We start from the raw sequence: 57,671 nt of genomic DNA, 5'->3' as shown, positions 1-57,671 counted from the left end.
TAATAATTCAAAAGTGCACTGCCCGAAGTACAGACCACGGCAACAGGTTCTTGTAACTGTTGGGCCATTCCCAATGCAAAAAACGCCGCACAACGCTCATCCACTATACTATAACAACGGAAATATGGATTCTTCGTGAAACTGATGGTCAATGGAGCGTTCCGAGATCCTGGGGAAATCACAATATGTTTAACACCCTTGGATTTAAAATACAAAACCAAGGTTTGGGCAGAGGGAATATCTGAGTACATCATGGACTACAAAAATACATCTGAAAAGTGTATTGCCCTAAGTTATGCACAACATATTACAGGATGCGGAGCATGGTCTTGCTTTTGTTCTGGGTCTCTATCCATTCTTTTTCGGGATCCGAACCGGCAGTAATCCCTCCACCTACGAAAATGGCGACCGAATCACCCTTGATTTCCATACATCTTAGGTTCACAAAAAGTGAAGTCTCACCATCCCTAGGCATGTTTAATTCCCCTAAAAATCCAGTATAAAAAGTGCGCCTGTACTTTTCATTTTGAAGGATGAATTCCTGTGCGGCTTTCGTAGGTATGCCGCATACCGCAGGCGTTGGATGCAAGGATTCAATGATATTCAATAGGCTGGTTTCTGAACGTGGAACTCCTTTTACCCCTGATCGCAAGTGCCACAGATTGCCGGCCCTTACGGATTCCGCCTGTCCTATTTTCAGGTCTTCCATCAGGTTGCCCAAGGAATTTCTAATATGGTCCGATACCATTTGTTGTTCTTCAATTTCTTTTGCGCCCCATTTGGGCTCCACGTTTTCTTCAAAGGGCAATGTACCGGCCAATGACATGGTGTTCAACTTTCCTTCCTTGATTTTGACCAAGGTTTCTGGAGTGGCTCCACACCAGGTGCCTACTTTGGGATGATGAAAAAGATAGCAAAAGGCGTTCGAGTAATTGCCCAATAAATCCTTGAAAATTGCAATCGGTGATTTGGATATTTTCGCTTCCAATTTTCGGGAGAGAACCACTTTTTTCAGGTGTCCAACTTGGATTTCTTCTATCCCTTTTTCTACCAAAAGGATGTGTTCTTCCTTGCCAAACCCGGATACTTCAAGTTCCTTTGTGTTCAATTTTACCTGATTTGTAAGTTTGGATCGGTAACATTCGTCCGGGCGTATCAAAACAACACCTTCTTCCAACGAAAAAGGAGCAAAAACAAAACCGATTTCTAAAAAATCCTTCGTGGTATAAAGCTCATTATTGGATTGAAAAATGGCAGTTACTACTTCTTCATTGGGTTTTCTATACATGGCACATGGCCGTTCATTTTCCAAACTAGACCCAATTCTTTCAAAAATATATTGGGAATCCTTATTTTCTGGGTAGTGCAATGGTGGTCAATTTACAGTTGGAAATGAGGTCGCCAGCCTCATTGGTAATCTTTATTTCCCAAAGTTGGGTGGTTCTACCTTTGTGCAACATGGAGGCCCTAGCGTAAACATACCCCTCCCTTATGGATTTGACATGGTTGGCGGCTATTTCAATACCTCGGACAAAAAATTCCTTTCCATCCAAGAAAATATAGGAAGCCGCACTGCCCACACTTTCGGCCAAAGCTACAGAGGCTCCTCCATGCAGAACGCCATCGGGTTGGTGCACCCTGGGTGTTACGGGCATTCGGGCCAAGAGAAAATTTTCACCCACATCTATGTAGGTTATGTCTAGCGTTTCCATTAAGGTTCCCTTGCAAATTTGGTTGCAGACGGCCAGAATTTTCTCTTTGTGCTCGTTCATTCTCTTATTTTTTGTAAAATTACATAAAGCTTTGGCAATAACTAATCAACCCCCGTGATTATGCCCCACATTGAAAGGTCGGTGACTTACACCACTGAAAACACGTATATAACGCTCAATGAAATTACACCTAAGACCAAAAACATCTGGCTGACGTTCCACGGCATTGGTTATTTGAGCCGCTATTTTGTAAAGTATTTTGAAAGTTTGGATCCGGATGAAAATTACATTGTGGCTCCTCAAGCACCTTCCAAGTATTATCTCAAAAATGAATATAAATATGTAGGTGCCAGTTGGCTTACCAAAGAAAATACGGCAGCGGAAATTGAGAATTTGATCAATTACCTCGATGCCGTGTTAGATTCTGAAAAATTCCCTAATAATCTAAACCTTAACTTGTTCGGATTTTCCCAAGGCGTTTCGGTTTTGACCCGCTGGTTGGTCCGGAAAAAATTGACCTGTAATCTGGTAGTGCTCTACGCTGGCGGAATTCCAAACGAATTGACCGAGAAGGATTTTGCCTTTATGGATTTTGACCAAACCAAAATCAAGATCATTTATGGGGATAAGGATAAATTTTTAACCCCCGACAGACTTGAAACCGAACATCGGAAAATTGAGAATTTGTTTCGCGGACATGCTGAAATCATCACTTTCAAGGGCGGTCATGAGGTGAAGCCAAAAATTATCCAAAAATTGATGCGTGAATTTACCAAGTTGGGAGCTTAACGCTTCTTGTCGGTCTTTTCCTTCTGGGTTTCTTCTTCAGGATAGTATTTGATAACCCTGGTAGTATAGGTGTTATCCGGGGTGATGATTTTTTTGGTCCAGTTCTTTGGGGTATGTCCATCAAATTGAAAGATATACTCATCCACTGCCTCGGTATTCAGAGTTTTGGTAATTACCTTTTGTAATATTCCATCCTTGTATTGGTAGAACAATTTCTTCTGAGATACGAATTCCTTCTCGCCAACATCATATAAAAAATCTTCCTGGGTCAATAATTTACCTTCGAGGCCGTACACTTCTTCCACCGCAGTATTGGGTTCTCCGTCCAAATACTCCTTGGTCAACACAACTTTTTGGTTGCCTTTGGGGCCTTTTCTCTCCGAGGTCCTGACCGACTTTTCCAAAACGCCATTGGTAAAAGTACTTACTGTCAATTCGTTCTTAAAAGGGGTATACTCCAATGTAGTTTCGTCTACTCCGTCAATATTGGAGGAAATGATGCGGACCAGTTTCCCGTCATTATCATATTGGTATTCCTCTTTTTCCAAAAACTGTTTGTCGTAAGAAACAATTTTTTCTACCACCCTTCGTGTTGGAACAGTATCCACGGTATAAAAGTTGGCCATGGAAGTGGATTCGTCCAGCACATTGTTCTTGTAACTTTCCATCCGCTTTTCCAACAATTCCCCATTGCTGTATTTATAATCGGTAATGTCCTGATCGGATTCGTTGTATTGGGTAATGGTCTTGATTAAGATCCCTTCCTCGTTGAACTCGAAATATTCACGGCCGTAATCCGTGATCACCAAACACGATTTCACCTTGCCCTTAAGATCAAAGTCCTCAACTCTAAATATTTGAACCTCTTGGGACCAAATACCTAAAACGTGAACAAATGAGAAAAATAAAAGGGTGGTGTAGTGTTTCTTCATACTGTAAAATTACTTCTTAATACGGCAACTAAAAAATTTTAAGCACACACCATGCCCAATTTAACCCAAAGTAAATATTGCAGGTTAAAACTTGCGTTCTGGATAAAAAGGAGCAATATCCATTGATGATTTTTCACCAGAAACCAGTTCTGTGACCAGTTTACCTGTGGCCGGACCCAAGCTCCAACCCATCATGGCATGCCCTGTGGCCACAACAAGGTTCGTGAAACCGCTAGGTCTGCCAATATAGGGCAAGCCATCTGGGCTTACGGGACGAAGTCCACATTGGGCATTTTTCTTGTCTTCTTCCGAAATATGCAATCCTTTATAAAAATGTTCCACCCCTTGGGCAATGGCTTCTACCCGCTCTTTTCTGATAAAATGGTTATTACCTGAAAATTCCATGGTTCCTGCAAAACGTGTAAAACCTTCCATAGGGGTCACGGCAATTTTTCGTTCCATCAAAATGGCCGGCATGGTAATTCCAGTAGGCGCCTCCATGTTGATGCGGTATCCCTTCCCTCCTTGCAAAGGTAGGTTCAATTTCAATTTTTTAGAGATTTCACCGGTCCATGCACCAGCGGCAAAAATGACTTCATCTGGTTTGTAAGCAGCTTTATTTGTAATGACCTCGGTGATTTTGTTACCTGATGCCTTAACATCCACCACTTCCTCATTTTTATGGATAGCAACTCCACTTTGGGCTAGGTAATCCAGCATTTTTTTCATGATCAACGGGGGCGTGGTATGTCGGTCACATTCCCAAAGAATGGCGCCTTTGGCATTAAAGTCCACTTCAGGTTCCATGGCCTTCAATTCTTCCATGGACAATTCCCTGCCCTTCAATCCCAAATCGGCAGCTTTTACAAGCACTTCCATTTCATGGTCACGGGACTCTTCCGTTTGGTACACCATCAACAATCCCTTGTCCCCAATAGTAAAATCACCCAAATCACCGGACGCCTTAATTTCCTCGTACAATTCCCTGCTTAGTAAATTGATGTCCCGAATTACTGGCATCGCTTTTGCCACTTTCTCTTTTGTGGAGGATTTCTTAAAATACCATGCCCATTTGATGAATTCGCGATCAAGCCTCGGTTTCATGTAAAAAGGACTGGAAGAATTGAACATGTATTTCAATCCCTTGGTGATCATTCCAGGTGCTGCCAATGAAATAATATGGCTTGGGGTTAGGTAGCCTGCATTTACAAAGGATGCTCCCGAAGAAATATCGGATTTGTCCAAAACGGTGACTTGGTGGCCCGCTTTTTGCAAATAATAAGCTGTGGAAAGTCCGACGATGCCGCCACCTACCACAACAATGTTCTTGGTATTGTCCATTTGCCCGGTTATTATGGTTATTGTTGATTTGAAACAGGGTGCCAATTTACATAAAGGGCCTGAAATAGTTATAAGAACGGGATGCCTTTTCCATAACTAACTTTTCCCTATTTTTGGGAAATTTTGAAAATAATCCATACATGAAAAAAGTATCCCTACTAGCCCTGGGTTTTGTAATGGCGTGCAATACAACGCAAAAAACCGTTTCGGAAGCACCAAAGACCACCGTAGCGGCAGATCCTGTACCCTTTGCGGAAACCATAACCCAAGCAGACCTTAAAGAATATCTATACACCTATGCCTCCGATGAGTTTGAAGGTAGGGAGACCGGAAAGCCAGGTCAGAAAAAAGCTGTTGAATACCTGAAGGCTTTTTATACCTCCCATGGCATTGCAGCAGCACAAAGTAATGGCGATTATTTTCAGGAAGTTCCATTGGAAGTCTCGAAAGTTCCGGAAGGTAGTGTAACGATCAATGGCACCTCTTTTCCGTTGGGTGAAGATATCATTACCTTTTCCTCTGCCCAAGGTGCTTATACAGAAGTTGTTTTTGTAGGATATGGTGTGGAAGAAGGTGATTATTCGGATTACAATGGATTGGATGTGGACGGTAAATTGGTGCTGATCAAATCCGGTGAACCCATGAAAGCCGATGGCACCTATGTGATTTCCGGCACTTCGGAAAATTCCGCATGGGGAAACATGTCCGAAGGAATGGGTAAAAAATCTGAGTTGGCCGTTGAAAAAGGAGCTAAAGGAGTGCTGTACCTAGATGAGCAGAATTTTGCCAGGTACAAAGGATACTTCAATTATATGAAAAACAACGATAGTGGTCGTATGGAGTTGGCTGCCCAGCATAATGACAATATGTTGTTTGTTTTGGATGAAAAAGCCGCCAAGGCCATCAAAAGTGATATCGCCGAGGCCACTAAATCTATTTCCGTACCCGTAAATCTTAATCTAAATGTGACCAGCGGTAATGAAAAATTGAGCTCGGAGAACGTTGCAGCCATCATCAAGGGTACTGAAAAACCAGATGAATATGTCATTATTTCTTCCCACTTGGACCATATTGGTATCACTGGGAATGGAGAAATCAACAATGGTGCGGACGATGACGGTTCGGGTACCGTTTCCGTTTTGGAGATTGCCCAAGCTTTCAAAAAAGCGGCCGATGCAGGCCACGGACCAAAACGTTCCGTTATTTTCTTGCACGTGACCGGGGAGGAAAAAGGGCTATTGGGTTCCATGTATTACACTGATGTTGACCCCATTGTTCCCCTATCCGAGACGGTTGTGGACCTCAATATTGATATGATTGGAAGGATAGACCCTAATTACAAGGGAGCCAGGAATTACCTGTATTTAATTGGATCCGATAAGTTGAGTACCGAACTGCACAACCTTTCTGAGGACATCAATAAAAAGTATACCAACATTGAGTTTGATTACACCTATAATGATGAAAACGACCCCAATAGGTTTTACTACAGGAGTGATCACTACAATTTTGCCAAAAACAATATTCCGATCATCTTTTATTTTAACGGTACCCACGCGGATTATCATAGACCGAGTGACACACCGGATAAAATTAACTACGATCTTATGGAAAACCGTGCCCGATTGATCTTTTATACGGCATGGGAAATTGCCAACTTAGATCACCGATTGGTAGTGGACAAGGCATCCGAATAGAAATTGCCATTGAAGTAATAAAAAGCCCTTATTAAATAAGGGCTTTTTATTTAGTACAATTAAAAAACCCAAGCCTTACAGCTTGGGTCCCGTTTACTTAAGGGTGGAAGACCGGGTTCGAACCGGCGACCTCTGGAACCACAATCCAGCGCTCTAACCAACTGAGCTACAACCACCATTTAAAGCGGATGCAAAAATACTTTTTTGTATTGATTCAACCAAAATATTTTTCCACTTCCGTTCATTAAATTTTTCTTCGCGTTGAAGCACAGTATTTGACATCATATGTGATATTGAAAACCGACCTTGATCCTATTTTAACCAAATCATCGATGAAATGCATCATTTTAAAGACCAAACACACTTTTTTTGACATTTCACAACAATTAATTCCCCCAAGTATAACCTAAAGTTATTTTTGCATCAAATCTTTTCAACCTCTTGTTGTCGGAAAAAAACTTCATATCCAATTCTAAAAACCTATTAATTTTAGGGGTGGTACTCTGTTGTACCCTGTTATCTACCCCATCCCTTTCTGCTCAATCCAGCAAGAGGGACAGCTTGGCCTTTAGACTGCAACGATTGGAATCCACCGATAGATTTAATCCGAAGGACACTACCCACATTAATCTTTTGATACGTCTGGCCAATTCTTATAGATATTTGGACAGTGACAGTCTCTATTCTATAGCAAGTAGGGTATTGGATTACAGCAAGGCCATTGACTACGATTATGGTAAGGTAAAAGGATTGGATGCCCTGGCCGGTTATTTTTATAACAAAGGAGACCGAAAAAAATCGATGCCCTTGTTCAAGGAAGCCTTGGAAATTGCCAGGGAAATGGAAGATATTGAATGCGAAGTCCCCATTATCATCACTATGGCTCAAAACTACAGTTTTGAAGGTAATTATGCAGAAGCGCTCAGCCTAAACCTTAAAGGAATAGATCTGGCCCGTAAAATCAACCAGCAAGAAATGCTGTCCATCCTTAACGAGAATATTGCCAGTCTTTATGCCGATCAAAAGGATTTTAAAAATGCCCTGATGTTCTATGACACCGTTCAAAAAATAAACCGCCGTTTGGGAGATGAAGTAATCGATGCGGAAACTCAAAGTAACATGGCATCACTTTATAAAGATGCGAAAGATTTTAAAAATGCCATGTTCAATATAAATCGCAGCATCAACACTTTTGAAAAACATAAGATCATTGATTGGTTGGCCTATGCCTATGAAGTGAAAGGCGATATTTATCTGGAGCAGGAAAAGTATCAATGGGCTCTTTATTGGTATGATCAAAGTAACATGCTGTTCAAGGACCAAATTGAAGATGATAGGATCAAGATCCAATTGCTGAACGGCATGGCCAAGGTTTACCTTGGCTTGGGAAAAGACAGCCTATCCATGGCATATGCGCGGGAGGGAATGGAACTTTCCACCAAAATTAAATCCTTGCAAGGACAAATAGATTGTTCGGAGACCCTTTACAAATTGAATAAAAAAAGTGGCAATGAAACAAATGCCCTAGCCTATCTTGAAGCCTTTAAGAAACTATCGGATTCGCTCTCCAAAGATAAAAACGAGCAAAGTTTATCCTTATTGGAGACCAAATTGCATTATGAACAGGAAAAGCAGGAATTGATCAAAAGTAATAAGGAAGCACTTGCGAAACAGCGCAACTACATCTATTTTTCCGTGATCATCCTTCTTATCCTAAGTATCATAACCTTTGTAATCAGAAGGAGTGAAAAAATACAGAAGAACCTGAACAAGGAACTAAAGGAAAAATCCTTGGCCGTAGCCGAACGGGAGACTGAATTACACGAAATCAACAAGACCAAGACCAAGTTGTTCTCCATTATCGGCCACGATCTTAGGGGCCCCATCGGTGCTCTTCAAGGATTGTTGAAATTGTTCACGGATGGAGAAATCAGCAAGGATGAATTCTTGTCATTCATACCTAAATTGAAAGCCGATGTTGATAATATCTCGTTTACGTTGAACAACTTACTTTCCTGGGGGCAAAACCAACTGAATGGTGTTATGACCAACCCCAAGCGCGTTTCGCTGGATAAAATCGTAACAAATAATTTTCAGTTACTGTCAGAATTAGCGAATAGTAAGTCCATTAAACTTATCAATCAATTGCCTGAAAACCCGCTCATCTGGGCGGATCAAAACCAGATTGATATTGTGGTGCGAAACCTATTGAGCAATGCCATCAAGTTTACCCCTGAAAATGGTTTGATTACCGTTGAAGCCGAGGAAACAAAAGATATGTGGCAAATTTCCGTTCGTGATACCGGAGTAGGAATGAGTGAAGAAATCCGAAAGAAAATCTTTAAAAGCTCTACCAATGTGACCACTTATGGAACCAATAATGAAAAAGGCACAGGGCTTGGCCTATCCCTATGCAAGGAAATGGTTTTGAAAAATAATGGAAAAATATGGGTCGAAAGTGTGGCCCGAAAAGGCACCACCTTCTTCTTCACCGTTCCCAAGGCTGAAAAAAGATATCAAAAAGCAAGTTGATCAAATCAAATCAAATCACTTAAACTGTCCACCGCAGCAAACCGCTCCACGGTAAAACCTTCGGCATATTCTACACCTACCAGTCTACCTAAATCCCTGGCACGGTAAATAACGCTATCGATAAAATTCTTACTACTGATCGGAGTTTCAGGTTCATCGCTATTTGGGTCATAAAATTGCGATCCATAAGCTTTTATTGCAGCAATCTTGGTGTCTATAAATCCGCTTACATCCACCACAAAATCCGGTTTCAGGTTTTTCCATTGGATGTAATGATAGACTACTTTTGGGCGCCATGCTTCCTGCCACTCGTCATCACCATCCATTTTGGTGTCGATTTTTACAAGACCACTCAAAAAACAGGCATCACTGACCAGTTTGCTTCCTTTTCCATGATCAATATGGCGATCATAGACCGCATTGCATAAAACAATTTCAGGTCTATAGAGCCTGATCATCTTGATGATTTCCAGTTGGTGTTCCTTGTCGTTCACAAAAAATCCATCGGCAAATTCCATATTCTCCCGAGCCGAAATCCCCAAAATCTTGGCAGATGCTGCTGCTTCTGTATCCCTTATTTCAGCAGACCCCCTGGTTCCCAATTCCCCACGGGTCAAATCCACTATTCCCACCTTCTTTCCTTTGGAAACTTCTTTGGCAATGGTTGCCCCGGCTCCAAGCTCTGCGTCATCAGGGTGCGCCCCAAACACTAAAATGTCTAATTTCATAGTATACTTATGCGGTAACGGTTAGGGCCTTTACCTTGGCAATGGCCTGTTCAATATCCGCTATGATGTCTTCTGTTTCTTCTATTCCCAATGAAAACCGTATCAAGGAATCCTTGATCCCCTGTTTGGCCCTATCCTCTGCACTCATCAAGGCATGTGACGTTAATACCGGGGAGGTCATAGTGCTCTCCACCCCTGCCAAACTCATGACCGGTTTTACCAACTTTAAGTGTTTGTAAAAAAGTGCATGGTCTACATTTGGTAGTTCAAAGGACAACATACCACCAAAACCTTTCATTTGAGATTTGGCCAGTTCATGATCGGCATGGGTTTCCAAGCCAGGATAATATACTGCGGCCACATCTTCGTTCTGGCTCAGGTATTCCGCCATTTTCATGGCATTTTCATTTTGGGCCCTTACCCGTAATGCCATAGTCTTCATACTGCGCTCCAATAGCCAAACGGTATAATCGCTCAAGCTGCCACCAAAGCAAATCCCGGTCTGGAACACTTTTTCCATATTTTCCTTTGATGAAACCACCACCCCGGCACAAATATCCGAATGCCCGCCCATGTACTTCGTAGCACTATGCAACACCACGTCTACTCCAAGATCTATTGGGGTCTGGTTGATGGGACTTGCAAACGTATTGTCAATCATGGTAAGGATGCCCTTACGCTTCGCCAATGCACAAACACCTTCAATATCTGTGATGGTAAGCAGTGGATTGGAAGGCGTTTCCATATAGATCAGCTTGGTATTGGGCCTCATCTCTTTTTCAAAATCCTTTGGTTCCCAACCATCTGTAAAGGAATAGGTAATCCCAAACCTTGGAAATTGGGTCACCGCAAAGTGATAGGTGCCACCGTAAATGGTCTGTTGCAACACCACGTGGTCCCCTGCTTGTAAAAAACTCATGAGGGCCGTACTGATGGCGGCCATTCCGCTACCAAAAATCAAAGCGGCCTCGGCATGTTCCAAGGCCGCCATTTTTTTGCATAATGCCTCTTGGTTTGGGGTATTATAATAGCGTGGGTACCGTTTTACATCCACGTCATCAAATTGGTAAGACGTGCTCATGTACAACGGTGAAGTTGCCCCTTTGTACGTAGTGTCCTCCAATTCCCCAACGTGGGTACAAATGGTATTGATGCCTTTTTTATCTGAATTCATGATGGTCAAACTTTAGGTTAAAGATACGAAACCCATCATACTTGTACCTGCTTCCAGTTTCCTTTTTTAAACCAAACGATGGCCAGGATGGCCAAGATCACTTCGGCCAAAGTTATGGCTATAAAAACGCCCAACGCTCCCCACTCCAAGACCAAGGCAGCCACATAGGCAAGTGGCAACTGGAACATCCAGAAGGAAATCAAATTTATCTTGGTAGGTGTCTTGGTGTCCCCAGCACCATTAAAGGCCTGGCTCACCACCATTCCATAAGCATAAAAAATGTAACCGGCAGCAATGATCTGCAAACAAAGCGATCCATTTTTTACCACATCGGGTGTGGTGTTGAACCATGAGATGATCTGTTTGGCAAAAATGAGATACACCAAGGAAACCGTTCCCATAAAAATAGCGTTGTATTTACCTGTTTTCCAAACGGATACTTCTGCTCTATCAGGTTGTTGTGCACCTAAATTCTGACCCACCAGAGTTGCCGCTGCGTTGCTCATTCCCCAAGATGGCATCAAAGTGAACATCATCACCCGAATGGCGATGGTATAGCCGGCCAAAACCTCGCTACCAAACTCGGACATGATGCGCATTAAAAAAATCCAGCTCGATGTACCGATCAAGAACTGTGCGATGCCTCCCAATGAAACCTTGATCAGGTTCACCATAACCTTGAAATTCAGTACCAAGTCCGATAAAACCAGTTTAATCTTGCTCCATCCAAAGAACAATATCCCCAATTGGAAAAGTACCGCTGAGCCACGACCGATGTTGGTAGCAATGGCCGCCCCCATAACACCGTATTCAGGAATTGGGCCAAACCCAAAGATGAACATGGGGTCTAATATGATGTTGAGCCCGTTGGACAAAACCAAGGCCCACATGGCTATGGAAGCATTCCCAGCTCCCCTGAAAATGGCGTTGATCAAGAAAAGTAACACTACCGTAATGTTACCGCCTATCATGAATTTGGTATAGCCAAAACCTTCATTTATTAAATCGGGTTCCCCTCCCATCAAAGCTAGAATTTCCTTGGCGAAAAGAATTCCGATAATACCAATAACTATGGAAATCAAAACTCCCAAACTGATGGCCTGGACCGCGGCAACCCTGGCCCCTTGAACGTCCTTCTCGCCAATTCTTCGGGCCACAACCGCTGTTGCAGCCATGCTCAATCCAATGGCCAAAGCGTACACCAACGTGATCACGGACTCGGTAAGACCAATGGTGGCTACAGCGTTTACGCTGACTTTGGATACGTAAGCAATGTCTACCAAAGCAAAAATGGATTCCATGAGCATTTCCAAGATCATGGGAATGGAAAGCATGAAAATGGCTTTTCTGATACTTCCGGTGGTAAATTCAGTTTCCTTTCCAGATACTGCAATCCAGAAATATTGAATCAATTTTTTGAACGAAAATGTATTGTGATGTGTCATTTTTAAAGAATTATGTGTTGGAAATGTGTGGGAATGTCAACAGGACCGAAAAGGTTTTCGGTTACTTTTTTGGCGTAAAGCCAAAGATGACATCTATAGCGTACATAATTCTTATAACTTCATGATGGAGCAAAGATGCAAATTTTTTTGAAAGGGAAAAGAAAAAACTTAATTATTTGGAGTAGTGTACTTTATATCTCCAATAACTGATGCCTCCCAACACAAAGACTCCTACCACCGTATACCAAACGAAACTGGGCGTTATCACTTGGTCTCCGCTAGCATAACTATGGAGTCCCACCAAATAGAAGTTCACCCCAAAATATGTCATCATGATACTGGAAAAAGCCAAGACACTGGCAAAATTGTAAATCCATTTGCCCCTAAGACCCGGCACAAGCCGCATGTGGAGCACAAAGGCATAGACCATGATGGAGATAAGTGCCCATGTTTCCTTGGGATCCCAACCCCAATAACGTCCCCAACTTTCGTTGGCCCACTGTCCACCCAAAAAGTTACCGATGGTCAGCATAACCAAACCAGCGGTTAACGCCAATTCGTTGATCACGGTAAGCTCCTTGATGTTCAGATCCATGCGTTTTTTGTTCTTTTCGGTGGTCAGAACCATCAATAATAATACAACCACACCAAGGATCATACCCACGGTAAATGGACCATAGCTACCTACAATAACCGCCACGTGGATCATCAGCCAATAACTATCGAGTACGGGCTGTAAATTGGCGATGGCAGGATCCACCCAACTCTGGTGGGCGATCCACAATAACATGGAAGTTACAAATGCACTGGCCGCAATGGTCAGTTCACTTTTCCTGCCCAAAGCCAACCCAATGCCCATGGTCGCCCAGGATACATACAAAATACTTTCATAAGCATCACTCCAAGGCGCGTGGCCTGAAATGTACCACCGCAACACCAAACCAATGGTGTGCCAAATAAAGAACAGGACAATGGTCCCCTTGAGCAAATAGGCGAAGGCTTTCAACAGCTCCCGTTCCTTGAAAATTTGGATCATGAGCACCAAAAACAGGAACACCCCCACCATTGCATAATATTTGTACAATCGGTTGAAGAGATCCAGTTTGTTATAAATGATCTCGGTCTTGATCTTATTATCGGATGGTAAAACTTCTTCCCCGTGATTTTTCTGGTTCTGTTTAAAAGCTTCCAACATACGGTCCGGTTGGGAGTAATCCCCAGAAACTATGGACTGTTGCAAGGAATTCAAGTAAAATGGCATGGCATTCCGGATAAAGTTGGAATACAGCGAATCCCTGACTTCATAATTCCCTCCACGAAAATCCACCGCGGATACCCACTTGTTATTCTCGTCATCGAGCAATGGAAAAATCTTTACCATGCTGCCACTGAGTGCCACGTTCAGTAAGCTGAGCCGCTCTCCCACTTTTTTAAAATCCTTTTCAAAATTGGATGGATTGTTGGTAGATGTAGCTTTTTCCAAATAGGGGCGTAATTTGTATTCCCTGTTATCATCAAAGAAGTCGGTAGCCTTTACGAATTCGGTTCCCGGTGGCACTCCTACAACCTTTCGGATACTGTCGTTCTGTTCTTTACCCAAGGCAATCAAATCCACATTGTACCATGCCGCCGGATTCAGCATCATCGAAAGGAACACTTGGTTGGCGGACATGTCTTCGTACTTGTCCTTGCCACTCAATTTTCGTAGTAATTCAGAGGCAAAGGTGTTTATCGGTTTCATCCTTCCTCCTTCATCCTGAATGACCAAAGCACCGAATTTTTCAGCATGTTCCTTGGCTACCATGGTGGCATGGATAACAGAATCTATCTCCGATTTTGTAGGCAACGCGGAATGCTCATGATCGGTTCCTTTTTCCTGTGCCATGGCCATTGAAGACATCAAAAACATTACTACCACGGTCAATGCCGCTTTTTTTGCTTTGATCTTCTCTAGCATCTGTTGTAAATCCTTGAATCGGGTGTCCCCAAAGAACATAATGCCCATCAAGCCAATATAGAGCAGGAAATACCCAATATAGGTAATCCACGTTCCCCAAGCGTCGTGGTTAACAGAGAGTACGGTTCCTCTTTCGTCCTGATCAAAACTGGATTGAAAAAAACGATATCCTTTGTGATCCAACACGTGGTTCATATAAATATCGTAATCGAAAGGTCGCTCGTCATGCACGGTTACCTTACTCATGAAAGAGGCATAACCTGCTTCGGTTCCAGGATATTTCTCTGCAATAAAATCGTTGAGCTCAATGGAAAAAGGCAATTCATAAATCTTGGAGCCATAGCTCAATGCAAAGTCCAATCCGCCCACATTGATCTTGTCCGAAAAGTTGGTAGTTCCTTGTCCTCCCAATAATTTTACTTCTTTGGATTCACCGTTGGCGGAAATGGAAACGATCAAAGCATCTTGTGTTACCTTGGTAATTTCTTCATCGGGTACCTTAACAATACCATACGTTCCCTTCACCAAAGGTTCCGGAATCACGAATTGCATTCCGGCCATATTGTAGAGCGAACGCAGTTGTAGGGTTTGAAGGCTATCCTGAACTACCTCTCCCTGAAACTGATCCGCCATTCTCATAAAATTGCCTTCAAAAGGGGGTTTGATCTGGTACCCGCCTTCTTCCGAATAAAAAATGTTGACGGCACCATCGGTTTCATTGTTCAAGGAAAAAAGCACATTATGGATGCTGGCTATCTTGCCGTTTTCCAAATAGTGCTCATGACGTTGCCCATTTCCTGCCTCTACAATTTGAAGGTATTCGGTCCCATTTTCATCAGGAATCAATCCCTTCTCTGCCCCTCGGATAAAATCCACATAAGAAATGGTAAACGGTTGCCCGTTAAAATCGGATTTCCATGGTAAGCTGGATTTTTTTCCTTCTGGGGTTACCAAAATATCATCTTCCAGAATACGTCTTTTGGTCTCCCCATTGATTTCGCCATCCACGTAGGCGGTTAAATATGTTTTATCCGAATAGAATATTTTCTCAGTGGCCCCTTCACGAATGGGCATCATGCCTTCAAAACTGATATAACGGGTGACAAAGGCGCCAATGATGATCAAGATCCAAGACAAGTGCAGGACCAGAATAGCCCACTTCTTCCATTTCAACAATTGGTACCTATAAATATTTCCGATAAAATTGATCACAAAAAAGACCATAATGGCCTCGAACCAGGTAGTGTTATAGATATAGATTCGGGCGGTCTCTGTGCTGTACCAGCTTTCCACAAATGTCCCCATGGCCATTGCTGCTGCAAAAACCAAAAATAAAACGGCCATAAGTCTTGTGGAAAATAGGGTCTTTTTTAGGATATCGATCATGGAAATTCGGTATGCTTATGGCTGGCAAAAATACGTCCTTTTTAGCATTTTGTTGGTTTTAAGCCGATAAATAATCCCATAGATTTGTTAATTATATAGATGACGCATCTGTCCTAAATTTGTAGTTTTGGACATGCTCAAAGTTGTATTACTGGGTACCGGAAACCTTGCCAGACATTTGTTCGATGCCATATCCAAATCAGATAGGGCCAAAATTGTGCAGGTGGTTGGCAGGAATTTGAATGACCTGGCCTGGTTTTCCCATCATACGGCCGTTTCCAATGATTTTAATGATGTTTTTGAAGCCGATGTTTACCTGATTGCCGTAAAGGACGATGCCATTGTACAGGTTTCCAAATGCTTGGCTGGCAAACCGGGTATTGTGGCGCACACTTCAGGGGCCACGGACATGGATGTTCTTATTCCTGAAAACAAAGGAGTTTTCTACCCCTTACAGTCCTTTACCAAAGGCAGGGAACTGGATTTCAAGAACATTCCCATTTGTGTGGAAGCTAAAAAGGAATCCTCACTTCAAATACTCAAGAAACTGGCATGCTCCATTTCTTCCAATGTACAGGAGGTTGATTCCGACCAGCGAAAAAAAGTACATCTTGCAGCGGTCTTTGTGAGCAACTTCACCAACTACCTATATGGTTTGGGACACGAAATCTGTATTGAGGAAGGACTTTCCTTCGATCTTTTGAAACCTTTGATCTTGGAAACTGCGGAAAAGGTGCAGACCTTTGCACCGCGTGATGCCCAAACGGGCCCTGCAAGACGGAACGATCAGTTGAGCATGCAAAACCATCTGAGCCTTTTGAAAAATGAAAAACACATCGCCCTGTATAAACTGTTGAGCGATGCCATAAAAGAAGTTTATGAAGAAAAACTATAAAGAGCTTTTGAGCAACATCACCACCTTTGTTTTTGATGTGGACGGTGTTTTTACCGATGGCTCCGTATTGATCACCTCGGATGGCGAATTATTAAGGAAAATGAGCGTTAAGGATGGCTACGCCGTTAAAACTGCCATCCAAAAAGGGTATAACATCTGCATTATTACGGGGGGTACCAATCCTGGGGTGAAGGAACGTCTCAAAGGACTTGGGGTAACCGATTTTTACATGGGGGCGCATCACAAACAGGATCCTTTGCAAGAGTATTTTGATGTTTATGGCATTGATCCGCAAAACGTGGTGTATATGGGTGATGACCTACCTGACATCCCGCCTATGAAGATGGTGGCCTTGGCCACTTCCCCACAAAATGCAGTACCGGAAGTGAAGGCCATTTCCGACTATGTTTCCCATAAAAACGGAGGGGATGGATGCGTACGGGACATCATTGAACAGGTTTTGAAGGTTCGAGGGGATTGGAACGATAATTTTAGCGCCAAGAATGACTAAGAATCCGCTAAAGGAAAAACTAATGGAAATCAAAATCATTCTGGGATCTGGATCCCCAAGACGCAAAATGTTCTTGGAAGAATTGGGGCTCGAATTTGAAGTTCGGACCAAATCAGTGGAAGAAGTTTATCCCGAACACCTTCAAGGCAAAGAAATATCGGATTACCTGGCCCAATTGAAAGCCGAACCCTTCAAAGCTGAGTTAAAATCCAAAGAGGTCGTTATCACCTCGGATACGGTGGTTTGGCATAATGGAGTCTCTTTGGCCAAAGCAGCCGATGAAGAAGAAGCCTTTATCATGTTACGGACGCTATCCGGTGACTGGCATGAAGTGATCACATCCGTATGTTTTACTTCGAAGGAGTTCCAAAAAACGGTAAATGCAGTTACCAAGGTGAAATTCAAGGAATTCACTGACGACGAAATGCACTACTATATTGAAGAATTCGAACCCTTTGACAAAGCTGGTGCCTATGGCATTCAGGAATGGATCGGGATGATCGGAATTGAAGAAATTCAAGGGTCCTACTCCAATGTTGTGGGCTTACCCACCCATTTGGTGTACGAAACGCTGATGGGTCTTTGATCAAATACTTTTTACGGAAATAATTTTTACAGGACAGGCTTTTGCCGCTTGCTCGCAGTTGTCAAAAATATCGTCGTCGTGCGATTTGATCGTATGGAACCCCTTCTTGTTCTGGGAATGCAGCAATACGGATTTACCATCTTTTTTTGACATGGCAAACTGTTCCGGGGCCATTTCCACACAGTAATTGCACCCGATACACTTTTCACGCTGCAAGGTCACTACAACCATTAGGCCTCTACCTTATTTTCAACGATTTTGTACAATTTATCGGAGGGTCTGATCCTGAATTCCAAGGGAATGGTTACGGAATCCCCCTTTTTCCCTGTAGAGATTTGGGCATCGTTTACCAACATTTGGGTCACCTTCATTTCTTTGGCTCCTGTGGTAGGGCCCGTGATCAAGATGGTATCGCCTATGGAAATATCATAGGCCTCAATGCTGAATTCCCCAATATTGGTCTTGGGGAAGAAATGTGCCCCTTTTCCGATGTATACTTTTTTCTGGGTAGCCGAAGAACCGGGAATCTTGCTCCATTCCCCTAATTTCTGCCCTAGATAGTATCCACTCCAAAAACCACGATTGTAGACCTTTTCCAGTTCCTGCATCCAAGTGATGACCTTTTCTTTATTGTAGGTTCCATTGTACAGACTATCAATGGCCTGGCGGTAACAACCAATGACCTTGGCCACATATTCCGGTGCCCTACCCCTTCCTTCGATCTTCAATACTTTGATCCCTGCATCGGCTACTTGGTCCAAAAAATCTATGGTGCAAAGATCTTTTGGCGACATGATGTACTCGTTGTCGAGTTCCATTTCAAAACCGGTCTCTTGATCGATAACAGTATATTTTTTTCTGCAGTTCTGCTTGCAGGCCCCTCTATTGGCGGAAGAATTATAGGAATGAAGGCTCATGTAACACTTGCCCGAAACGGCCATGCACAAGGCTCCATGACCAAAAATCTCTATCTCTACCAATCGACCTGATGGGCCTTTTATCTGTTCCTTTTCAATTTGATCGGTAATCTTCTTCACTTGTCTCAAACTCAATTCTCGACTCAAAACCATTGTATCCGCAAAAACGGCGTAAAACTTTACCGTTTCTATATTTGTGACATTGATCTGTGTAGAAATATGGACTTCCAGGCCAAGTTCCCGGGCAGAGGCAATTACGGCTTGATCCATGGCGATAATGGCCGTAAGATCGGCCTCCTTCGCCTTTTTGAGCAAGGTTTTTACGATGGAAAGATCATGATCGTAAATGATGGTGTTCAGGGTCAGGTAAGTCCTAACCCCTTTTGCCTTGCATCTTTTGGAGATTTCTGGAAGATCATCCAAAGTAAAATTGATGGAAGCCCTTGCACGCATGTTCAATTGCTCCACCCCAAAATAAACAGAATCCGCCCCATTGTCCAAGGCCGCTTGCAACGATTCAAAGTTGCCTGCAGGTGCCATCAGTTCTATCTGTTGCATTCCTTTAGCTTTTATGCTTCAATTTTTTTTGCAAAACTACGCTTTTAGCTTGCATAACAAAAAGTTAAGTGTAATTGTTATTTTTCCTAATTAACCACGATATAAAAACTATGATCTAACTTTAACGGAGAGTTGTGATCCGTAACCCCTTTATTTGCAATGTATGCGCCATGTTAAAACTGTTCTAAATAGCCAAAACCCTATTTTTTATCTTTCTATATTTGGTTCAACCACTAAAAGACCAACCATGAAAAACCTTGGAGTCCATTTTCTGTTCATTGTGCTCATCAGCCTTAATTCTTTTGCCCAAAAACCTGATAAACCGACCTCTTCGGAAATCTACCACAATCTTCAAAAATTGAACTTTTTGGGCACGGCACTTTATGTGGCCGCACACCCTGATGATGAAAACACCAATCTGATTTCCTATCTCTCCAACCATGAACATGCACGCACAGTATATTTATCCATGACCCGCGGTGATGGGGGGCAGAATTTGATCGGATCCGAACTGCGCGAACTTTTAGGTGTTTTGCGGACGGAAGAGCTTTTAGCAGCGCGAGATGTGGATGGTGGTGAACAACGTTTTACAAGGGCCAATGATTTTGGCTTTTCCAAACATCCCAATGAAACCCTCAGAATTTGGGACAAAGATAAGGTGTTGAGTGATGTGGTTTGGGCCATTAGGAACATAAAACCCGATGTCATCATCAACCGTTTTGACCATCGTACACCGGGATCTACACATGGTCACCATACTTCTTCCGCCATTTTGAGCATGGAAGCCTTTGATCTGGCCAATGATGCATCGGCCTATCCCGAACAGTTGAAATCAACATCTCTTTGGCAGCCTAAAAGAGTTTTCTTCAACACTTCATGGTGGTTTTATGGCAGCCAGGAAAATTTCGAAAAAGCGGACAAGTCCAATTTGGTGAAAATGGATGTGGGCACTTATTATCCGGATTTGGGACTATCCAACAATGAGATTGCCGCCATGGCACGTAGCCAGCATCTTTGCCAAGGCTTTGGAAGAATGACAGAACGGGGCACTTCTGATGAGTACATTGAATTTTTAAAGGGGGACAAACCTGCCAACAATGACCTTTTTGCAGGAATCAATACTACCTGGTCACGTGTAAAAGGCGGTGAAGCCGTTGGAGAAATCTTATACAAAATTCAGGACAATTTTGATTTTAGAGATCCATCCAAACATATTCCCGATTTGGTGAGAGCTTATCAAATACTCCAAAAGGTAGAAGATGATCATTGGAGGACCCTTAAATCCAAGGAGCTTAAAAATCTTATTTTGGAATGTGCCGGGATATATTTGGAAGCCAGCGCAGAATCAGGGACCACAACTCCTGGCAGTACTGCCAAAATCCGATTTGAGGCCATAAATCGCAGCACCCAGAACATTGCTTTGAAGGAAATCGACATTATTGGCACTGCTTCAAAATTGACGCCCAATATTGGCTTGCACAACAATGAGGAAAAGAATTTTGAAATCAGTTTCACCGTTCCGGAAAACACCAATTACACCAGTCCGTATTGGTTGAACGAGCCAGGAACCTTGGGAACTTACACCGTGAACGACCAAAGTTTGATAGGTAAACCGGAAACGCCCGCTGCATTCATGGTACGATTTGTTTTAAATCTTTCCGGGGCAGAAATTGGATTCGACAAACCGGTAGTGCACCGGTTTTCAAAACCGGATAAAGGGGAATTGTATGAACCTTTTGCCGTTTTGCCCGAGGTCACCTCAAAAATTGATGAAAAGGTATTGATCTTTGCCACGGATGCCTTCAAAGATATTCAAGTTAAAGTAAGGGCTGGAAAGGACAATGTTTCTGGATCTGTCTCATTGGACCACCCTTCAGGTTGGACGGTATCCCCGGCAAACCTTTCCTTTAACATTCCACAAAAAGGTCAGGAAGCAACCGTCACATTTAAGGTTACGCCGCCCAATACGGACAGCGAAGGAACAATTTCCCCTATAATTACAGTTGGAAACAGAAGTTATGACAAGGAACTGGTGGAAATTAATTATGATCATGTACCAAAGCAATCCATTTTATTGCCTTCGGAGGCAAAAGTGGTTCGAATGGATATTCAAAAATCCGGTGAACACATTGCCTACATCATGGGAGCTGGGGATATGGTTCCCGAAAGTTTGAAGCAAATTGGGTATCAGGTTCATCTCATCGATCCCAACGATATCCAAAAGGGCTCCTTGGATAAATATGATGCAGTTGTGGTTGGAATAAGGGCCTATAATGTGGTTGACGCCCTTAAATTTAAGCAACCCCTCCTTTTTGATTATGTAAAGAATGGAGGGACCATGATCGTACAATACAACACCGCTGGAAGGTGGGCCGGCCAATTTGAAAATATTGCTCCGTACGACCTTACCTTATCAAGTGATAGGGTTACCGATGAAAACTCGGATGTAAAAATTGTATCTCCGGGCAATGCTTTAATGAACTATCCCAACAACATCCAAAAAAGTGATTTTGATGGCTGGGTACAGGAAAGAGGTCTTTATTTTCCAAAATCCTGGAGTCCAGAGTTTACCCCTGTTATTTCCATAGGTGATGAAGGAGAATCTCCCACTGAAGGGGGTCTTTTGGTGGCGCCATACGGAGAAGGTCATTATATTTACACCGGATTGAGCTTTTTCAGGGAACTTCCTGCCGGTGTTTCCGGAGCTTATAAGCTTTTTGCGAATATGCTGTCCATTGGAAAAAGTGAAGTAAAAAAAGAAAGTAATGTCAAAGGATAATATGGATACCAAAATGGAGTGGAAAAAGGAATACACGGTCGTGGTCCTTTTGAATGCCATTTATATTTTGATTTTTTACTTCATCATGTTACTAAATAACTAGAATCTTTAATGGCCTTATTAGATTGGATCATTCTTGGCAGTACACTATTGTTTATAGTAGCCTATGGCGTTTGGAAAACCCGTGGCAGCAAGGATGTTGATGATTACGTTCGCGGCGGCAACGACGTAAAATGGTGGACCATAGGTCTGTCCGTAATGGCCACACAGGCCAGTGCCATTACCTTTCTTTCCACACCTGGTCAGGCCTTCCATGATGGTATGGGGTTTGTTCAGTTTTATTTTGGACTCCCACTGGCCATGATCGTGATCTGTTTGATCTTCATTCCCATCTATAAAAAACTTAAAGTATTTACCGCCTATGAAATGCTGGAAGGACGTTTTGACCTGAAGACCCGTACCCTTACGGCCATCTTGTTCTTGGTACAGCGAGGCCTTGCAGCGGGCATTACTATTTTTGCACCGTCCATTATCCTTTCCGCCGTATTGGGATGGGACCTTCGCACTTTGAACGTTATTATTGGAATACTGGTAATCATTTATACTGTTTCAGGTGGAACGAAGGCGGTAAGTGTTACGCAAAAACAACAGATGTTCATCATCATGCTTGGTATGTTCTTTGCCTTTTTCTTTATCCTAGGGGCCTTGCCAACTGATATTTCCTTTGGAAAGGCATTGAAAATTGCCGGTGCCAATAACAAGCTCAACATTCTAGACTTTACGCTCGATACCAATAATCGTTATACCTTTTGGAGCGGTATTACGGGGGGATTCTTTTTGGCCCTTGCCTATTTTGGAACCGATCAGAGTCAAGTACAGCGTTATCTTTCCGGGACATCGGTTAGAGAAAGTCAATTGGCCCTGGTCTTCAATGGTATTTTTAAGATCCCGATGCAATTTTTCATCTTGTTGGTCGGGGCCATGGTATTTGTATTCTATCAATACAACACATCTCCATTAAATTTTAACCCTGCCGCCACCCAAGCCGTAATGAGCTCCGAATACGCTGATGAGTATGCAGCCCTGGAGGAGGATCATAAAAAAATCGAAATGGAAAAGCAGATTGCCCAACATGCATTTTCGGGGGCTTTGGAACTAAAAGAGTACAATGCCATAGAACAAGCCAAAAGGGACATCATCAAAGTAAACGAGAGGGAAAAAGCGAGTAGGGATGCAGCGAAGGAATTGATTGCCAAAGCCAATACCAAGGTTGAAACCAATGACAAAGACTATGTGTTCATCCACTTTATATTAAACAATCTACCCGTGGGGTTGATTGGGTTGTTATTGGCCGTAATTTTATCTGCTGCCATGTCTTCCACAGCATCGGAATTGAATGCCTTGGGGACGATTACCGCATTAGATCTTTATAAAAGAAACCAGAAAAAGGATCGCGACCCAAAACACTACCTTATGGCCACCAAGGGATTCACGCTATTATGGGGAGTGATTGCCATATGTATTGCCAACGTGGCCAACCTCTTTGATAATCTGATACAACTGGTCAATATCATCGGCTCTATATTTTATGGAAATGTATTGGGTATTTTCCTCCTTGCCTTCTTCTTCAAATTTGTAAGGGGAAATGCCGTTTTTGTGGCAGCAATCGTTACCCAGATCATAGTTGTCATTGGCTGGTATATGGACTGGATGTCCTATCTATGGCTCAATGCCTTCGGTTGCGTATTGGTCATCACGTTGGCTATCATCACCCAAGGGTTCGACAACTTTTTGGGAAATTCGCCTGTAGAGGTAGAAGAATAAAAAAGACCCACTTAAAAAGTGGGTCTTTCAAATTGCCTTTTAGGGATGGTTACATTTCTGCCCACTCTTGCAGTGAGTCCTTATTCATTTTTACATAATCTTGGTTACCAGCAGCTTGTGCAGCAGCCAAAGATCTTTTGGCAGCCTCAATGGCACTTTTTTTATCGCCCAATTTGGCATAGATCAAAGACTGGGTACGCATCATCCAATAGGCTTTGCCGCCATCCATTTCAACGGCTTTGTTCACCCATTCCTTGGCTTGCTCCATGTTCATTCCCTCACTGAAATAATAAGAACCTGCCGCGAAATAATCATTGGCAGTAAGACCTTCTGTTTTGGACATGGTCTCTGTAATACTCTTCACGGCTTTGTCAACAGTAGGCACCACAAACTTTACCCCAACATAGGTTTTTTCCCAAAGGATACCCAATGAAGCCCCGTTGTTATTGAGGTCGTCAATGGTAATGGTAAAGGTTTCGATATTTTCTGTCATTGGGTATGCTTCTACCTTAACAGTGGCGGCAACTTTGGAAGCATCCCATTCTTGTGGATTGCCCCAGTTTTCGGTGTCGGCGTAGAAGATTACTTCCCAAACGGCTTCACCAGGTCTAGTATACAGGGCATAAGTACCAGCTTTGAGTTCCTTACCCTCCACTACAACATCATCGCTAAAGGAAATGGTTGTATTCTTGTTTGCACCGGTTCTCCAAATGGCATCAAACGGAACAAGGTTTCCAAAAATTTCCCTTCCGTTCATAGATGGTCTGGAGTATTCCACCACCACATCGGTTAAACCAACTTTCTGCTCCAATCTTGAAAAAGGACTGGGAGCAGGCGTCTGTATCTGCGCCTGCAATGAGGCCGATAAAATTGCGATAAAAAATAAAAGTGAAAATTTTTTCATAGGAACAGTGTTTACAAATGTTTAGTCGAACAAAGCTAAAGATAAAGCATCCCTTCAATTGTTAAGAAAACCTTAAAAACGATTTCGCCCTGTTCCATTGGATAAGTCCTATTCGACATTTTTGTTTAATATATTAATAAATTCTTTAAACAATATTATCTTTGAAAAAAAATACGATGACTCTTTATCAACTCCATGCCAAACAAGTACTGCCAATATCCAAAACGGAGGCATGGCAATTTTTATCGGACCCCAAAAACCTGAAAACGATTACACCTGTACATATGGGCTTCGACATCCTTTCTGGTGCCGACAAGAAGATGTATCCAGGTCAAATTATCCAATATATGGTCAAACCTTTTCCCATGCTCAGTACTAAATGGGTTACCGAAATCACCCATGTTAAAGACGGGGAATATTTTGTAGATGAACAACGTTTCGGGCCCTATTCCCTTTGGCATCACAAGCATTTTTTGAAGGAAGTTCCCGGTGGAGTGGAAATGGAAGATATTATTGACTATAAATTACCTTTCGGGATAATTGGGTCTTTGACCCACCCTTTTTTGGTGAAAAAGCAATTGCAAAAAATCTTTGCATTCAGGGAACAGAAACTCAATGAACTATTTGGTAAAATAGATGGGGCCCAAAATGAATTGACCCTTAAGAAAATTGGAGGATGAAAAATATTTTGCTCATCGGTGGATCCCATGGCATAGGTCAGGATATTGCCACTAAATTATCTGAAAAAAATCAGGTATATGTTGCCAGTAGAACAATCGGAGGACTATCCGAAACCAATATAGCGCACATACCTTTCGATGTGCTTTCCGAAAACCTATCGGACAAAAATCTTCCTGAAAAAATCCATGGCTTTGTATATTGCCCGGGAAGTATAAATCTCAAACCTTTTCAGACAATGTCTGAAGAAATTTTTCGCAACGAAATGGAAATCAACTTCTTCGGTTTGGTCAAAACAGTGAAATCCGTGATCGGCAACATGGAAGAAGGTAGTAGTATGGTTTTTTTTAGCACGGTTGCCGTTTCAACCGGAATGCCATTTCATACCAGTGTTTCAGCGGCAAAAGGTGCCATTGAAGGTTTTGCGCGGGCATTGGCGGCCGAATATGCCCCAAAACTCAGGGTGAACGTTATTGCGCCTTCATTGGTAGATACTCCGCTCTCAGAACGTTTACTCAACAACGATAGGAAAAGGGAAATGATGGCCCAAAGACATCCATTGAAAAAAGTGGGTCTGGTTTCCGACGTAGCGAATGTGGCACTTTTCCTGTTGGATTCGGAAAATTCATGGATCACCGGGCAGGTAATCGGCATCGATGGAGGAATATCCACATTAAACATCAACTCATGAAGGAAACTGTTTCCATTTTTTGGTTCAGAAGAGATTTAAGGCTTGATGACAATGTCGGTTTGTACCAAGCTTTGACCTCAGAGCATCCCACACTACCCATATTTATTTTTGACAAGGAAATTCTGGGACAGCTACCCAAAAAGGATTCTAGGGTCAGTTTTATTCACGAAAAGATTCAATTCTTGCATCAAAAATTGGCCACCGATTTTGGAAGCGGATTGGCACAATTCCACGATACCCCGAAGCCCGTATTTGAAAAACTGATTCAAACGTATGACGTGAAGGCCGTCTTCACCAACCACGATTATGAGCCCTATGCCCAAGAACGGGACAAACACATCAAGGATCTATTGGAAAAATCGAACATAGCATTCAAGACTTTTAAGGATCAGGTCATCTTTGAAAAAAATGAAGTGGTCAAGGATGATGGCGACCCTTATGTGGTGTACACCCCTTACATGAAAAAATGGAAGGAAAATTTCAATCCTTCCATCCACTTGGTGAACTATGACACCCTTCCCCTACTTTCTAAAAAGTTGTTCAAAACCAAAGCATTACCTAAAATTTCGTTGAAAGAAATGGGTTTTGAACCCTCAGATATCAAGGTTCCTGATTATGTTGTTTCATCAGATCTGATAAAGAAATATGCTGAGACCAGGGATTATCCAGCCATTGAAAATGGGACTTCCCATTTGGGACCACACCTTCGGTTTGGAACAGTTTCCATTAGAAAAATGGTCAAAAAAGCCATTGCCGAAAAAAATGAAACCTTTTGGAACGAACTGATCTGGAGAGAATTTTTCATGCAAATCCTTTGGCACTTTCCAGATACGGTACATAAAGCATTTAAACCTAAGTATGACCACATTCAATGGAGAAACAATGAAGAAGAATTTGAACGTTGGAAATTAGGCCAAACTGGTTATGCTCTGGTAGATGCCGGTATGCGTGAGCTCAATAAAACAGGTTACATGCACAACCGCGTTCGTATGTTGGTGGCAAGTTTTTTGTGCAAGCACTTATTGATCGATTGGCGTTGGGGCGAAGCCTATTTTGCCGAAAAACTGTTGGATTACGAAATGGCCAGCAATGTGGGTAATTGGCAATGGGCAGCCGGTAGCGGTGTAGATGCGGCACCGTATTTCAGGATTTTTAACCCCATGACACAGGTGGAGAAATTCGATAAGAAACTTGATTATATCAATCATTGGGTCCCAGAACTTCAGGAACTCAACTATCCCGCTCCAATAGTAGATCATAAAATGGCCCGTGAACGCTGTTTAAAAGTGTACAAAGAGGCTGTGGGCTAAAGCATTTTCAGTAATTTTAGTACCTGCACTGTCCCCATGGATTCTCTTTCAGATTATTGGTGTCGTGCATATTTCTAACTAACTGTAAACCTTTAAAATGAAAAAAACCACAACCCTACTGCTTTTGGGATTGTTGTCACTCAATTTGGCAGCCCAAAAAATGACAAAGGACAAAAATGAAGTCGTTGCCTCAGTTGAAAAACACAAAGAAAACCTGATCCAACTGAGCGATTCTATTTGGGCGTTGGCCGAAACTGCGTTCGAAGAATCCATTTCCGCAGAATTATTGGCTAATTATGCCGAAAAAAATGGAATGACCGTTACCCGCGGGGTAGCCAATATTCCCACTGCATTTGTAGCCACGTATGGCTCCGGCAAACCGGTAATCAGTGTTTTGGGAGAGTTTGATGCCCTTCCCGGTCTTTCCCAAAATTCAGTCCCCAACAAAGACCCCCGTATTCCAGGTGCGCCAGGTCACGGTTGCGGACATAACATGTTCGGTGCAGCAAGTCTTGGTGCCGCTATCGCCATTAAAGAACAGATTGAAGCTGGTAAAATCAAGGGAACCGTGAAATTCTTCGGAACACCAGCCGAGGAAAAATTCTTTGGCAAAGTTTGGATGGTGGAAGCCGGTCTTTGGGACGATGTTGATGTGAACGTTAGCTGGCACCCATCTGCACAAATTGAAGCCGATGTACAAAGCGGACTATCCTTGGTTGACTTTATCGTGGAATTTTACGGACAGGCTGCCCATGCCTCCGCAGATCCCTGGAACGGACGCAGTGCCGCTGATGCCTTGGAACTTTACACCACAGGAATCAACTATTACAGGGAGCACATTATGCCAACATCACGAATCCATTATCATATACAGGATGGCGGACAGGTGGTCAACGTGGTTCCCGACTATGCCCGCTTATGGGTGAGGGTACGCGATCCTAAACGAAAAGTAATGCTTCCTACTTATGAAAGGGTAAAAGCCATGGCCGAAGGTGCCGCTATTATGGCCAACGTGGACTATAAGATTTCCTTGGTATCCGGTATTTACGAAACTTTGGTAAACCGTGCCGGAGGTGAGATCATGCAAAACAATTTGGAACTTTTGGGTCCCATTACCTATACCGAAGAAGAAACAGAATACGGAAAAGCCATTCAACGTGCCACCGGAAAACCCGAAGTGGGCATGGACGGCGAAGTACATGAATTCAAAAAAACTGAAGACCTACCTGGTGGTGGCTCTACCGATGTGGGTGATGTGAGTTGGAACGTACCCAATATCAATTTGGGTGTAACAGTGGCCCCGAAAGATACTCCATGGCACTCTTGGGCCGTGGTAGCTTGCGGTGGAATGAGCATTGGACACAAAGGAATGATCCATGCTTCAAAAGCTATGGGATTGACCATGTTCGACCTATTTAAAGATCCTAAATTGGTAGATAAGGTGAAGGAAGAATACAAAACCAGGAAAGGGGATGAAAAATATGAGGCGATGATCGATGGACCTCCTCCCATTCCCGGAAAATAATTTTATTGGATTGAGATAAGCCTGCTACATAGCGGGCTTTTTTCAATTATAGCCATACCTTTGATATATATCATTCCAAAATTTTGACCACAATGAACAACCCCGTCATTAAAATCTTTCCATTGAGTATGCCCTGGCAAACCCAAGATCCTTTTTTATTTTCCGTCTATCATTATGATCAGTACCCAAAGGGAAATGGTGAAATGGGTCCAGCACCGGAGTTGCTAAAGGGAAGAAACTTAGGCAACGATTTCAATCCATATGAAAAATGGCGGATGTACCACGGACAGACCATACCTGGATTTCCGTATCATCCGCACAGAGGTTTTGAAACGGTAACCATTGTGAACAAGGGTTTTTGTGATCATTCTGATTCGCTTGGAGCCGCAGGTCGGTTCGGTGAAGGGGATGTGCAATGGATGACCGCAGGTAGAGGGGTGCAACATTCTGAAATGTTTCCATTGTTGAAGGATGACCAAGATAATCCCTTAGAGCTTTTCCAGATATGGCTGAACCTACCAAAGGCCAGCAAGTTTGTGGAACCCCACTTTAAAATGTTATGGAATGAAGATATTCCCATAGTCACCGAAAGCAGGGCCCAGATCAAGGTGGTGTCGGGAAATTACAAATCAACAAAATCTATTGCCCCTGCCCCTGATTCTTGGGCCGCCGACCCTGATAATGAGGTAGTCATTTGGAACATTCATGTGGATGCAAATTCGGATTATGTTCTACCTGCGGCAAGTTCATCAGTAAACCGAACCCTTTATTTGTATGATGGCGAAACCATCCAAATGGGTGGGCAAACAATAACCAACAATCATGGTATCGTTTTGGATTCGTTGAAGGAAGTCAACATCAAAACAGGAAATAAAACAGCCCATTTTATTCTTTTACAAGGAAAGCCTATTAATGAACCGGTTGCCAAATATGGTCCATTTGTGATGAATACCGATTTGGAAATCCAGCAAGCCATGGAAGAATACCGACTCACCCAATTTGGTGGATGGCCTTGGCCCTATCCTGACCATGTGCATGAGAAGGATAGGGGTCGCTTTGCCCTTTATCCAGATGGTACCTTGGTGGAAAAATAACGTAACAAACTCATCGTGAAGAACAGGAATTGTATTCTTTTGCTTTTCATTCTTACAGGTTTTTACCTTGGTTACTCCCAGTCTGAGGAAAAAGCCATAACCTTGGAAACTGTTTCCGGAAAGATTGAAGGAAGCTTGCTTATTCCGCCAACCCCTGAAAACCCGCCAGTGGTACTTATCATTGCTGGGTCTGGTCCAACGGATCGGGATGGCAACAATCCTATCATGAAAAACAATTCCTTAAAAATGTTGGCAGAAGGTCTAGCAGAAAAAGGAATTGCATCCCTTCGATATGATAAAAGGGGTATTGGGGAAAGCAAGGTTGCAGGATTGGAAGAAAGCCAGCTTCGATTTGAGCACTACGTTGATGATGCCAAAGCTTGGGTTGCACTCCTTGCTGGAGAGCCGAAATTTTCCAAAATTATTGTGTTGGGTCATAGTGAAGGATCCTTGATCGGGATGATAACCTCACAAAACAAAGATGTAGCGAAATATATTTCCGTCGCGGGAGTTGCCGATCCTGCCGCTAAAACCTTAAAGGAGCAACTCAAGGCCCAACCTCCGTTTGTATTGGAACTTTCCAACCCAATTTTAGATCAATTGGAAATGGGCAAACAAGTCGATTCCGTTCCGCCAACGTTGTATTCCCTCTTCCGACCAAGTGTGCAACCTTACATGATTTCCTGGTTCCAATACGACCCTAAAACGGAATTGGCTAAGTTGCAAATCCCTATTTTAATTGTTCAAGGCACCACGGATATTCAGGTTGATGTTGCCAATGCAAACGCGTTATCCAAGGCTAATCAAAAAGCCAAATTGGAGATTATTGAAGGCATGAACCATATTCTAAAACCGGCACCTGCGGACCGAACGGCCAATATTGCAACCTATGGCATGCCCGAACTTCCCTTAATTGATGGGCTTTTAGAGCGCATTGCCTCCTTTATCAAATAAAGACCATTTCAGTTTTTCCATTTTTTTTCAAATAAAATTGCGTAGTCAAATAACTACATATATATTTGTAGCCATATAGCTTCATATTTTAAATTCCTTCATGATGAAAATAAGAAGAGATCCTTTCCAGGCCATTGCCGACCCAACACGCAGGGCCATATTGGTTCTGTTGGCCTCTCAGACCATGACCGCAGGCGCCATTGCTTCCAATTTTGATGTGGCAAGGCCCACCATTTCAAAACACCTCCAAATTTTGGGTGAATGTGATTTGGTGGCATCCACGCAACAGGGTCGTGAAATGATCTATAAACTAAAGGTTGACAAAATGAAAGAAATTGACCTTTGGTTGGAACAGTTCAAGAAAATTTGGGAAAATCGCTTCGATAACCTTGATGCCTATTTGGCAAAAATCCAAAACGAAAAGAAAAATAGAAAACACTAAAAACCGATCTTTAAGTATTTCAAGATTGCTCCAAGCCCCTGTAAAATTGGTTTGGGCAGTTTGGACCACCCCGGAACATATTGCACAATGGTGGGGACCCAATGGCTTTACCAACACCATCCAAACCATGGATGTTCAGGAGGGCGGCGAATGGAAACTTACCATGCACGGACCGGATGGAACCAATTTTCCCAACAGAAATGTGTACAAAGAAGTGGTTCCTTTCAAAAAAATTGTATTCGAGCATTATAATCCGCATTTTTTTACAACTGTAGAATTTGAAGCACTTGGGCAGACCACTAAAATGAAATGGAGCATGCTATTTGATACGGAAGAAATGCTTCAAACGGTTATCAAAGCCCATAAAGCGGACAAAGGCCTACAAGAAAATGTTGATAAACTTGAAACTTATCTATCCAACTTAAAATCCAATCCATGAAAACCAGCCTATTATTTGAATTCACTGCTGACAAAGTGAACAACAAGATTTTGATCAAACGAGAATTTAACGCCAATCAAGATATGGTATGGGATGCATTCACCAAACCTGAAATATTGGATATATGGTGGGCTCCAAAACCATTTATCTCCAAGACCAAGTCCATGGACTTTAAAGTAGGTGGAAGAAGACTCTATACCATGTGTGGCCCTAACGGAGAGGAATATTGGGATCTTGCGGATTATGTTTCCATATCACCTAAAACCAATTTTCAGTATGTGGATGGATTTTGCGATAGCGAAGGAAACATCAATACCGAAATCCCTCAATCCAAATGGAATGTTGATTTTATTAATCAAGGGGACTCTACACTTGTGGACATTACCATAACCTACGAAACATTGGCAGATCTGGAAAAAATTATAGAACTTGGCTTTAAGGAAGGATTTACCCTCGCCCTGAATAACTTGGACGGAATTTTTAAAAAATAACACAGTACCATGCAATCCATCACAATTGAAACCCTTGTTGCAGCCCCAACCGAAAAAGCTTGGGATTACTACACACTACCTGAACATATTACCCAATGGAATTTCGCCGATTCCGCTTGGCATTGTCCAACTGCTGAAAACGACCTTCGGGTCGGTGGTAAATACAAAGCCCGTATGGAAGCCAAGGATGGTAGTTTCGGTTTCGATTTTGAAGCCACTTACACCGATGTGGAAACCCACAAGAAAATCGGTTATGTGCTAGAAGATGGCAGAAAAGTAGAAATATTGTTTCAACCCGAAGATGAATCCACCCATGTAAAAGTCATCTTCGACACTGAAGATCAAAATTCCTTGGAACTTCAGAAAAATGGCTGGCAAGCCATTTTGGACAACTATGCCCGATACACGGAATCCAATTAGTTATACCCGAACGATTTTGGCCCCAATGGCTCTCAAGCGTTCATCGATATTTTCGTAACCGCGATCAATTTGCTCGATATTATGTATCGTTGATGTTCCTTTGGCCGAAAGCGCAGCGATCAACAAGCTCACTCCTGCCCTAATATCCGGCGACACCATGGTGGTGGCCTTTAATGTTGATTTAAAGTCGTGACCGATCACAGTAGCTCTGTGTGGATCACAAAGAATGATCTTGGCCCCCATATCAATGAGTTTGTCCACGAAGAACAAACGGCTCTCGAACATTTTCTGGTGAATGAGCACCTCGCCTTTGGCCTGGGTAGCCACAACAAGAATGATACTCAACAGATCCGGGGTCAATCCGGGCCATGGCGCATCGGCAATGGTCAAAATGGAACCATCTATAAAATTTTGAATTTGATATCCTTTATCGTGTTTGGGTATAAAAATATCGTCATCCTTCTTTTCGATGGTAATCCCCAACTTTCGGAATACCGTGGGAATCTGTCCCAGATCGTTCCAACTCACATTTTTGATGGTAAGTTCGCTCTGGGTCATGGCCGCCAATCCGATCCAAGAACCGATCTCGATCATATCTGGCAACATAGTATGTTCGGTACCTCCCAATTTATCAACCCCTTCAATGGTCAATAAGTTGGAACCGATTCCTGTGATGTTGGCACCCATACGGTTCAACATTTTGCACAATTGCTGTAGATATGGTTCACAAGCTGCATTGTAGATAGTGGTGGTACCTTCGGCAAGCACGGCGGCCATCACAATATTGGCAGTCCCAGTTACCGAGGCTTCGTCCAAAAGCATGTAAGTGCCTTTCAGCTTTTGGGCTTCTACTCCGTAAAAATGCTCCTCTTTGTTATATCGGAACTTGGCCCCCAATTTTATAAATCCTTCAAAATGGGTATCCAAACGTCTCCGTCCAATCTTATCGCCACCAGGTTTGGGTATATATCCCTTTCCAAATCTAGCCAACAGTGGCCCAACCAACATGATCGATCCCCTAAGGGCCCTGCCATCTTCCTTAAACTGTGACGATTGCAGATAATCAAGATTTACATCATCGGCCATAAAGGTATAGGAACCCTTACCTTTCTTCTGGATTTTAACGCCAAGATCTTCCAAGAGGGCGATCAGTTTATTGACGTCTACAATGTCCGGGATGTTATTGATGGTAATTTTTTCTTCGGAAAGCAATACGGCGCAAAGAATTTGAAGTGCTTCATTTTTTGCTCCTTGTGGGGTTATTTCACCGTGTAATTGATGACCACCCTCTATTCGAAATGTACCCATGTATTCCTTTGGCGTTTAAAATCTTTTCTTGCGGCTTCTCTGCCCCCCTTTTTTATTGGTTCCGTTTCTGTTGGATTTGGCCTGTCTGTTTTTAAGGAACTGATTACTTTCTGTCAAGTTTTCGCCATCCCTTGCCAAATCGATCTGTCCATCGCTCATATCCTTCAAATGCTCAAAAATGGCAGTATCCTCCACGGTATCCTTGTTCCAGGTCAGATAACATTTTTTCATGTGGTTGGCAATGGCATATTCCAATCCGGAACGCATATCGCCTTTTTCCCATTTAACGGCCACATCGATCATGCGTTTGATATTGTTTCCGTAAAAACGATATTTCGGATGGTTTTGCGGGTATTTCAATGGCTCTGGACGCTGTTGTAAAACTTCCTTTGAAGTTATGGGGAATGGGGAATCCACATCCAGTTTAAAATCGGCCATGATGAACAACTGATCCCATAATTTATGCTGAAAATCAGGCACATCACGAAGGTGTGGTTGAAGATTGCCCATCACGCTGATAATGGCCTTGGCTTCCTTGTTTCGCTCTTCACGATCCGCAATGGCCACAGCGTGGTCCACCATCTTCTGAAAATGGCGGCCGTATTCCGGAATGAAAAGTTTTGGACGTTCAGTATTGTACTCTAGGTTTTCTACTAAATTCAATTTAAAATATTTAGAAAATTAATAATGGGAAGTCTCTATCCGATAACGTCCGCAAAATAATAAAATTATGGCAAAGTCCCCCGTTATAAGGAAATTACGCCTTCCACGATAGCCACTTCTTTATATTTGGCGATCACTTCATCGGGATCCTTCAAGTTCACTGTGATGGAAAGACTGGTGTAAGTTCCCTTTTTAGATTGCTTGGACTCGATAACTGCCCCTGTATTGTTAAAAATATCATGGATCTGGGCAATGCGCTCCTCATCGGTAGGAACAATAAATTTATAAAGATAATCAGAGGGCCATACGGTGTTTTCCAAGAGTTGTTCCCTCAATCTTTCATAAAATTCATCCGTGCTATCCTTCTCCATGCCCTTATTTTTTACAAATATAGGGTTTACCCAACAATTTTTTTTCCTTAGGGCTATTTCATTACTTTGTAGCCTTAAATTATTGCGCTTGGGCAAGAACAAGGTTGTAATCACTGGTGCACCGGGAACCGGAAAGACTTCCATCGTAAACGGATTGGAGCAAAAGGGATTCCATTGCTTCCACGAAATCATTCGCGACATGACCTCCAAAGCCAAGAAAGAGGGAAATTCCAATGATTTTGTGAGCAATCCCTTGGTTTTTGTGGAAGATGCCCATCAGTTCAACATGGATCTACTACTTGGTAGAACGGCCCATTACAAGCAATCACTGAAGACCAATGTGCCCATCAGTTTTTTTGATCGTGGTATTCCTGATGTATTGGCCTATATGGATTTCTTTGGACAGGCTTATGACGAAGAATTTATGGCGTACTGCGAGATTCATCGCTACGATTCCGTGTTCATTGTTCCACCATGGAAAGAAATTTATATTTCGGACAACGAAAGACTGGAGTCTTTTGAAGAAGCAGAAAAAATACATTTGGCCTTGATGGCCACCTACTCCCAATTTGGCTATGACCCCATTGAAGTGCCAAAAGATGAAGTCCACAAGCGGATTGATTTTATTTTGGAAATACTTAAAAACATTTAGTGCAAAAAGATACCAAAGTCATTTTACAGGAATACTGGGGCCACAACAACTTTAGGGGTTCCCAGCAAACTATCATTGACTCCGTTCTTTCTGGAAAGGATGTGTTGGCCTTGATGCCGACAGGAGGAGGTAAATCCATTTGTTATCAGGTGCCCGCCATGGCCAAAGAAGGGCTCTGTATTGTGGTTTCTCCTTTAGTGGCGTTAATCCAGGACCAGGTGGCACAATTAAAAAGGAAAGGAGTTAAGGCCATTGCATTGACGGGGGGCATCCCTTTTGGGGAACTTAATGACCTTTTGGACAATTGCCTGTTCGGCAACTATAAATTTCTATACCTATCACCCGAAAGGTTACAACAAAGTTTGGTTCAGGAGCGAATCCAGGAAATGGACGTGAACCTGATCGCCATAGATGAGGCACATTGTATCTCCCAATGGGGCAACGATTTTAGACCGGCCTATTTAAGTTGTTCCATTCTGAGGGAATTATTGCCGAACATTCCCATGATTGCCCTTACAGCAACAGCAACTCCAAGGGTCGTTGATGATATTCTGGAGAACCTGAAACTGGATAATGCCCTTATTTTCAAGGACTCCTTCACTCGCCCCAATATTATCTTTCGGGCTAAACGCACCGAAGACAAGCTGTTTCAACTCAAAAAATATGTGGGCAAGATTTCAGGAAGCACCATTGTTTATGTACGCTCCCGAAAAATGTCCGTTTCCATTTCCAAGTTTTTGAACGAGAATGGATTTTCGGCCACTTTTTTTCACGGGGGAATGACCAAATCCGAAAAGTCGGAAAAACTCAATCTTTGGTTGAACGGGGATATTCGCATCATTGTGGCCACCAATGCCTTTGGGATGGGAGTGGACAAACCCGATGTGCGTTTGGTCATCCATTATCAAATTCCGGATAGTTTGGAAAGCTATTACCAAGAGGCCGGAAGAGCCGGAAGGGATGGCCAACCTTCCATAGCAATAATGTTGACATCCATGGAAGACAAACAGCGTGCGGAACAACAATTTTTGTCCTCATTACCCGATGTGTCCTTCGTAAAAAAAATCTACTCCAACTTGAACAACTACTTCCAGATCTCATATGGCGAATGGGTAGAGGAACCGTTATCCCTCCAATTCAATGAGTTTTGTAAACGGTATGAACTGGAACCCAATCTGGCCTTCAATGCATTGCGTACGTTGGACCAGAACTCCGTGCTGACCATTTCGGAGAATTTCAAGGAAAAGAACATCCTCAAATTTGTGGCCTCCAAAACAGCTATCTTTGAATATTTAGATCGAAACCGCACCGCTGCCCCTATTATACAGACCATTTTACGAACGTATGGTGGTATTACGGACTACGATACCAAAATTGACCTTCACTTATTATCAAAAAAAACAGGAATTGGCGAAGGCAAACTAAAAAAGCTTTTGGTTCAGTTGATGGAAGATGGCATGGTTGAATACCAACATAGCACCAGTGATCTTGAAATTACATTTTTGGCTCCTAGGGAAGATGACCACACGATCAACCCTTTTGCCAAAAAAATAAAGGACTTCAACAATATCAAACAGAGTAATATGGCAGCCATGCTTGGGTATGTGGATAATACAACCCAATGCCGCAGTATTTATCTGATGCATTATTTTGGTGAAAAATCAGTGGAAAAATGCGGTACATGCGATATTTGCACCAAGAATTCCAAAAAGGCATCCCATCTTAACCTGGGAGAAAAAATTTTGGAACTCCTGACACTTGCCCCGCACACCTCCAGACAATTGGAAAAGATTACAGGGGCCGATGAGAAGGAACTTTTAAAAACCCTACAGGGATTGCTCGAGGATGAAGCGATCGCTCTAAATTTCAGGAATGAATACATCAAAAAATAGTCCGCTACGAATTGTGTTTATGGGAACCCCAGACTTTGCGGTTGGCAGTCTAAAACATATTTTGGAAGCTGGCCTAAAAGTGGTCGGAGTAATCACGGCACCGGACCGCCCAGCAGGGCGTGGACAAAAACTTCAGGAATCCGCGGTAAAACAGTTTGCCCGACAGCAGCATTTAAAAGTGTTGCAGCCTACCAACCTTAAGGACCAGGATTTCTTAGAGGAATTGGAAGCCCTGCGACCCGACCTTCAGGTAGTGGTCGCATTTAGAATGTTGCCCAAAGAAGTTTGGCAAATACCCGAATATGGCACTTTTAACCTCCATGCCTCCCTCCTTCCCCAATATCGAGGGGCGGCCCCTATCAATTGGGCCATCATCAATGGGGAAACAGAAACAGGGGTCACTACCTTTTTTATAGATGAAAAAATAGATACCGGGAACATCATCCTTCAGCGAACGGAAAAAATATTTCTAGAGGACAATGTAGGCGACCTACATGATAGGTTGATGGAAACAGGAGCCAAATTAGTGGTGGAAACCTGTAAACTAATTGAGAAAGGTTCCGTAGAGCTTAAAGCACAAAAGGAAAGCGATGATCTAAAACCGGCGCCAAAAATACATAAGGAAACCTGCGAGATCAACTGGAATATCCCCATTAAGGCTATTTATGACCATATTCGCGGCCTAAGTCCTTACCCAGGTGCATGGACCACCTTGATCCAAGGGGACAAGGAGGAACCTATTAAAATATTTGCCGCTCAAATGGAAAACGGGAACCACAACTATAACGTTGGAACACTGGTAGTGGACAAAAAATCCATCAAAGTGGCTGTCAAAAATGGCTTCATCATGCTTTTGGAATTACAACTACCCGGTAAACGCAGGATGAAAGTGAACGAGGTTTTGAACGGATTAAAGTTGGAGGAAGGTGCCTATCTTCGCTAAGCCTTGCTATGAGTGGGCTGGCAATACCTTGTCATTTTTTTCCGACTTTATCAACAAACGTTTGAAGTTATCAACAAAAAGCCCGATTTCACTAGGTTTTACTTGTGTTACTGGCAAATCCGTATAAATTTGTTCAGCATTAAAATTATTTTAACAACAATTAATTTAATTCCATTATGAACAAAACAGAATTAATCGATGCTATGGCAGCTGATGCTGGCATCACTAAGGCAGCAGCAAAAAAAGCATTGGAATCTTTCTTGGGAAATGTAGAGGGATCACTTAAAAAAGGAAACAGGGTTTCCTTGGTAGGTTTTGGTTCTTGGTCAGTTTCCAAAAGAAGTGCCAGAGAAGGTAGAAACCCTCAGACTGGTAAGACCATCAAGATTTCTGCCAAGAACGTTGTAAAGTTCAAAGCAGGTGCTGAATTGAGCGGTGCAGTTAACTAATCAATTATTTTAAGAATATATGAAAGCACTTCCAAAGAAGTGCTTTTTTCATTTATAGGGTTTTGGTTTTTTTGGAAATGTTGTATATTAAGTTAAATTTAAAGACAGGAATCCTTATGAAAATGGTGAGCCTTAAGCCAAAAAAGGGGAAATTGCTTGTTGCGGAACCTTCGCTTACCGGTGACGTTTCCTTCAACCGATCTGTGGTGCTTTTGGCGGAACACAATCAAGAGGGTTCCGTTGGGTTTATCTTGAACAAACCTTTGGATTACAATATCTGTGATCTGGTCACCGAAATCAAAATACCATTTCAAGTTTTCAATGGGGGTCCTGTGGAGCAGGACAACCTTTATTTCATTCATAAAGTGCCTCATCTTATTGAGAACAGCGTGGAAATTTCCGATGGTATCTTTTGGGGAGGTGATTTTGAAACAACCGTGGAGCTCATTAACAAAGAAATCATTACAGAACAGGACATCCGTTTCTTTTTGGGATATTCCGGTTGGGGTTCGCAGCAACTGGACCAGGAACTTTCTTCCAGGTCCTGGGTTGTGGTCCAAAACGAGTACGAGAGCGGCATTCTGGAAAAATCCTCCATTGCTTTCTGGAAGGAGAAAATGGTGGAACTTGGTGGTGATTATCTTTTATGGTCCAACGCTCCTGAAAATCCCTCCCTTAACTAGTTTGTGCCAATCGGGCCTTGGCATTGAGTTTTCCTACCAGACTTTTGGCCACTTCACAACCGAATTCCTTTTTTCGGTACCTACTGATGGGTTGTATGCCCTTAATGCTGTTGGTGAGGAACAATTCATCTGCTTTTTGCAGCTCAAATGGCGAAACGGATGCTTCCAACAGTTCCAAATCCTCGCTAGCGGAAATAATTTCCATCAATTTTTTACGGATGATGCCATCCAAACAACCATCGGACAAAGGAGCTGTCTTGATTTGATTGCCATTGACCACAAATAGATTCCCGTTTATGGCCTCCACAACTTGCTTATCGGTATTCACCAACAGACAATTGGCATACCCATTTTCCTGAGCGAACACGCTAGCGACCACGTTCAAGGCCTTGTTTGTAGTCTTCAAATTGGATAACATATCCTTGTTCACATAAAAATCCTTAAAAAGTTCCACCTCATAATTACCCTCCTGAAGAAGATAAAAGGGAGACTCCAAAACAGAAGTTTCAATTACAAAGGATACTTCATTGGTTGTCGGTGCGTACCATCCACCATCGTTTCGGAAAACGGTCAACCGAACCCTGACAGCGCCAGATTCGCTTTTATTGGCGGCCACCGTTTTCATGATTTCCTCCTCCAGATACTCCAAGGTAAACGCCATGGGGATTTCCATACGGAGAATGCGCATGGAAGCCATCAATCTAAAATAGTGGTCTTCCCAAAAAAAGAGGGTTCCATTTACAAAACGTAGCGTTTCAAAAAGGGCATCACCAAACTTCAGCCCTCTATTATTGCCTGTTAGTAGCTCTTTGTCGTTTGGAAAAAGTACACCGTTGAAGTTAATCATAAAAAAAGTCCCGAATTTATCGGGACCAAATATACGGCATCCTTTAGAATCGTTCTATTTGGAACCCAAAACCTGTTTTAGATCGGAAATTTGGTTTTCCCAAAGCATTTTGGCTTCGTCCACTTCATCCTCCTCAGCAAAATCAGTAATGAATAAAGAAACATCCTTTGTAATTTCATCCACAATGATTCGCATTTCAAAAAAAGAATTGTCCTCATTCTCAGTCCAAGCAAATTTTACGAACTCCTCACTTTTACGTTTGAGCATTTTCGCCCTTTCCTCTGAATCATTCCATATAAAGGTGAAGGTTTCGCCACGTGAATTTACGTTGTCGGCATACCATTCTGATAATCCTGAAGGAGTGGAAATATATTGGTAAAGCAACTGAGGTGAAGCATGGATCACAAACTCCATTTCAAATTTAACCTTATCATTCATTTAGCATTCGATTTATCCTTTTCAACATTTGATATAGTTTGGGAAGATAAAAAAATAAATGTCAAATAATAAATTAATCCCGAATTTTGATTCAGCAAAAATTAAACTATATATTTGCACCCGCTTAACAAAACCATGGCGAGGTAGCTCAGCTGGTTAGAGCGTCGGATTCATAACCCGGAGGCCGGGGGTTCAAGTCCCCCTCTCGCTACAGAAAAAGACCATCAATTTGATGGTCTTTTTTTATTGTCCCTAGTCCAACCAACAAGTTTTAACCCTAAATTTAGGGTACTATGAAAAATACCATTTCTGAACGGGTTGCGGACTTTTTAAAAAACTTCCCGCCTTTCAATGCGCTAGAAGCTAAACAGTTAGACCTACTATCCTTACAGGTGACTATTATCCACAAGGAGAGCAACAGCCTGGTTTTTAGCGAAAAGGAAGAACCCCATCCCTATTTTTACGTGGTGAACAAAGGGGCCATAGCCCTTACCAAAAAAGGTTCGAGTCAAATTTTGGACATTTGCGACGAAGGGGATGTTTTTGGGCTACGGCCCTTGTTGGCACAAGAAAGTTATAAATTAGAAGCCAAAGCCTACGAAGAAACCATTCTTTATGCCGTTCCAATCAAAGATTTTAAGCCTCTAGCCCTGGAAAACAAACGTGTAGGGAACTTTTTGATCGAAAGCTTTGCCTCCAATACCCGTAACCCCTATTCCATAAAACACCGAGGAAAACTCTATGGAATTACAGCCACTACCGAGACCAATCCCAGTTCCAAAATTTTAGATCTTCAGCCTGTACGGTATTCCACAGACCTAGTTACCTGTACGGAAGGCACCAAGATCAAAACTGTGGCCAATACTATGGCCAAGCATAACGTAAGCAGTATTTTGGTGATGAACGGTGACTTGCCCTTGGGCATCATTACGGACAAGGATCTTCGGCAGAAAGTGGCCACGGGCCTATTCCCCATAACCGGAAACGCCAAATCCATCATGTCCTCACCCGTGATTACCTATCCCAAAGAATTGACGATTGCCCAGGCGCAAATGGCCATGATGAAAAGTAATATCAGTCATCTGGTGCTGACAGAAGATGGTACCACCGATGCCAAGGCCGTTGGCATCCTTTCCAAGCACGATGTAATGCTGGCACTCGGCAACAACCCTGCCGTGCTGCTCCGGGCCATTAAAAGAGCCAGTGACACCAAAAGATTACGCAGTATCAGACACGGTATCATGACGCTTTTACAAGGGTATTTGGAACAGAACATTCCCATTGGACTGGTATCCAAAATCATATCCGAACTCAACGATGCCTCTACAAAGCGCATTATCGAAATTACTTTGGAAGCCATGGAAACAAAGCCCCCCGTCAACTTTACTTGGCTTACCATGGGTAGCCAAGGCCGCGGGGAACAATTGTTGAACACCGACCAGGACAACGCCATTATTTTTGAAGACGTTCCTGAAGACAAATTGGAGGAAACCCGTACCTATTTTCTACAATTGGGATCCAGGATATCAAAGGAACTGAACACGGTCGGGTTTGAATACTGCCCGGCCGAAATGATGGCTTCCAACCCATTATGGTGCCACAGCTTAAGTGAATGGAAAGACGTTACCTCCCATTGGATCAATAATCCCGGACCAGAGGAGATTTTACTATCCTCCATTTTCTTCGACTATAATGTGACCTATGGCAGCAAAGCTTTGGCCGATGAGCTTTCCCATAGTATTTTTGACCATGCCAAACGATATCCACAATTTTTGACACACCTAGCCAGTGGTGCCATGCAAAATCCATCGCCGTCAGGGTTTTTTAGGGATTTTCTGGTGGAACAGGATGGGGAGCACAAAGATTTTTTCGACCTCAAACTCCGTGCATTGATGCCCATTATTGATGCGGCGAGGGTATTGATCCTCTCCCATTCCATAAAATCCATCAACAATACTGCAGAACGCTATGAGAAATTGGCGGAGTTGGAACCGAACAACCGGGAGCTTTTTTTGGCCTGCTCCTATGCAAGTAAGGCATTGTTGAAATTCAGGACCCGTCAAGGTTTATTACACAACGATTCTGGAAGGTTCATAGCCTTGGATCAATTGAACAAGGAAGAAAAGATAAAGTTGAAACGAACTTTCAAGACCATCAAGGAAATCCAATCCCTTATTGAAATTCGCTTCCAAGTAAAAAATCTGTTACGCTGATGTGGCCTTTTTCCAAAAAGAAACAATTGGAGTTTCCTGATTTTTGGTGGGCCTACGAGGAACACTTCAAACATCCACTACCGGAACTGATCAAGGACAACACCTTTGTTGTATTGGACACGGAAACTACTGGTTTTAACTTGGCCCGGGATCGTATGCTTTGCATTGGTGCCCTAAAGTTATTGGACAATAACATTGTGGTGAAAGATAGCTTTGAAGTGTACATTGAACAGGAACATTATGATGTGGGAAGTGCCGAAATACACGGCATCCTTAAAAAAAGTAAGCGGCAGCGAACATCGGAACTGGAGGCCTTGAAACAATTTTTGGTCTATATAGAAAACCATGTCCTTGTTGGCCACCATGTACTGTTCGATGTGAACATGATCAACGCCGCATTGAAACGAAATGGGCTGCCCAAATTAAAAAATGAAAATCTGGACACGGAATCCCTCTACAAACGCACCTTATTGATATCCAGTGTGGTGCAAAAAAAGGACCGATATACTTTGGATGATTTGGCCCAAAAATTCAGTATATCCAGAAAGGACCGACATACCGCCTTGGGAGATGCCTTTATCACGGCCATTGCTTTTCTACGGACGATTGAAAAGCTCAAACCAAAAAAAGTAAAGGACCTTATCCGAAAACAAGGTCCTTTACGATTTGGTCTATAAATTTGAATTACAAACTTTCCTTCATGATCTGTTCTACCACTTCTGGGTTCAGTAATGTGGAAGTATCCCCTAAATTGCTGGTGTCCTTTGAAGCGATTTTTCTTAAGATACGACGCATGATCTTTCCACTACGGGTCTTGGGCAATCCTGGTACAAATTGAATTTTATCCAGTTTAGCGATCGGACCGATATGCTCCGTGATCAATTGATTGATCTCTTTGGCCAAGTTTTCCCTGTTACGGGTTTCCCCGGTTTCTTTCAAAATAATGTATCCATATAATGCATTTCCTTTGATATCGTGTGGGAAGCCAACAATCGCGGATTCCGCCACAGCTGGGTGTTCGTTGATGGCATCCTCGATAGGTGCGGTTCCCAGATTGTGTCCCGAAACAATGATCACATCATCCACCCTACCCGTGATTCGGTAATATCCAACTTCATCCCTCAAGGCGCCATCCCCAGTGAAATATTTTCCTTCAAAAGCTGAAAAATATGTGTCCTTATATCTGGCATGGTCACCCCAAATGGTTCGTGCGATAGAGGGCCATGGAAATTTAATGCACAACCTTCCATCTACTTGATTACCCTTTATTTCCTTACCATTTTCATCCATCAAAGCAGGTTGAATACCTGGCATAGGCAAAGTGGCATAAGTTGGTTTGGTTGGCGTGGAATACGGAATGGGCGAAATCAAGATACCACCTGTTTCCGTTTGCCACCAAGTATCCACAATCGGGCATTTTTTATCCCCAACGTGGTCGTTGTACCAATGCCAAGCCTCTTCGTTAATGGGCTCCCCAACGGTACCTAATACCTTCAAGCTGGATAGATCATACTTGGTCACAAAATCCAGGTTTTCCTTGGCCAACGCCCTGATGGCTGTGGGAGCAGTATAAAATTGGGTGACTTTATGCTTTTGCACCACTTCCCAAAACCTTCCAAAATCAGGGTACGAAGGCACCCCTTCAAACATGACCGTGGTGGCACCATTGGCCAGGGGACCATATACAATGTACGAGTGTCCCGTAATCCAGCCAATATCAGCAGTACACCAGTAAATATCCTCTTCTTTATATTGGAATACATTTTTGAAGGTGTAGGCCGTGTAGACCATATAGCCGCCTGTTGTATGCACCATTCCTTTTGGGCGACCTGTGGATCCAGAGGTGTACAAGATGAACAAAGGGTCTTCGGAATTCATGATTTCTGGCGAGCAATCCGCATAGGCTTTATCCAAAAGGGGTTGTACCCATTGGTCGCGTCCTTCCTTCATGTTGATTTCACTTCCAGTACGTTTGGTCACCAAAACTGATTTTACATCCGGACATTGTTTCAACGCTTCATCTACTATTCCCTTCAGATCGATGGCTTTGCTTCCGCGGTAGGATCCATCCGAAGTCAACACCATTTTGGCTCCACAATCATTGATCCTAGTGGCCAAAGCCGTTGATGAGAATCCCGCAAATACCACGGAATGTATTGCTCCAATTCGGGCGCAGGCCAAAACCGAAATGGCCAGATCAGGGATCATAGGCAAGTAAATGACCACCCTGTCCCCTCTTCCTACGCCTTGATCCTTCAATACATTGGCATACCTGCAAACACGCTCGTGCAACTGTCTGTAAGTAATATGCTCGGCTGGATCATTGGGGTCATTGGGCTCAAACAAAATGGCGGTCTTGTCCCCACGAATGTTCAAATGCCTATCAAGACAGTTTTCGGTGATGTTCAATTGTGCGCCATCGAACCATTTGATTTCTGGTTTGGTAAAGTCCCATTCCAACACCGAATTCCACTTCTTTCTCCAGAGAAAATGTTCTTCCGCGACCTCTTCCCAAAAACCTTCCGGATTTCTGACCGATTTACGGTACACCTGGAAATATTCCTCCAAGTGTTTGATATGATAATTACTCATCTAATGATATGTTTAGTTAATATTTGTTTTGTTATAAATTTGATGATGCGAGGGCATGTTATGTGATCATTTCCTCTACATCGCTGATAATCTTTTTTATGGAAAAAGGCTTGGTCATATACCCATCCGCACCCATTTTCAGTCCTTTTTCAATATCCTTTTCCTTGCTCTTGGCAGAGAGAAATACCACTTTGGTGTGGTCTAAATTTTCACTTTCGCGAATTTTTTTTAGGGTTTCATAACCGTCCATTTGTGGCATCATAACATCCAACAGGATTAAATCCGGTATTTCACGCTCCGCTATTTCCAGTGCCTCTGTACCGTCCCTGGCGATAAAAACCTCAAAATCCTTTTTCTTGAAAGCGTATTCCAAAGACATTACAATATTGGGTTCATCGTCCACAATCAAAATTTTCTTCATGTTCCATTTCTGCTTTTGGGCAGTTCAAAAACCAAACGTGCCCCTTTCTTAAATCCTTTGTCCACCCAAATGGAACCCTTATGGCCTTCCACTATCTTTTTACAAATGGCAAGGCCCAACCCACTGCCTTGTGGCTTTTTGGTATTCTGGTTTTTGGATTGATAAAACTTGTCAAAAATGTAGGCTTGATCCTCTACCGGAATGCCACGTCCATTATCCTCAACAGATACTCTCAAAGCTTTATCCCCATCCTCCAAATAGATTTTGATGGTTCCTATATGTGGTTCCGTAAATTTAAGGGAATTGGATAGTAAATTCGTCAAAACCTGCAACAATCGGTCTTCATCAAAGGGCACTTCCACATTTTCCTTTTCCTTAAAATGGATGGCAACCTGTTTCTTTGCAGCAATTTGTTCCACCCCTTTAAGCGCCTTTTTTATGGTTTTATTGATTTTGCGCTTTTTAATATCCAGTTCGGTCTTGTTGTCGGAAAGTTTTTCCAGATCAAGAATGTTGTGGATCAGCGTATCCAAACGATCGGTGTCCCTGCTGATGTTCTCCAAAAACTGCCTTCGCAATTCTGATGGCATGTCATCATCTTCCAAAACCTCCGAAGCCGCTTTTATAGAAGTAATGGGAGTTTTGAGCTCATGGGCAACCGTGTCCAAGAATTCATCTTTCTGTCTATCTTGAAATAAAAGCTCTTCATTGGCTTCCTTGAGCTGATGCGCCATGGCCGTAAGCTGTTCCGATTTTTCCAGCAATAATTTATTATTGGCCTTGGTTTCCTTGCTCTCCTCCAAAATATTGAGCACTTCCACCAAACTGATGGGTGTTTCCTTGGATACCGATGCCAACAAGATCTTGGCGGAAGCACTTCCAATACTTCCTGTCAACAATTTTTCGGAAAAGTTGATCAACCTTGCATCTGCCCTTTCCTCCGTATCGGAGATATTATGTTTTTTATTGAAGATGCGCAAGGCGCGATTGGTCCTTGCCTCGCCCAAAAATCGGCTCAACAATCTTTTAATATCCGCCACATACGCCTCTCCTTTCCACACAAACGCCCCTTCCTGAAGATTTTCATAATTAGCGTGGTTCACAAACATTTCGGCATAGTTCCGCTCCCTATAATTACCCTTGGCGCGCAGGGAGAACCCGACGAATGACAAGGTGTTGAGCGACATGCTCCACAAAAAAGCATTACTCTCCGGTGTTAAGTAATCCAGTCCAAAAAGTTGTGCTGGTTTAAGCCAAGAGTAACCGAAAAGAACTTCTTCCACAAGCTTGACATTGGGCATCATCACCTGACTGATTATTGGCAGCAAAAGGGTGTAAAAAACAACCGCCAATCCCACCAAAATACCTATTTCGGTTCCCCGAGCCGTTCCCCTTCTCCATGTTAGCCCAAGAAAAAAGGATGGGGCCAATTGGGCAATGATCACAAACGAAATCAACCCAATGGAAAACAAGGAGAGCTGTGCCGAAAAGTTCACGTAAAAGAAGTAAGCGAAAATGATCAAGAGGAAAATGGCCAATCTTCTCAGGTTCTTGATCCTTTTTGCATTCTCCTCCGGATTGCCCTCCACCAATTTTTTGATAAAACCATATGGGATAACGATATTATTGCTCACCATGGTGGACAATGCCAAGGTAGAGACCACGATCATGGAGATCACTGCCGTAAAACCCCCTATAAATACCATCAGCACAAAACCTTGGTTGTTTTGCTGTAAGGGCAATAAAAGGGAGTAATAATCAGGGTTTACCGCTTCGGGAAGACGAATGTTCCCTGCCCAAGCGATGAATATCACAAAAACATTGAAAAGCAATAGGTACAATGGAAACAACCAAATGGCCTTTTTTAAATAGTTTTCATTGTCATTCTCCACAACAGCCACATGAAACTGCCTGGGCAACAAGAAAATGGCAAAAAAGGACAAACAAATGGTAAAAAGCCAATTAAAGCCATTTTCCAGACCTCCCAAGGATGTTAGTTGACTAAAATTCGCCTTCATCGATGCCTGATTGTACAAATCTGTTGTGCCATCAAAAAGGTAAAACGTGACATAAATACCGATGGCTAAAAAGAATACCAATTTTAAAATGGATTCGAAGGCCACTGTTGCGATGATACCTTTCTTGTGTTGGGAAGTATCCGTGGAACGAGTACCATAAAAGGCCACAAAAACGGCAATGAGCAGCGCGATGTAAAAGGTGGAATCGTCAAGAAAACCTTTGGAAACATAGCTGTTTTCTGAAGAAATCAGTGAAAAGGTCTCCGAAACCGCCTTCAATTGCAAGGAAATGTAAGGAATGATGGCCAACAGGCAGGTAACCGTCACCAAGGCTCCCAAAAACCTATTGTTGCCATATCGCATGGATATAAAATCCGCGATACTGGAAATTTTATGCTGCTTGGAAATGCGAATGACCTTTTTCATCACCACAATCCATAATGGAAAGGAGATAACAGGGCCCAAATAAATGGCCAAAAAACTTATTCCGGAACGCGAAGCGATTCCCACACTGCCATAATAGGTCCATGCCGTACAATACACCGCCAAGGAAAGGGTGTACACATAAGGATTGTTGGTCCATTTGCCACGAGGTTTTTTTTCGGCAAAATAGGCCAATACAAAAAGCATGGCCAAATACATCACAATGATAAGTCCTACCAAATAATTACTCATAGAACTTCTTTAAAATGATGTATGCAAAAATGATGGATAGCAACCAACTCAAAAAAATGGCGACATACAGGATAGGAAATCCCAAAACCTGTCCGTCAACATCAAAAATGCCCACGAAGGGAACATTCCATAAAAAGAACAGTACTATGGAAATGAGTATCAATTTTTGCTGATGCCTTTTCTTCATTTTCTCTAGCTCGTCGGCTTATTAAAATTACAAAAACGGTGCGGTAATTTAACACCGCACCGCTCTTTCACAACCAACTAAATTAATGTGCCGATGCTTCACCTGCACCGCTAGGTATTCTAATATGTTCCACAATTTCCTGTACTTCCTCAGGTGGTTCTGGCGTAAATTGGTTTACAGTAAGTGCCACGATAAAGTTGACAATCATGGCAATGGTTCCGAAACCTTCAGGTGAAATTCCAAACCACCAATCGGCTTGCAGACCAGCCACGGCATCCTTACCACCATCAAACAGGCCAAATTTGAATTTGAGCATGTAATACAACATCAGTAAAAGCCCAACAATCATACCTGAGATGGCACCTTTGCTGTTCATTTTCTTATAGAAAATACCCAAAATAATGGCTGGGAAGAACGATGCTGCCGCCAAGCCGAAGGCCAGGGCGACCACCGCTGCCACAAACCCTGGTGGATTGATCCCGAAGTAACCAGCGATCACTACGGCAACGGCAGCAGAAATCCTAGCTGCCCAAAGTTCTCCTTTTTCAGAAAGTTGAGGATTGAATACATTTTTGATCAAATCATGTGAAATGGAAGATGAAATCACCAAAAGCAATCCAGCTGCTGTGGAAAGAGCCGCGGCCAGACCTCCGGCAGCAACCAAGGCAATTACCCATGCTGGCAAGTTGGCAATCTCAGGATTTGCCAATACCATGATATCCCTATCCACCGTCAGTTCGTTCATATCGGCTGCACCCACATATTGGATCTTGCCGTCGCCATTCTTGTCATCGAATTTCAACAAGCCGGTTTCTTCCCAGTTCTTGAACCATTGTGGCATGGATGCATATTCCTTTTCGCTGGCGGTCTCGATCAAATTAGTCCTAGCGAAGACGGCAACCGCAGGAGCAGTGGTATATAGGATGGCAATGAGCAACAAGGCCCATCCAGCAGATTTTCTGGCATCCTTGACCCTTTTCACAGTAAAGAAACGAACAATTACGTGTGGCAAACCGGCAGTACCCACCATCAAGGCAAGGGTAATGGCGAAAACGTCCACCAAACTTTTGGAACCATCCGTATATTCCGCAAAGCCCAATTCGGTGGTAAGTCCATCCAGTTTGTCCAAAAGATAGGTTCCGTCGGCCACGGTGCCTCCCATTCCCAATTGTGGAATTGGGTTTCCTGTCATCTGGATAGAAATGAAAATTGCAGGTACCATAAAGGCAAAGATCAATACACAATATTGTGCCACCTGGGTATAGGTGATTCCTTTCATTCCACCAAGCACGGCATAGAATAAAACGATGACCATGCCAATGATTACCCCGGTGTTGATGTCCACTTCCAAAAATCTGGAGAAAACGATTCCAACGCCACGCATTTGTCCTGCAACGTAGGTAAAGGAAACGATCAGGGCACAGATAACGGCCACAATACGTGCAGTTTTAGAGTAATAGCGTTCGCCGATAAAATCTGGAACCGTAAACTTTCCGAATTTCCTCAGATAAGGTGCCAATAACAGGGCCAGAAGCACGTATCCGCCGGTCCAACCCATTAAATAAACCGCACCGTCATATCCTGCAAAGGCAATGATACCTGCCATGGAAATGAAGGAAGCCGCCGACATCCAGTCCGCTGCCGTTGCCATTCCGTTAGCCAATGGGGAAACGCCCCCGCCGGCAACGTAATATTCTTTGGTAGATCCGGCCCTAGACCAAATAGCTATACCAATATATAGGGCAAAAGATAGGCCCACCAATAGATATGTCCATACTTGTACACTCATAATTCTAGTTTTTTAGTTGGTTAGTTAATCTTCGTCGTAGCCGTATTTTTTGTCCAGTTTGTTCATCAATCGAACGTAGACAAAAATGAGGATGACAAATACATAGATGGACCCTTGTTGTGCGAACCAAAATCCTAGTTTAAATCCGCCTAAGCGAATGCTGTTCAACGCATCCTTGAACATGATCCCGGCTCCGTAGGAGACCAAGAACCAAATGGTCAAAAGAATAACCAGATACCTTAGGTTCTCTTTCCAATAGGCAGTTGCCTTTTTCTGTTTTTCTGACATAATTTGTTGGTTTAGTGAATTATAAATAAATATGTGCTTGCAGTGTCAACACCCCGGAACTATCGCCGTTTCCAACTTTGGAATTGGTATATTCCAGCGTGAGTTTGGAATGGTGCCCTGTCATGAACAGGTTGGCCCCAATCCCGAATCGGGTTGCATTGTCATCAATCGCATCAATGGTCCTGGTCTGATAAGACAAATAAGGTTGTACCCTTGACTTATCTGCCGCTCCAGGAATCAAATACCCCACATGTCCATAGATCATGTTTCCTGTTCCATATGGGCCTAAAACAAAATTGCGACCATAATCATTGCTCTGGAAAACCCCGTAAGCGGTAATCGCAGAACCATCATCAGCTAGGGGAGCATCATAAAAAGCGTCTACCGCGAAAATGTTCACGTCCTCTCCTTCCAAATTTCCTGTTCCATCCATCACCACAACACCGTTTTTATGGTTCAGGAATCCCGCTCCTATATTGAAGACTTTCTTGCTTCCCAAGTATGTTCCCACCTTGTAAGGTAGGAAATTAGATTCTTCATCCAAGAAATGATAATCAAAATATCCTTGCACGACCTTGCCGGCATTGCCAGCACCCAATAGTTCCCTTCCGCGATACACCGCCCTGCCGTTTGGTGTTGGGTCGTTACCGGAATCCAAAGTGGTTGTAATAGCCTCGTTATATGAAACACGGTATTGTAACTTGCCCACTTTACCTTTTAGGTAAACCCCTAAATGACGTGCAAACTGATCGCTGAGGCCCAATGCGGCCCAAGATTCCCGGTTGTTGTCCAAAGTCATGAAGTTGAGGGTACTACTGTTGTTCAGGCGTGAGATACCGTTCCAATAATGTAGTCCAGAACCTGCTGCTATGTTCTTGCCAATCTGCCACTCTCCCCAAAAATCATGAAAGAATAACTGGGCTGATTCTCCTTTGCCAGTAGGACTCAAGTTACTGCCATTTAAGCTGTTCAATCCAAAATGGGTAAGGATCAAAAACTTTTTGTTCAATTGCGTATACGTCAATACCCTGGCACGCCTTACGCTAAGATTCAGCTTACTGGCATCATCCGGAACATTATCGTTGTATTGGGCCCAGAATTGTCCCCAAGCGATGATACGAAGATATTTGGAGCCATCTTCGTTAAAATTAACTTTGTAACCCCCCGTGTATTCGGTGTTACCTTGCGAGAATGAAGAAGGAATGCACAGAAGTAATAATGCCATTCCAAGAAGGATTCTTTTCATTTCAGTTTGGATGTTAGTGAGTTATGTGCACTGCGAACATCCTAAAAAAAAGTACTGAACAAAAAATCAGTATATTTTTTTGTTAAATAACTATACTCAATCTTTGAAACGGTCCCATTTTATCAGCATGAACTTATCGCCAAGCTCGGTTACCAACTGGCCCGCGCCTTTTAAATTTTCAGGATTGAGGAAATATTTTTGAAGTTCTCCCAAGTTCAAGATTTTGTAGGTGGGATGGTATTTGGAATTATAGGGCCGTTTGATGTTGTATTTACGCACCCAGTTCATAACGGAAACATGGGAAACACCTAAAATTCTTTCTATTTCTCGATAGGTAAGTCCCTCTAAATAAAGCTGTAATGCTTTGTTTACGTAGTAATCATCAATTTGTTTACCCAGCTTGGGAACTGTAAAATAATAGCCGCAGGATTTGCATTTAAACCGTTGCCGTTCATTAATGACACCTGCTTTGGTGAATTCTGAAGAGGAACAATTTGGACAACTTTGCATGGGATATACTTAATTAGCATAAATATACCAAATTAGCTTTAAATATTTAAACAAAAAACTCCTTTAGAATAATGAAATCATCAATTTAAGGCTATAAATATTGAAAGAAAGGTAATTTGAAGACTACCTGGCCAAATATCCGCTGATATTATTGAAGATACGGTCCTCGATATTGGAAATATCGCTTTTTATGAATTTTTCACCAGTGATGTTCTCATATAATTCAATATATCTATTGGATACCGACTCAATATACGCATCGGACATTTCAGGAACCGTTTGCCCGTCCAAGCCCTGGAAACCATTGGAAATGAGCCATTGCCTAACAAATTCTTTGGACAATTGCTTTTGCGCTTCCCCATTGGCTTGGCGCTCTTCATATCCTTCAGCATAAAAATATCGGGAAGAATCGGGTGTATGGATCTCATCAATCAGTACGATTTTACCATCTTTGGTCTTTCCGAACTCGTATTTGGTATCCACTAAGATCAAACCTCTTTTAGCTGCAATCTCGGTTCCCCTTTGAAAAAGAGCATGCGTATACTTTTCCAATACCTCATAATCTTCCTTGGAAACAATACCTCTTTTTAAAATATCCTCTTTGGAAATATCCTCATCATGGTCCCCTTTTTCGGCCTTGGTCGCCGGGGTAATGATGGGACTGGGAAACTTGTCGTTTTCCTTCATTCCTTCGGGCATGGGTACGCCGCACAACATTCTTTTGCCAGCTTTGTACTCCCTAGCCGCGTGTCCGGAAAGGTATCCACGGATCACCATTTCAACCTTAAAAGGCTCACAAGCCAGACCGACAGCTACGTTGGGATCTGGGGTAGCCAGTAACCAATTAGGTACAATGTCCTCCGTATCCTTCATCATTTTGGTGGCAATCTGGTTCAAAATCTGACCCTTGTAGGGAATACCCTTGGGCATGACCACATCAAAGGCGGACAAACGGTCCGTGGCCACCATCACCAAAACATCGTTTTGAAGGGTATAAACTTCCCTTACCTTACCTTTATAAACGGATTTTTGTCCCGGAAAATCAAAGTCCGTGGACATCAACGTATTCAGTCCCATATTAGAATTGATTTTGGTGCTCTATGTTTTTATAGGCATCAATGACCTTTTTCACCAATCTATGTCGGATCACATCCTTATCGTCCAAATAAATGATGCTGATGCCATCCACATCCTTCAATATCAAAAGTGCCTCCTTCAAGCCGGAAATAACCCTTCTTGGCAAATCGATCTGACCAGGATCCCCTGTCAATAAAAATTTGGCATTCTTGCCCATCCTGGTCAGGAACATTTTCATTTGGGCATGGGTAGTGTTTTGGGCCTCGTCCAAGATCACAAAGGCATTGTCCAGTGTACGACCACGCATAAAAGCCATTGGAGCAATTTGAATGGTGCCGTCTTCCAGATATTTGGCCAGTTTTTCCGCAGGGATCATATCCCGAAGAGCATCATACAAAGGCTGCATGTATGGATCTAATTTCTCCTTGAGGTCGCCGGGTAGGAATCCAAGGTTCTCCCCTGCTTCCACAGCCGGACGGGTCAATATGATGCGGCGAACCTGCTTTTCCTTGAGCGCCTTTACGGCCAAGGCCACCCCAGTATAGGTTTTACCGGTACCTGCAGGACCGATGGCAAAAACCATGTCGTCCTTTTTGCAGGCATCCACCACTTTGCGTTGGTTGGCCGTCTGGGCCTTGATCAAACGACCGTTCACTCCATGTACCAAAACATCGCCACTGCTTTGGGAAGAAGTATATTCCTCTTGACTGGTGCTGGTAAGGATTCGTTCGATCATGTTCTCGTCCAATTTGTTGTATTTGGCAAATTGTCCCGTGATTTCATCAAAGCGACGATCGAATTCCTCAAGCAGTTCTTCATCGCCATAAGCCTTGATTTTGTTACCCCTTGCCACAATTTTTAACTTTGGAAAGTATTTTTTGAGCAGTTCGATGTTTTCATTTTGCTGTCCAAAAAAGTCTTGGGGGCTGATGTCCGTAAGTTCTATTATAAGTTCGTTCAAAAAAAGTGAGGTGTTACAGTTGTTTTTGAAGAATTATATTCTTTCTTTTTTAACTAATTTTACATCGCAAACTTAACCAAAAATCAATTTGAGCGGGCAAAAACATATCAACAGTATTGCATGGCAATCATAACCTTAACAACAGATTTTGGCTACAAAGATCACTTTGTAGGTACTGTTAAAGGGGCTATTTTGAGCAACCTCCCCGAGGTTACCATTGTTGATATTTCCCATGCCATAAGCCCCTTCAATATTCAAGAGTGCGCTTACATCCTAAAAAATGCCTATCGATCGTTTCCCATGGGTACTGTTCATGTGGTGGGTGTCGATTCTGAATGGTCGCCAGAAAATCAACATATTGTGGTTCAGGTAGATGGGCATTATTTTGTGAGTTCCAATAGTGGTGTGATTTCCCTGATTACTTCCGAAGTGAAACCGGAAAAAATAGTGGAAATCAACCTTCCGAATGCGGAATCCGGTTCCTTTCCCGTGCTGAACATTTTCGTCCAGGTAGCTTGCCATATTGCCCGCGGTGGAAAACTTGAAGTCATCGGAAGAAATTTTGATGATCTGAAAGAACTCCGTGAATTTGAACCACGAATTATCAACAATGGCAAGTCCATTTCGGGTAACGTAATCTATATAGATAACTATGGCAACGTGGTCACCAATATTCAAAAAGGACTGTTTGAGGCCTATCGCAACGGGCGGGATTATGAGATCATTGCCCGTACCACCAAGATCAAGAAAGTGCACCATAGCTACAATGGCATCATCAATTATGACCTGGATCGATCCCAGCGCATGGGACCTGGCGATGCCTTGGCACTTTTCAACTCTGCCGGTTATATTGAGCTTGCCATTTATAAGAGTGACCTGAATTCCGTTGGTGGGGCCTCTTCCCTACTCGGATTGAATTATCGGGATACCGTAACCATAAATTTCCTTTAAATGTTGACCCGCATCGTAAAACTGACCTTTAAACCCGAAAATATTCCTAGTTTTGAGCAAATCTTTGCGGAAACAAAAAACGGAATCTTGGCATTTGAAGGTTGTAATATGGTGGAACTGTATCAGGATATCAACAATCCCTGTATCTTTTTCACCTACAGTTTTTGGGATACCCCTGCAGATTTGGAAAGATATAGGAACTCCGATTTTTTCAAAACGATTTGGGCCAGAACAAAACAACTGTTCTCCAACAGACCGGAAGCCTGGAGCGTGAATAAAGTCCAATCTACAAATCCATTTTAATGTTCGCGATTTTCAAGAGAGAGGTACGGTCCTTTTTTACGTCGCCTATCGGTTATTTGATCGTGGGGTCGTTTTTATTGCTCAACGGGCTCTTTTTATGGGTCTTTAAAGGAGAGTACAACATTTTTGATTATGGCTTTTCAGACTTGGGCAATTTCTTCCTGCTCGCTCCATGGATCTTTATCTTTTTGGTTCCAGCCATCACGATGAAGAGTTTTTCGGAAGAACGGAAAATGGGAACATTGGAGCTATTATTGATAAAACCCGTTTCTGTCTGGAAGTTGGTATTGGGCAAATTTTGGGGAGCCGTTCTGTTGTGTGTGATAGCCGTAGTGCCAACAATAATTTACGTCTTTGCCATTTCCAAATTGGGCATGACCGAAGGTAATTATGATTTGGGGATTGTTTTTGGCTCCTATTTTGGACTGCTATTTCTTATAAGTTCCTACACGGCCATTGGGGTGTTTGCTTCTACCCTTTCCGACAATCAGATTATTTCGTTTTTGGTGGGGATTTTGATATGCTTTTTGATTTTCAATGGGTTTGATGCCTCCGCTTCGCTTTTCACCGATGGGGAAACCCAGGAAATTTTGAAAGGGTTTGGGGCCAAGGCCCATTTTGACAGTATTGCCCGTGGGGTTATCGATACGAGGGACCTTGTTTATTTTGTCTCGCTCGCCCTGTTGTTCCTGTATCTCACGTTTCAACGTTTAAAACAATTGCCTCGCTAATGGGAAAGTTTTGGATAGCCATATTGGAAGCCGTGGTTGCGCTGATCGTATTGAATATCTTGGCCGGATTTGTGTACACTCGCTTTGACCTGACCGAGGACCAACGGTATACCCTTTCACAACCAGCGGTGGAAGTCGCCCAGAAATTTGATTCCCCTGTCATCATCGATATTTTATTGGACGGGAGCATTCCTGCGGAATTTTCCAAATTAAAGTCGGAGACCGTTCAATTGATGGAATCCTTTGTCGTCAAGAATAAAAACATCTCCTACAATTTGGTGGATCCCCTAGCAGATGAAACCCAGGCCGAACAGACCATTGCCGAACTGCAAAGTTTGGGCTTGAAACCGGCAAGTGTCACCATCGAGGAAAACGGAAAGGTTTCCAACGAACTGGTTTTTCCTTGGGCCATGGTGAATTACAAGGACCAAACCGTTAAAGTCCCTTTGCTCAAGAACAAACAGGGTTCTACGGCCGAAGAACGCATCAACAACTCCGTACAAGAATTGGAATATGCCTTTGCGGATGCTTTTACCAAATTAAGCGCTACCGATAAAAAAAGTATTGCCGTCATTAAGGGCAATGGAGAATTAGGCGACATCTATATCGCCGATTATTTATCCACGGTAAGGGAATATTACAACATCGGTGCCATCACTTTAGATTCAGTAGCCAGCAATCCCCAAAAGGTTTTGGACCAACTGAAAAACTTTGATCTGGCCCTCATCGCCAAACCAACCGAAGCCTTTTCA

General features: G+C 42.8%; 56 protein-coding genes and 2 tRNA genes (2 of these 58 running past the window's edge). 30 read left to right on the top strand and 28 right to left on the bottom strand.

The genetic code is table 11. The annotated features are described in order from the left end of the window. The 3 genes in view from menD to GTK07_RS05325 are tightly spaced (at most 53 nt apart) and all read right to left on the bottom strand, a layout consistent with a single transcriptional unit that may run on beyond the window. Positions 1-254 carry the beginning of a 2-succinyl-5-enolpyruvyl-6-hydroxy-3-cyclohexene-1-carboxylic-acid synthase gene (gene menD / locus GTK07_RS05335; protein ID WP_163633784.1) on the bottom strand. Its footprint begins 1,483 nt before the window's first position, so 254 of the gene's 1,737 nt are visible here — the first part of the coding sequence; it begins with the start codon at positions 252-254; the stop codon falls past the left edge of the window. Positions 255-307: 53 nt separating this feature from the next. Then, the gene (locus GTK07_RS05330) at positions 308-1,369 is read right to left on the bottom strand and encodes a chorismate-binding protein (protein WP_235932442.1); all 1,062 of its coding nucleotides are present in this window, start codon (positions 1,367-1,369) and stop codon (positions 308-310) included. After that, positions 1,350-1,772 (bottom strand): PaaI family thioesterase, encoded by a 423-nt coding sequence (locus GTK07_RS05325; protein ID WP_163633782.1) that lies wholly within the window; start codon positions 1,770-1,772, stop codon positions 1,350-1,352. Before GTK07_RS05325 ends, GTK07_RS05330 begins: the two co-directional genes overlap by 20 nt. A gap of 60 nt (positions 1,773-1,832) precedes the next feature. Between GTK07_RS05325 and GTK07_RS05320 the strand changes: the two genes are divergently transcribed. Beyond that, positions 1,833-2,501 carry an alpha/beta hydrolase gene (locus tag GTK07_RS05320; RefSeq protein WP_163633780.1) on the top strand — a complete coding sequence of 223 codons (669 nt, stop codon included), beginning with the start codon at positions 1,833-1,835 and terminating at the stop codon, positions 2,499-2,501. Here GTK07_RS05320 and GTK07_RS05315 read toward each other — a convergent pair. Next, a complete protein-coding gene (locus tag GTK07_RS05315) occupies positions 2,498-3,433 on the bottom strand; it encodes a hypothetical protein (RefSeq protein WP_163633778.1) in 936 nt (311 codons plus the stop codon). The genes GTK07_RS05320 and GTK07_RS05315 overlap by 4 nt on opposite strands. Before the next feature lie 84 nt (positions 3,434-3,517). After that, positions 3,518-4,774: an NAD(P)/FAD-dependent oxidoreductase gene (locus tag GTK07_RS05310; protein WP_163633776.1), complete on the bottom strand. Its 1,257-nt coding sequence runs from the start codon at positions 4,772-4,774 to the stop codon at positions 3,518-3,520. A 140-nt stretch (positions 4,775-4,914) separates the two neighbouring features. On the opposite strand from GTK07_RS05310, the gene GTK07_RS05305 reads away from it, so the two are divergent. Continuing rightward, positions 4,915-6,471 carry a M28 family peptidase gene (locus GTK07_RS05305; protein WP_163633774.1) on the top strand — a complete coding sequence of 519 codons (1,557 nt, stop codon included), beginning with the start codon at positions 4,915-4,917 and terminating at the stop codon, positions 6,469-6,471. Positions 6,472-6,572: 101 nt separating this feature from the next. On the opposite strand, the gene GTK07_RS05300 is transcribed toward GTK07_RS05305, so the two are convergent. After that, positions 6,573-6,648 (bottom strand) — tRNA-His (locus GTK07_RS05300). A gap of 267 nt (positions 6,649-6,915) precedes the next feature. Between GTK07_RS05300 and GTK07_RS05295 the strand changes: the two genes are divergently transcribed. Beyond that, a complete protein-coding gene (locus GTK07_RS05295; protein WP_235932441.1) occupies positions 6,916-9,003 on the top strand; it encodes a tetratricopeptide repeat-containing sensor histidine kinase in 2,088 nt (695 codons plus the stop codon). Positions 9,004-9,008: 5 nt separating this feature from the next. On the opposite strand, the gene bshB1 is transcribed toward GTK07_RS05295, so the two are convergent. From bshB1 to GTK07_RS05275, 4 genes are all read right to left on the bottom strand, one after another. Next, positions 9,009-9,731 (bottom strand): bacillithiol biosynthesis deacetylase BshB1, encoded by a 723-nt coding sequence (gene bshB1 / locus GTK07_RS05290; RefSeq protein WP_163633770.1) that lies wholly within the window; start codon positions 9,729-9,731, stop codon positions 9,009-9,011. A gap of 7 nt (positions 9,732-9,738) precedes the next feature. Then, positions 9,739-10,905: a trans-sulfuration enzyme family protein gene (locus tag GTK07_RS05285; RefSeq protein WP_163633768.1), complete on the bottom strand. Its 1,167-nt coding sequence runs from the start codon at positions 10,903-10,905 to the stop codon at positions 9,739-9,741. A gap of 35 nt (positions 10,906-10,940) precedes the next feature. Continuing rightward, positions 10,941-12,350: an MATE family efflux transporter gene (locus GTK07_RS05280; protein ID WP_163633766.1), complete on the bottom strand. Its 1,410-nt coding sequence runs from the start codon at positions 12,348-12,350 to the stop codon at positions 10,941-10,943. Between the two features lie 172 nt (positions 12,351-12,522). After that, complete coding sequence (locus GTK07_RS05275) at positions 12,523-15,693, bottom strand: cytochrome c biogenesis protein (protein ID WP_163633764.1); 3,171 nt, start codon at positions 15,691-15,693, stop codon at positions 12,523-12,525. A gap of 133 nt (positions 15,694-15,826) precedes the next feature. Here GTK07_RS05275 and GTK07_RS05270 point away from each other — a divergent pair, with 133 nt between their 5' ends. Genes GTK07_RS05270 through GTK07_RS05260 form a run of 3 tightly spaced genes read left to right on the top strand, consistent with a single transcriptional unit; the run spans position 15,827 to position 17,685 of the window. Further along, on the top strand, positions 15,827-16,588 hold the full coding sequence (locus GTK07_RS05270) for a Rossmann-like and DUF2520 domain-containing protein (protein ID WP_163633762.1): 762 nt from the start codon (positions 15,827-15,829) through the stop codon (positions 16,586-16,588). Then, complete coding sequence (locus GTK07_RS05265) at positions 16,572-17,099, top strand: KdsC family phosphatase (protein ID WP_163633760.1); 528 nt, start codon at positions 16,572-16,574, stop codon at positions 17,097-17,099. Before GTK07_RS05270 ends, GTK07_RS05265 begins: the two co-directional genes overlap by 17 nt. Positions 17,100-17,121: 22 nt before the next feature. Then, positions 17,122-17,685, top strand: coding sequence for a Maf family nucleotide pyrophosphatase (locus GTK07_RS05260; protein ID WP_235932440.1), 564 nt, complete (start codon positions 17,122-17,124; stop codon positions 17,683-17,685). Here GTK07_RS05260 and GTK07_RS05255 read toward each other — a convergent pair whose 3' ends face one another. After that, the gene (locus GTK07_RS05255; protein ID WP_163633756.1) at positions 17,686-17,916 is read right to left on the bottom strand and encodes a ferredoxin; all 231 of its coding nucleotides are present in this window, start codon (positions 17,914-17,916) and stop codon (positions 17,686-17,688) included. It lies immediately after the preceding gene. Next, positions 17,916-19,160: a peptidase U32 family protein gene (locus GTK07_RS05250; protein WP_163633754.1), complete on the bottom strand. Its 1,245-nt coding sequence runs from the start codon at positions 19,158-19,160 to the stop codon at positions 17,916-17,918. Before GTK07_RS05250 ends, GTK07_RS05255 begins: the two co-directional genes overlap by 1 nt. Before the next feature lie 247 nt (positions 19,161-19,407). Here GTK07_RS05250 and GTK07_RS05245 point away from each other — a divergent pair, with 247 nt between their 5' ends. Next, a complete protein-coding gene (locus GTK07_RS05245; protein ID WP_163633752.1) occupies positions 19,408-21,939 on the top strand; it encodes a PIG-L family deacetylase in 2,532 nt (843 codons plus the stop codon). A gap of 111 nt (positions 21,940-22,050) precedes the next feature. Further along, the gene (locus tag GTK07_RS05240; protein WP_163633749.1) at positions 22,051-23,763 is read left to right on the top strand and encodes a sodium:solute symporter family protein; all 1,713 of its coding nucleotides are present in this window, start codon (positions 22,051-22,053) and stop codon (positions 23,761-23,763) included. Positions 23,764-23,812: 49 nt separating this feature from the next. Here the strand turns inward: GTK07_RS05240 and GTK07_RS05235 are convergent, their stop codons facing one another. Then, positions 23,813-24,667: a DUF2911 domain-containing protein gene (locus GTK07_RS05235; RefSeq protein ID WP_163633747.1), complete on the bottom strand. Its 855-nt coding sequence runs from the start codon at positions 24,665-24,667 to the stop codon at positions 23,813-23,815. A 176-nt stretch (positions 24,668-24,843) separates the two neighbouring features. Between GTK07_RS05235 and GTK07_RS05230 the strand changes: the two genes are divergently transcribed. The 10 genes from GTK07_RS05230 (at position 24,844) to GTK07_RS05185 (ending at position 32,711) form a co-directional block, all read left to right on the top strand. Then, positions 24,844-25,347, top strand: coding sequence for an SRPBCC family protein (locus GTK07_RS05230; protein WP_163634397.1), 504 nt, complete (start codon positions 24,844-24,846; stop codon positions 25,345-25,347). Then, positions 25,344-26,036, top strand: a complete 693-nt coding sequence (locus tag GTK07_RS05225) for an SDR family NAD(P)-dependent oxidoreductase (RefSeq protein ID WP_163633745.1) — start codon at positions 25,344-25,346, stop codon at positions 26,034-26,036. The genes GTK07_RS05230 and GTK07_RS05225 overlap by 4 nt, the downstream gene beginning before the upstream one ends. Then, on the top strand, positions 26,033-27,346 hold the full coding sequence (locus GTK07_RS05220; RefSeq protein ID WP_163633743.1) for a cryptochrome/photolyase family protein: 1,314 nt from the start codon (positions 26,033-26,035) through the stop codon (positions 27,344-27,346). Before GTK07_RS05225 ends, GTK07_RS05220 begins: the two co-directional genes overlap by 4 nt. Positions 27,347-27,443: 97 nt before the next feature. Beyond that, a complete protein-coding gene (locus GTK07_RS05215; RefSeq protein WP_163633741.1) occupies positions 27,444-28,871 on the top strand; it encodes an amidohydrolase in 1,428 nt (475 codons plus the stop codon). Between the two features lie 92 nt (positions 28,872-28,963). Next, positions 28,964-29,965: a pirin family protein gene (locus GTK07_RS05210; RefSeq protein WP_163633739.1), complete on the top strand. Its 1,002-nt coding sequence runs from the start codon at positions 28,964-28,966 to the stop codon at positions 29,963-29,965. Positions 29,966-29,980: 15 nt separating this feature from the next. Next, positions 29,981-30,919, top strand: coding sequence for an alpha/beta hydrolase (locus tag GTK07_RS05205; protein ID WP_203583736.1), 939 nt, complete (start codon positions 29,981-29,983; stop codon positions 30,917-30,919). 103 nt (positions 30,920-31,022) lie between these two features. Further along, positions 31,023-31,361, top strand: a complete 339-nt coding sequence (locus GTK07_RS05200; RefSeq protein ID WP_163634393.1) for a metalloregulator ArsR/SmtB family transcription factor — start codon at positions 31,023-31,025, stop codon at positions 31,359-31,361. Then, entirely contained in the window at positions 31,312-31,800 is a 489-nt protein-coding gene (locus tag GTK07_RS05195) for an SRPBCC family protein (protein WP_163633737.1), read from the top strand. The genes GTK07_RS05200 and GTK07_RS05195 overlap by 50 nt, the downstream gene beginning before the upstream one ends. After that, a complete protein-coding gene (locus GTK07_RS05190) occupies positions 31,797-32,291 on the top strand; it encodes an SRPBCC family protein (protein ID WP_163633735.1) in 495 nt (164 codons plus the stop codon). Before GTK07_RS05195 ends, GTK07_RS05190 begins: the two co-directional genes overlap by 4 nt. Positions 32,292-32,300: 9 nt before the next feature. Beyond that, the gene (locus GTK07_RS05185; RefSeq protein WP_163633733.1) at positions 32,301-32,711 is read left to right on the top strand and encodes an SRPBCC family protein; all 411 of its coding nucleotides are present in this window, start codon (positions 32,301-32,303) and stop codon (positions 32,709-32,711) included. On the opposite strand, the gene murA is transcribed toward GTK07_RS05185, so the two are convergent. The 3 genes from murA to GTK07_RS05170 all read right to left on the bottom strand — a co-directional run bounded on the left by murA (position 32,712) and on the right by GTK07_RS05170 (position 35,053). After that, positions 32,712-34,019 carry a UDP-N-acetylglucosamine 1-carboxyvinyltransferase gene (gene murA / locus GTK07_RS05180; protein ID WP_163633731.1) on the bottom strand — a complete coding sequence of 436 codons (1,308 nt, stop codon included), beginning with the start codon at positions 34,017-34,019 and terminating at the stop codon, positions 32,712-32,714. Positions 34,020-34,034: 15 nt separating this feature from the next. Then, the gene (locus tag GTK07_RS05175; protein ID WP_163633729.1) at positions 34,035-34,682 is read right to left on the bottom strand and encodes a DUF4290 domain-containing protein; all 648 of its coding nucleotides are present in this window, start codon (positions 34,680-34,682) and stop codon (positions 34,035-34,037) included. 83 nt (positions 34,683-34,765) lie between these two features. After that, positions 34,766-35,053, bottom strand: coding sequence for a DUF493 family protein (locus GTK07_RS05170; protein WP_163633727.1), 288 nt, complete (start codon positions 35,051-35,053; stop codon positions 34,766-34,768). A gap of 88 nt (positions 35,054-35,141) precedes the next feature. Between GTK07_RS05170 and GTK07_RS05165 the strand changes: the two genes are divergently transcribed. The 5 genes from GTK07_RS05165 to GTK07_RS05145 all read left to right on the top strand — a co-directional run bounded on the left by GTK07_RS05165 (position 35,142) and on the right by GTK07_RS05145 (position 39,672). Then, positions 35,142-35,705 carry an AAA family ATPase gene (locus GTK07_RS05165; protein WP_163633725.1) on the top strand — a complete coding sequence of 188 codons (564 nt, stop codon included), beginning with the start codon at positions 35,142-35,144 and terminating at the stop codon, positions 35,703-35,705. After that, positions 35,705-37,597 carry a RecQ family ATP-dependent DNA helicase gene (locus GTK07_RS05160; RefSeq protein WP_163633723.1) on the top strand — a complete coding sequence of 631 codons (1,893 nt, stop codon included), beginning with the start codon at positions 35,705-35,707 and terminating at the stop codon, positions 37,595-37,597. Before GTK07_RS05165 ends, GTK07_RS05160 begins: the two co-directional genes overlap by 1 nt. Next, positions 37,578-38,540: a methionyl-tRNA formyltransferase gene (gene fmt / locus GTK07_RS05155; RefSeq protein WP_163633721.1), complete on the top strand. Its 963-nt coding sequence runs from the start codon at positions 37,578-37,580 to the stop codon at positions 38,538-38,540. Before GTK07_RS05160 ends, fmt begins: the two co-directional genes overlap by 20 nt. Before the next feature lie 176 nt (positions 38,541-38,716). Continuing rightward, positions 38,717-38,989: an HU family DNA-binding protein gene (locus tag GTK07_RS05150; RefSeq protein ID WP_163633719.1), complete on the top strand. Its 273-nt coding sequence runs from the start codon at positions 38,717-38,719 to the stop codon at positions 38,987-38,989. A gap of 122 nt (positions 38,990-39,111) precedes the next feature. Further along, positions 39,112-39,672, top strand: a complete 561-nt coding sequence (locus GTK07_RS05145; protein WP_163634391.1) for a YqgE/AlgH family protein — start codon at positions 39,112-39,114, stop codon at positions 39,670-39,672. Here GTK07_RS05145 and GTK07_RS05140 read toward each other — a convergent pair. Continuing rightward, complete coding sequence (locus GTK07_RS05140) at positions 39,665-40,519, bottom strand: aminotransferase class IV (RefSeq protein WP_163633717.1); 855 nt, start codon at positions 40,517-40,519, stop codon at positions 39,665-39,667. The two genes, GTK07_RS05145 and GTK07_RS05140, sit on opposite strands and share 8 nt — an antisense overlap. 54 nt (positions 40,520-40,573) lie before the next feature. Next, positions 40,574-40,957 carry an START-like domain-containing protein gene (locus GTK07_RS05135; RefSeq protein WP_163633715.1) on the bottom strand — a complete coding sequence of 128 codons (384 nt, stop codon included), beginning with the start codon at positions 40,955-40,957 and terminating at the stop codon, positions 40,574-40,576. Between the two features lie 137 nt (positions 40,958-41,094). Between GTK07_RS05135 and GTK07_RS05130 the strand changes: the two genes are divergently transcribed. The 3 genes from GTK07_RS05130 (at position 41,095) to GTK07_RS05120 (ending at position 43,847) form a co-directional block, all read left to right on the top strand. Continuing rightward, positions 41,095-41,168: transfer RNA gene (locus GTK07_RS05130), tRNA-Met, on the top strand. Positions 41,169-41,250: 82 nt separating this feature from the next. Continuing rightward, positions 41,251-43,170 (top strand): DUF294 nucleotidyltransferase-like domain-containing protein, encoded by a 1,920-nt coding sequence (locus tag GTK07_RS05125; RefSeq protein WP_163633713.1) that lies wholly within the window; start codon positions 41,251-41,253, stop codon positions 43,168-43,170. Beyond that, complete coding sequence (locus GTK07_RS05120; protein WP_163633711.1) at positions 43,170-43,847, top strand: 3'-5' exonuclease; 678 nt, start codon at positions 43,170-43,172, stop codon at positions 43,845-43,847. Before GTK07_RS05125 ends, GTK07_RS05120 begins: the two co-directional genes overlap by 1 nt. A gap of 7 nt (positions 43,848-43,854) precedes the next feature. Here the strand turns inward: GTK07_RS05120 and acs are convergent, their stop codons facing one another. From acs to GTK07_RS05070, 10 genes are all read right to left on the bottom strand, one after another. Beyond that, positions 43,855-45,762 (bottom strand): acetate--CoA ligase, encoded by a 1,908-nt coding sequence (acs, locus tag GTK07_RS05115; protein WP_163633710.1) that lies wholly within the window; start codon positions 45,760-45,762, stop codon positions 43,855-43,857. A 58-nt stretch (positions 45,763-45,820) separates the two neighbouring features. Beyond that, the gene (locus tag GTK07_RS05110) at positions 45,821-46,183 is read right to left on the bottom strand and encodes a response regulator transcription factor (protein WP_163633708.1); all 363 of its coding nucleotides are present in this window, start codon (positions 46,181-46,183) and stop codon (positions 45,821-45,823) included. Then, the gene (locus GTK07_RS05105; RefSeq protein ID WP_163633706.1) at positions 46,180-48,876 is read right to left on the bottom strand and encodes an ATP-binding protein; all 2,697 of its coding nucleotides are present in this window, start codon (positions 48,874-48,876) and stop codon (positions 46,180-46,182) included. The genes GTK07_RS05110 and GTK07_RS05105 overlap by 4 nt, the downstream gene beginning before the upstream one ends. Continuing rightward, the gene (locus GTK07_RS05100; RefSeq protein ID WP_163633704.1) at positions 48,869-49,063 is read right to left on the bottom strand and encodes a hypothetical protein; all 195 of its coding nucleotides are present in this window, start codon (positions 49,061-49,063) and stop codon (positions 48,869-48,871) included. Before GTK07_RS05100 ends, GTK07_RS05105 begins: the two co-directional genes overlap by 8 nt. Positions 49,064-49,145: 82 nt before the next feature. Continuing rightward, entirely contained in the window at positions 49,146-50,852 is a 1,707-nt protein-coding gene (locus GTK07_RS05095) for a sodium:solute symporter family protein (protein WP_163633702.1), read from the bottom strand. A gap of 24 nt (positions 50,853-50,876) precedes the next feature. Then, the gene (locus tag GTK07_RS05090) at positions 50,877-51,140 is read right to left on the bottom strand and encodes a DUF4212 domain-containing protein (RefSeq protein WP_163633700.1); all 264 of its coding nucleotides are present in this window, start codon (positions 51,138-51,140) and stop codon (positions 50,877-50,879) included. A gap of 19 nt (positions 51,141-51,159) precedes the next feature. Next, a complete protein-coding gene (locus GTK07_RS05085) occupies positions 51,160-52,386 on the bottom strand; it encodes a hypothetical protein (RefSeq protein ID WP_163633698.1) in 1,227 nt (408 codons plus the stop codon). Between the two features lie 96 nt (positions 52,387-52,482). Then, positions 52,483-52,896, bottom strand: a complete 414-nt coding sequence (locus tag GTK07_RS05080) for an IS1/IS1595 family N-terminal zinc-binding domain-containing protein (protein WP_163633696.1) — start codon at positions 52,894-52,896, stop codon at positions 52,483-52,485. A gap of 123 nt (positions 52,897-53,019) precedes the next feature. Next, on the bottom strand, positions 53,020-53,973 hold the full coding sequence (locus GTK07_RS05075) for a phosphoribosylaminoimidazolesuccinocarboxamide synthase (RefSeq protein WP_163633694.1): 954 nt from the start codon (positions 53,971-53,973) through the stop codon (positions 53,020-53,022). Position 53,974: 1 nt separating this feature from the next. Then, positions 53,975-54,934, bottom strand: coding sequence for a PhoH family protein (locus GTK07_RS05070; protein ID WP_163633692.1), 960 nt, complete (start codon positions 54,932-54,934; stop codon positions 53,975-53,977). 120 nt (positions 54,935-55,054) lie between these two features. Between GTK07_RS05070 and GTK07_RS05065 the strand changes: the two genes are divergently transcribed. The 4 genes in view from GTK07_RS05065 to gldG are tightly spaced (each overlapping or abutting the next) and all read left to right on the top strand, a layout consistent with a single transcriptional unit that may run on beyond the window. Continuing rightward, on the top strand, positions 55,055-55,885 hold the full coding sequence (locus GTK07_RS05065; RefSeq protein ID WP_163633690.1) for an SAM hydrolase/SAM-dependent halogenase family protein: 831 nt from the start codon (positions 55,055-55,057) through the stop codon (positions 55,883-55,885). After that, positions 55,886-56,188: a putative quinol monooxygenase gene (locus GTK07_RS05060; protein WP_163633688.1), complete on the top strand. Its 303-nt coding sequence runs from the start codon at positions 55,886-55,888 to the stop codon at positions 56,186-56,188. Continuing rightward, on the top strand, positions 56,188-56,919 hold the full coding sequence (gene gldF / locus GTK07_RS05055; protein WP_163633686.1) for a gliding motility-associated ABC transporter permease subunit GldF: 732 nt from the start codon (positions 56,188-56,190) through the stop codon (positions 56,917-56,919). The genes GTK07_RS05060 and gldF overlap by 1 nt, the downstream gene beginning before the upstream one ends. Beyond that, positions 56,919-57,671 carry the beginning of a gliding motility-associated ABC transporter substrate-binding protein GldG gene (gene gldG / locus GTK07_RS05050; protein WP_163633684.1) on the top strand. It continues 912 nt past the right edge of the window, so the window shows 753 of its 1,665 coding nt (coding positions 1-753); the start codon lies at positions 56,919-56,921; its stop codon lies beyond the right edge, outside the window. Before gldF ends, gldG begins: the two co-directional genes overlap by 1 nt.

The sequence above is a fragment of the Flagellimonas sediminis genome, assembly GCF_010500845.1.
Classification (GTDB): Bacteria; Bacteroidota; Bacteroidia; order Flavobacteriales; family Flavobacteriaceae; genus Flagellimonas; species Flagellimonas sediminis.
The sequence above is the reverse complement of the archived record's forward strand: the minus strand, read 5'-3'. Positions and strand labels throughout refer to the sequence as shown.

Bases quoted from the DNA above. Each gene is read 5' to 3' on its own strand.
- bshB1 (WP_163633770.1), bottom strand. From the start codon at position 9,731: ATGAAATTAGACATTTTAGTGTTTGGGGCGCACCCTGATGACGCAGAG.
- GTK07_RS05310 (WP_163633776.1), bottom strand. From the start codon at position 4,774: ATGGACAATACCAAGAACATTGTTGTGGTAGGTGGCGGCATCGTCGGA.
- GTK07_RS05250 (WP_163633754.1), bottom strand. From the start codon at position 19,160: ATGCAACAGATAGAACTGATGGCACCTGCAGGCAACTTTGAATCGTTG.
- GTK07_RS05260 (WP_235932440.1), top strand. From the start codon at position 17,122: ATGGAAATCAAAATCATTCTGGGATCTGGATCCCCAAGACGCAAAATG.
- GTK07_RS05105 (WP_163633706.1), bottom strand. From the start codon at position 48,876: ATGAGTAATTATTTGGTAGGACTTATCATTGTGATGTATTTGGCCATG.
- GTK07_RS05080 (WP_163633696.1), bottom strand. From the start codon at position 52,896: ATGCAAAGTTGTCCAAATTGTTCCTCTTCAGAATTCACCAAAGCAGGT.
- GTK07_RS05275 (WP_163633764.1), bottom strand. From the start codon at position 15,693: ATGATCGATATCCTAAAAAAGACCCTATTTTCCACAAGACTTATGGCC.
- GTK07_RS05215 (WP_163633741.1), top strand. From the start codon at position 27,444: ATGAAAAAAACCACAACCCTACTGCTTTTGGGATTGTTGTCACTCAAT.
- GTK07_RS05315 (WP_163633778.1), bottom strand. From the start codon at position 3,433: ATGAAGAAACACTACACCACCCTTTTATTTTTCTCATTTGTTCACGTT.
- GTK07_RS05185 (WP_163633733.1), top strand. From the start codon at position 32,301: ATGCAATCCATCACAATTGAAACCCTTGTTGCAGCCCCAACCGAAAAA.
- GTK07_RS05150 (WP_163633719.1), top strand. From the start codon at position 38,717: ATGAACAAAACAGAATTAATCGATGCTATGGCAGCTGATGCTGGCATC.
- acs (WP_163633710.1), bottom strand. From the start codon at position 45,762: ATGAGTAATTATCATATCAAACACTTGGAGGAATATTTCCAGGTGTAC.
- GTK07_RS05230 (WP_163634397.1), top strand. From the start codon at position 24,844: ATGACTCTTTATCAACTCCATGCCAAACAAGTACTGCCAATATCCAAA.
- murA (WP_163633731.1), bottom strand. From the start codon at position 34,019: ATGGGTACATTTCGAATAGAGGGTGGTCATCAATTACACGGTGAAATA.
- GTK07_RS05095 (WP_163633702.1), bottom strand. From the start codon at position 50,852: ATGAGTGTACAAGTATGGACATATCTATTGGTGGGCCTATCTTTTGCC.
- GTK07_RS05075 (WP_163633694.1), bottom strand. From the start codon at position 53,973: ATGGGACTGAATACGTTGATGTCCACGGACTTTGATTTTCCGGGACAA.
- GTK07_RS05140 (WP_163633717.1), bottom strand. From the start codon at position 40,519: ATGATTAACTTCAACGGTGTACTTTTTCCAAACGACAAAGAGCTACTA.
- GTK07_RS05325 (WP_163633782.1), bottom strand. From the start codon at position 1,772: ATGAACGAGCACAAAGAGAAAATTCTGGCCGTCTGCAACCAAATTTGC.
- GTK07_RS05255 (WP_163633756.1), bottom strand. From the start codon at position 17,916: ATGGTTGTAGTGACCTTGCAGCGTGAAAAGTGTATCGGGTGCAATTAC.
- GTK07_RS05120 (WP_163633711.1), top strand. From the start codon at position 43,170: ATGTGGCCTTTTTCCAAAAAGAAACAATTGGAGTTTCCTGATTTTTGG.
- GTK07_RS05270 (WP_163633762.1), top strand. From the start codon at position 15,827: ATGCTCAAAGTTGTATTACTGGGTACCGGAAACCTTGCCAGACATTTG.
- GTK07_RS05240 (WP_163633749.1), top strand. From the start codon at position 22,051: ATGGCCTTATTAGATTGGATCATTCTTGGCAGTACACTATTGTTTATA.
- GTK07_RS05100 (WP_163633704.1), bottom strand. From the start codon at position 49,063: ATGAAGAAAAGGCATCAGCAAAAATTGATACTCATTTCCATAGTACTG.
- GTK07_RS05220 (WP_163633743.1), top strand. From the start codon at position 26,033: ATGAAGGAAACTGTTTCCATTTTTTGGTTCAGAAGAGATTTAAGGCTT.
- GTK07_RS05145 (WP_163634391.1), top strand. From the start codon at position 39,112: ATGGTGAGCCTTAAGCCAAAAAAGGGGAAATTGCTTGTTGCGGAACCT.
- GTK07_RS05285 (WP_163633768.1), bottom strand. From the start codon at position 10,905: ATGAATTCAGATAAAAAAGGCATCAATACCATTTGTACCCACGTTGGG.
- fmt (WP_163633721.1), top strand. From the start codon at position 37,578: ATGAATACATCAAAAAATAGTCCGCTACGAATTGTGTTTATGGGAACC.
- GTK07_RS05085 (WP_163633698.1), bottom strand. From the start codon at position 52,386: ATGAAAAGAATCCTTCTTGGAATGGCATTATTACTTCTGTGCATTCCT.
- GTK07_RS05225 (WP_163633745.1), top strand. From the start codon at position 25,344: ATGAAAAATATTTTGCTCATCGGTGGATCCCATGGCATAGGTCAGGAT.
- GTK07_RS05305 (WP_163633774.1), top strand. From the start codon at position 4,915: ATGAAAAAAGTATCCCTACTAGCCCTGGGTTTTGTAATGGCGTGCAAT.
- GTK07_RS05195 (WP_163633737.1), top strand. From the start codon at position 31,312: ATGCCTATTTGGCAAAAATCCAAAACGAAAAGAAAAATAGAAAACACT.
- GTK07_RS05280 (WP_163633766.1), bottom strand. From the start codon at position 12,350: ATGACACATCACAATACATTTTCGTTCAAAAAATTGATTCAATATTTC.
- GTK07_RS05170 (WP_163633727.1), bottom strand. From the start codon at position 35,053: ATGGAGAAGGATAGCACGGATGAATTTTATGAAAGATTGAGGGAACAA.
- GTK07_RS05265 (WP_163633760.1), top strand. From the start codon at position 16,572: ATGAAGAAAAACTATAAAGAGCTTTTGAGCAACATCACCACCTTTGTT.
- GTK07_RS05060 (WP_163633688.1), top strand. From the start codon at position 55,886: ATGTTGACCCGCATCGTAAAACTGACCTTTAAACCCGAAAATATTCCT.
- GTK07_RS05135 (WP_163633715.1), bottom strand. From the start codon at position 40,957: ATGAATGATAAGGTTAAATTTGAAATGGAGTTTGTGATCCATGCTTCA.
- GTK07_RS05235 (WP_163633747.1), bottom strand. From the start codon at position 24,667: ATGAAAAAATTTTCACTTTTATTTTTTATCGCAATTTTATCGGCCTCA.
- GTK07_RS05090 (WP_163633700.1), bottom strand. From the start codon at position 51,140: ATGTCAGAAAAACAGAAAAAGGCAACTGCCTATTGGAAAGAGAACCTA.
- gldF (WP_163633686.1), top strand. From the start codon at position 56,188: ATGTTCGCGATTTTCAAGAGAGAGGTACGGTCCTTTTTTACGTCGCCT.
- GTK07_RS05245 (WP_163633752.1), top strand. From the start codon at position 19,408: ATGAAAAACCTTGGAGTCCATTTTCTGTTCATTGTGCTCATCAGCCTT.
- GTK07_RS05320 (WP_163633780.1), top strand. From the start codon at position 1,833: ATGCCCCACATTGAAAGGTCGGTGACTTACACCACTGAAAACACGTAT.
- GTK07_RS05110 (WP_163633708.1), bottom strand. From the start codon at position 46,183: ATGAAGAAAATTTTGATTGTGGACGATGAACCCAATATTGTAATGTCT.
- GTK07_RS05190 (WP_163633735.1), top strand. From the start codon at position 31,797: ATGAAAACCAGCCTATTATTTGAATTCACTGCTGACAAAGTGAACAAC.
- GTK07_RS05065 (WP_163633690.1), top strand. From the start codon at position 55,055: ATGGCAATCATAACCTTAACAACAGATTTTGGCTACAAAGATCACTTT.
- GTK07_RS05125 (WP_163633713.1), top strand. From the start codon at position 41,251: ATGAAAAATACCATTTCTGAACGGGTTGCGGACTTTTTAAAAAACTTC.
- GTK07_RS05200 (WP_163634393.1), top strand. From the start codon at position 31,023: ATGAAAATAAGAAGAGATCCTTTCCAGGCCATTGCCGACCCAACACGC.
- GTK07_RS05210 (WP_163633739.1), top strand. From the start codon at position 28,964: ATGAACAACCCCGTCATTAAAATCTTTCCATTGAGTATGCCCTGGCAA.